The organism is Paenarthrobacter sp. NPDC092416, from assembly GCF_044755025.1.
Lineage (GTDB): Bacteria > Actinomycetota > Actinomycetes > Actinomycetales > Micrococcaceae > Arthrobacter.
In genome coordinates, this window is sequence record NZ_JBIVQG010000009.1 from 56,709 (window position 1) to 113,873 (window position 57,165).

Here is a 57,165-nt window from a genome sequence, read left to right on the forward strand (position 1 = left end):
GGCGTCGGCCGTCAAGGAGACGCCGGCGAAGCCTTCAAGGACACATGACGTGGTTCCGGAGTTGGTCAGGATCAGTTTCTCGTAGATGCTTCCCGCCGCTCCACCACCGGTTGAGTCAGTTGCCGCCGTCAACGAAGCAGCCTTGCACTGGCCTTCAGTTGCAGGTCCCGAGGACGTTGCGCTTCCCGAAGGAGAAGGCGAGGTGGTAGCGGTGGGGGACGCCGACGTTGGAGATGCGGAAGAAGAGGTAGGCGGTGCGCTGCTTGTTCCAGCCGGGCTTGGGCTTGGCCCGCAGGCTGAAAGCAGCAGCAGCGAGGCGGCCGCCGTCGTCGTAATAACAAGTCCGGTTTTGATGCGCTGAGTCCACATGGGCATCAGCCTTACGCCGGGTGTGACGCGAGTCAATTCAGCCACGGCCAACAGGACGGATTGGCGCCCGGATCGTAATCTTCCAGGCGCCAATCCTGAGTCAATTACTTGGCGGCGTTTCCAGCTTTGGCGGACCGGCTACGGAAGAACGCAGCGCCACCCAGGCCAAGGCCGGCGATGCCCGCGATGAGGCCGGCCCAGCTGCGTGCCTGAGAGCCGTCGTCGGTCACCGAGGCGGCCTGCTCCGTGGACACGGTGCTTGCGGCGTGGTGGTCGCCGGCCGCATCAGCGGGCGTGATGGTGACCGACGGCGCCGGTGCCTTCAGCTCGTGGGCGTCCTGGCCTTCTTTCGGGATCTCCGACCAATCGGTCTGGCCCTGCTCGCAGGTCTGGAGCGTGGGGAAGTACAGCGTCTTGCCGGCGGCGTCCGGCAGCTTGAGCGAGAGAACCAAAGCATCACGCAGGTGCGGGTCCAGCGGGGCCTTGGCGGTGTACACGATCTGGCTGGTCCGCTGGGTGATGGAGGTTCCGTCGTCCAGCTTCTTGGGCTCGGCGAGCTTCTCCGTGACCTTCTCCACTGTCCAGTTCGGGTTGACGGTGGGCTGGGCGTCGTTCAATTCCCCCGGGAGCGTGATGGCGACTTTGGTGGTGCCGAAGGTGTCGCAGCCGTGGGGGATGCCGAACGTCAACAGCGCGTAGGAATTGGCAGCAGTCTTGTTCGGATCAGCCGAAACGTGCGCGGAGGCACCGGCGAGGCCGGCCATCATCAGGGCGGCGGTTCCGCCGGCGACAGCGGTGGCGGACAGGGTACGGCGGAGGGCGGACTTGTTCATGGGATTGCCTTTCGGGGGCGCCGATTCTGGGCGGCGCGGGTACGGGTTTGGGACCCGTCACCAAAGGCGGCTGTGTTGCCTTGAGTTGGTGCCGGGCGGAATCAGGGAAGAACGACGGCGGCGGGCGGGCCGCGGCGGCTGTCTTGCCTCAGGTTCCGCCAAGGGCGGGGGATGAAAACATCAGGTGAGCCGACGGTGATCGGCGAGGCGCCGGCGTCGGGCCTGAACAAGAGTGTGGGCAGGTCAACGAGCGGCCGAAGCCAAGCCGCGAGCTGCCACAGGGCGGCCTCTCCCTTGGCCAGGAGCACGGCAGAGCCAATCGTGGCAATGATGTGGGCGGCGAGCATCAGTGCGCCGAACGTTGTGCCGAGCGCATGCGTGTGCTCGGCGGCGGTGTAGAGCGTCGGGCTCAGGGGCTCGCCAGCGAGGTGGTGCGCTGTACCTTGGGCGGTAGTCGCTACCGGGCCCAAAGCCGTGAAAGCTTCGTGCAGGGCGAGTTGGCCTGCGCCCAAGAGGGCCGCCATCGCCACGAAGTTCAGCTTCAAGCGGGTGGCCAACGTGGCGGCCAAAGCAGTCAGGGCGACCAAGGCGGCGAGGACGGGGGCCGTGGGAAGGGCTCCACCACCCACGACGTGTGCACCGGCGGCAAGGACCACCGTGACGATCGAGATCGCGCCGGACCGCAACGCGTGGAAGGGCGCCCGGGGCTGCGATGTGCGCACGGAGTCCTCCCTTGTCTCTGGCTGCCTGTTCTCGGCGACTGTCATTCTATCGGGAGTTCGGTGCTGGGCTGGCCGCGGATGGGTGCTGGCTGTCTGAGTGGTGCCCCGGGTTGCTGCGTTCCTTCCCAGTTGCTCTTGGCCTCTGTTGACTTGCGGCGTCCGGAGCCGCTGGATTACGCGGCAGCTTGGGGGTGCGGGGCGAGGCAACTGGGGAGGAACGCGCTGGTTACCTGTTGCCGAGTGCCGCTTAGTGCCGCTTAGCGCCGCGCCAACCATGCGAACGTCGGACCTGGCGGATCCGGCACGCGCCCGGGCGCCGTTCCGGAACGACGACGGCGGAGCTCAAGTGCCAGACTTTCCTCACCGCGCGCCATGGCCCAGTGATGGTTCGCCGAGAACGCCGGTTTCAGGAGCCAGCTCAGTCGCCGAAGCAAGGGCTTGGCCGTGCTGACACGCCAGTCATAGCTGATCACCACCTCAGGTCCATCAGTCTCGAAAGTCCACCGACCGGTGCCGTTCAGATCGCCCTTGGCCGTCAAAGCGAAGCCATGCGTAGTAATCGGTTCGGTGACCGTCAACCGCCAACGCAACGTGTAGGGGAGCCAGCCCTTGGTGTGGAGGTCGAACGACTTGCCGGTGCCGTCCGCGCTGCCTGGGTCGAGAGGAGTCACTCGCAGGTAGACCGAGGGCCACCACTTTGCCAGCGTGCCTGCGTTTCCCAGGACGTCAGTGACCTCCTCAAGGGTGCCTGCAACGCGCCAGACCGTGAAGAATTGGTAGTCCGTGCTCTTGGCTGTCTTGCTTGTTGACCCGGCCATTGTTGCCTCCGCGGTCCGCGTTGGTTCCGTGGGTGTCTTGTGGCATCCAGGATCAATGTACCGCTGGGCATGCCGGAGGGTTAGGTCTTGCCCTGGCGCGGGAAGCGCACATCAGTCAGAACCGCGTTTCTCAGATTGAGCGGGGCAACATTGAACACACTCAGATTGATACGCTCCGCAAATACATCGAAGCATTGGGTGGAACGGTGGAGATCTCGGCGCGCTTCGGGTCCGAGCGCTTCGACCTGGTTTCCTGAACTGGGCACCGAAGTGGTGGCCCTCGGGCCTTGCCCCGAGAGCGCCGGGAATTAGCCCGCCGGGACCACATAAGAAAAAGGCCCCGCCTCCCTTGTAAACAAAGGGAAGCAGGGCCTTCTCAACTGGCGGTGACGGTGGGATTTGAACCCACGTTGGCTTTTACACCAAACAACATTTCGAGTGTTGCACCTTCGGCCGCTCGGACACGTCACCAACTGAAATAGGGTACCGGAGTTGGGGCCCGTTCCCCAAAACGAGCACCAAAGAAGCCTTCCGCCCCACCTGACGGAAAGCTAGATTCATAAGCACCATGACGATCTCGCAGCCACATGAAGCCCAGGCCTACTGGGTCACCGACAAGGGGCGCGGCGAGTTGCGCCGCGAGTCGATACAAACCCCGGGCCCCGGAGAGGCACTGGTCAGGACCCTGTATTCCGGAATCAGCCGCGGCACCGAGCGCGTGGTCCATGAAGGCCGTGTTCCAGTGCGCGTGGCCGAGCGGATGCACGCCCCGCACCAAGAGGGCGACTTCCCCGGGCCAGTGAAGTATGGGTACCTGTCAGTTGGCGTGGTGGAGGAGGGGCCGGAGGAGTGGCTCGGCCAGAACGTTTTCAGCCTGCACCCGCACCAGGACCTGTACGTTGTGCCGGTTAAGGAGCTCACACGGATACCGGAAACGGTCCCTGCCCGCCGCGCCGTCCTGACAGGGATTGTGGAGGTGGCGATCAATGCCATCTGGGAAGGTGGGCCGCGGCTGGGAGATAGGGTCGCCGTCGTCGGTGCCGGTTTGGTGGGCGGTGCAGTGGCGACGCTCCTGCGGAACTTTCCGCTGGGGCGGTTGGAACTCGTCGACCCGGATCCGAAGAAGGCCAAGCTCGCAGAGGCTATTAAGGTCGACTTCGCCCAGCCAAAGGACGCAAACAATGACTGCGACGTTGTCTTCCACTGCTCCGGCACGGACGATGGCCTCAAACTGAGCCTCCAACTTGCCGGCGACGATTCCGACGTCGTCGAAGTTTCCTGGTTCGCCGACAAGGACGTCACGCTGCCGCTGGGGGAGGACTTCCACGCCCGGCGACTGACCATCCGCTCGAGCCAGGTCAGTGTGGTGGCGAAGGCCCGGCGCCACAGGCGGACGAACGCTCAGCGGTTGGCGCTCGCTGTCGAGCAATTGAAGGATCCGGTGTTCGATATTTTCCTGACGGGGGAGTGCCGGTTTCACGATCTTCCCGCTGCCATGATCGACCTGTTCGGGCGGCGGGGCAGTGGTTTCTGCCAGGTGGTCGCCTATCCCAAGCCGGAGGAGTAAACCATGTTCAGCCTGACCGTCCGACGCCATTTCATGATCGCCCACAGCCTTCCACGCGAGGCGTTCGGCCCCGCGCAAGGCCTTCACGGGGCTACGTTCGTCGCGGAGGTGACGTTCCGCCGTGCCGAGCTCAACGACGACGCAATCGTGGTGGATATCGGTGCGGCCAACGGCATTCTCGAAGAAGTGCTTGCGGACCTGAACTACAAGAATCTCGACGAACACCCCGCGTTCCACGGCAAACTCAGCACCACGGAGGCCCTCGCCAAGCACATCGCCGACGCCGTCGCCGATCAAGTGACAGACACACCGGACGGGCAGGCCTTGGCTGGTATCGACGTCGTCCTTCGCGAAAACCCCGACGCCTGGGCCGGCTACACCCTCGACCTCCATCGCAGCTAAGCATGGTGGCCATCCGCCTGCTCGTCCCCGGCAACGTGAGGCACGGCTCCGGCGGTAACCACTACAACGCCAAGCTCGCCGAACACCTGGATGCCGAAGTAGAGACCATAGCGGTCGACGGCGGTTGGCCGGTTGGGAGCAGTGCGGACCGGAGGCGGTTTTCAGACATGCTCGACGGCGGCACAACCGTGATTGCCGACGGCTTGGTAGCGAGCGGGGCGCCGGAGGAGGTGGCAGCTGCGGTGAGCGCCGGAACGGAGGTGTGGATCGTCTCGCACATGGCTCTGGCGGAGCATCGTGATCTTGAGGCCAGAGCGTTGGCCGCCGCGTCGGGCGTCATCTGCCCGAGTAAGCACGCGGCCGCGGAGCTCGAGGCACGGCATGGCCCGCTTAACATCGTGGTTGCCCGGCCTGGCGTAGACCCAGCGCCAGCGGCAGGAGGCTCCGAACCACCCCACATCGTGGCCGTCGCGGCACTACTCCCCAACAAGGAACAGACCCTCCTCGTAGAGGCGCTGAGCACGCTCAAAGACCTGCCGTGGACCGCTGCCCTCATTGGCTCCGACCGCGCTGCCCCGGCGTACGCAGCCCAGGTGCGGGCCGCCGTCGAACATCAAGGCTTGAGAAACCGCATCAGCATCACCGGTGAGCTGACCGGCGAAGCCCTTGAAAGGAGCTGGCAGGCAGCCAACCTCAGTGTCCTCATTTCCGGGTCGGAGGCGTTCGGGCTGGTGGTGACGGAATCGCTTGCCCGTGGCGTACCGGTGCTGGTCAGGCAGGGGACCGGAGCCGTGGAAGCCCTCGGCGATACCAAGGCGGGGGCCGCGTTGGACCTCACGGATACCAGTAAGCTCGCACAAACCATTCGCACTTGGCTCACAGATCCAGCCCTCCAAAGGACGTGGCGCGAGGCAGCCCTCAACGCGAGGAACACCCTCCCCGGCTGGGACACCACCGCGAGGACGGTCATGAAAGCCCTCCACGGCCCGCCGAGATGAGACTCGCCGCAGACGAGGGTGCAGAATGGGGCCATGACGCATCCAGTGCACACGTTGCCTGCAGCCCAAACCCTCACGCCCCAACGCCTCCGGGCCTGGGCTTGGCACAAGCAAGGGCTGGATGGATCGCTCGCAGGCAAGACCTCAGAGCAAGTCCTGGACCACGCGGGCTGGGCGCGATCCGTGGGCGGCGCCAACCCGTACCTCACGTTGTTCGCCCGGGCCGGAATCAGCCGCGAGCAGGTGGACCGGGACGTCAAGGCACTGCGGATCCATGAACTTCCCACAGCACGCGGCTGCACCTACGTCCTGGGCCAGGCTGACTTCGCCTGGGGCCTCCAAATCGGCCGGGACGCTGCGGTTGCACCGTTCAAAGTTCTGGCCAGACTCGGTGTGGAACGTGGCGAGATCACGCTCTTGGAGGACGAGGTTGAGCACGCGCTCAAAGAGTCCAGCGACCCGATGTACCCCAAACAACTCAGGGACGAACTCGGCGACTCGGTCCGTAGCCTCGGCGAGGAAGGCAAGAAGAAGGGCGCCTCAACCACGCTGCCCACGGCGCTCGGGCTCCTGCAGGCCGACGGCCGCATCCGCCGGGTCCCCGTCAACGGACGACTCGACCAGCAGCGCTATGCCTACACCACGTGGGGACTGCCGCCCAGCACAATTGACGACGACGGCGCCCGCCGCCTCCTGCTGGAACGGTACCTGCGCTGGACTGGTGGAGCGACGTTCAAACAGAGCCAGTGGTTCACAGCATTCACCGTGGCCCAAAGCAAGGCGGCGCTCGCCGCAGTCGGGGCTTTGGAGGTGCCCACCGCGGCCGGCGACGTGCTCTGGATGCTGCCCTCCGACGTCGACCGTTTGGCCGATTTCGAGGAGACCGGTGACGAGCAGATCCAGTTGCTGGCAGGCACGGACTCACTGGTCCTCCACAGGCGGAATTCGGCGGACATGTTCGCAGACGAGGACAAGGGCAAGAAGGTCCTGGACAGCACGCTCGCGCTTCAGGCCGACCTCCCGGACCATCCCATTCTGGATCGCGGACGGATTATCGGACTGTGGCAATACGATCCCGGCAAGGAGCGCATCGCGGCCTGGACGTTCGCCGGGCCCACCGCCGCCGTCACGCGGCGCATCGCCGAGGTGGAGGGATGGATTCGGGATGAACTGGGCGACTTCCGGTCGTTTAGTCTGGACTCGCCGGCGTCACGGCAACTGCGAATCGATGCCCTCGACGAAGCCGCTGGCCGTCGAACCTAGCCCGATCCGTACGGTCGAGTGATCGCTTCCAGGAAATGCCCGTCGGGGTCACAGAAGTAGATCCCGCGGCCGCCGTCGTTGTGGTTGATCTGTTGCGCGCGGGAGCGGGCGGGGTCAGCCCAATAAGGAATGTGCTCTGCCGTGATCCTGAGGAAGATCTGGTCGAACTCCTTCTCGCTGACCAGGAAGGCGTAGTGCTGCGGCGCAATGTCTCCCGCGGCCTCCAGGAAGTCCAGCGCGACGCCGTTCTCCAAGGAAACCGTGACGAATGACCACATGGGCTGCGGCTTCGGCAGGCCAAAGATGCGGGCCAGGAATTCCGCGGAACGATGCTTATCCTTGGCATGGACAATGGTGTGGTTGAAGGTAACTGTCATGGCTCTTCTCCCCGCTGAACAATGGATCAGACCGGGCGGTGCTCCGCGCCCGGCGCCCGGTGCGCCGCGAAGAAGTCCTTCAACAGCGCTGCGCATTCCTCCTCACGCACCCCCGCGTAAACCTCTACCCAGTGGTTGAGGCGGCGCTCGCGGAGGATATCGAACACGGAACCCACCGCACCGGCTTTCTCGTCCCACGCGCCAAACACGACGCGGGGAATGCGGGCCAGTACGATCGCCCCGGCGCACATGGCGCACGGTTCCAGGGTGACAACCAGCGTGCAGTCCTCAAGCCGCCAGCCGTCGCCACCTTCGCCCAGTTCCAAGGCATGGCGTTGCAGAGCAGCGGCAGCTTCGCGGATCGCGACGATCTCGGCGTGGGCCGTCGGGTCGCCGTGCGCCTCCCGTTCGTTGCGCCCGGAACCCAGCACACCGCCGTCGGGCCCCAAGACGACGGCGCCGATTGGCACGTCGTCCGTCTCCAGGGCGAGCCGTGCCTCGTCCAGTGCAAGGCCCATCCAGGCCATGTGTTCTGCGTGATACGGCTCGTTGGTGCTCATGTCTCAATGATAGTTTTGGACGCATGCGCACACTCGTCGTGGACCACCCGCTGGTCGCTCACAAGCTCACCGTTCTGCGGGATAAGAACACCCCTTCACCGGTCTTCCGGCAACTCACTGAAGAACTCGTCACCCTCCTGGCCTATGAAGCCACGCGTGAGGTCAAGACGCAGCCAGTCGAGATCGAGACCCCCGTCACCAAGACTGTCGGCACGGCGTTCACCAAGCCCACGCCGCTGGTGGTCCCCATCCTGCGCGCCGGACTCGGCATGCTGGAGGGCATGACCAAGCTGGTTCCCACGGCCGAAGTCGGCTTCCTGGGCATGGCCCGTGATGAAGAAACCCTGGACATCATCACTTACGCGGAGCGTCTCCCGGAGGATCTCACAGGCCGCCAGATCTTTGTGCTGGACCCGATGCTGGCCACTGGTGGCACGCTGCGCGAGGCCATCAAGTTCCTGTTCAAGCGCGGCGCCTCGGACGTCACGTGCATCTGCCTGCTGGCCGCTCCGGAGGGTCTGTCCAAGCTGGAAGAAGAGCTCGCGGACGCCAACGTGAAGATCGTCCTGGCCTCCATCGACGAGAAGCTCAACGAGAAGTCGTACATCGTGCCGGGCCTGGGCGATGCTGGAGACCGTTTGTACGGCGTGGCAGGCTAGTTTCCCCGCGCTCCTGCCCAGTTGCTGTCGCTTTGCCCCCGGGCGTCCGGAGTGGATCCTTGGATTTCCGGGGCGGCCCGGGGCGGATAACCCGGTAGCACTGGCAGTAACTGGGGAGGAACGCAAAGGGGCCAGGAACGATTGCCCCCTACCGGTTTCCGCCCCGCCCGGTTAGCCTGTGGCGCATGGACTGGAAACTTGAACTGGTGTTTGTCCCTGTGTCCGACGTCGATCGCGCGAAGGATTTCTACGTCAACAAAGTTGGTTTCAACCCCGATTTCGATGAACGTCCCATGGATGGCATCCGCTTTGTGCAGTTGACGCCGCCGGGTTCCGCTTGCTCCATTGCCATCGGCGAGGGGCTCAGCGACGCCCCTCCGGGAACAGCGCCGAGCCTGCAAATAGTGGTCAGCGACATCAACAAGGCACACGAGCAACTCAAGGCCAACGGCGTTGAGGTGAGCGACATCGACATTCAGGACTGGGGTCACTTTGTCCACTTCGCCGATCCTGACGGCAACAAGTGGGCGGTGCAGTACATCCCTCAGCGGCCCAACGGCTAGCGCCGCCCGTTCCCCTGGTAAGTCACATTTCGCCCGCACCCCCACACAGTGCGGCAGGATGGAGGCATGAGCCATCCTGCCGAGCCAACAGTGCTGACCGTCCGTGCCGTTCTTTTTGACATGGACGGCACACTGGTGGATTCCACCGCGGTTGTTGAGCAAGTGTGGACCGAATTCGCCGAGCGTTATGGTCTGGACATTGAGGAGATCCTTCGGACCTCCCACGGCGTCCAGGCCGGTGACACGGTGCGCCGGTTCGCCCCCGCCGACGCTGATCTTGAGGCCCTGACAGCTGAGTTGGGCGAGATGGAGCGTGCGCGAACAGATGGCGTGATCGCACTGCCCGGCGCGGAGGCGCTGCTCGGGGCGCTGCCGGATGACGCCATCGCCCTGGTGACGTCCGCCGACCGGATCCTTGCCGATATCCGTATGCGGGCGGCCGGGCTGTCCATGCCGACCACGGCCGTCACCGCCGAGGCTGTCACGCGCGGCAAGCCGCACCCGGAGGGGTACCTGAAGGCCGCCGCTTTGCTGGGCGCGGAACCGGCCGACGTCGTCGTCTTCGAAGACGCCCCGGCGGGTATTGCGGCAGCCCGCGCCGCGGGGATGCGGACCGTAGTGGTGGGCGACGCCGGCGGCGACCTGGAGGCGGGTATGTGGCGTATCCCGGACTACTCGGCGGTGACGGTCACGGCTGTCAAGGACGACGACGGCGGTCACCTCATCAGCCTTGGCATCTGACCCTGTCCTTGGCATCTGACCCTGTTCGGTCCGGTTCCGCCGGAGTAGGCTGTGCGCATGTCTGCGTTGCCGGAGGCGTACGGTGCTGCATTGGAGCGGGCCATGGTGCACGCAACGGAGTGGCTGGCGTCCGTCCCCGACCGGCCTGTCCGTCCAAAGGTCGACGCCGATCAAGTCGCCGCCAGTCTCGCATCGATCCTTCCTGACGGGCCCACTGAAGCGGCCGACGTGGTGGACGAGCTCGCTGTGCTGGCCGAACCCGGGCTGATGGCCATCCAGTCCGGGCGCTTCTTCGGCTGGGTCATGGGCGGGACGTTGCCGGCGGCAATGGCCGCCGATTGGCTCGTCACGGCGTGGGACCAAAACGCCGGTCTTCGATTCGCCACTCCAGCGGCCGCTGCGATTGAGGAATCGGCTGCGGCCTGGCTCTTGGATTTGCTTCATTTGCCGGCAACGGCCGACGTCGGATTCACCACGGGGGCCACCACGGCCAATTTTGCCGGGCTGGCAGCGGGGCGCCAATACCTGATGGATGAAGCCGGGTGGGATCTGCAGGCTTTAGGCCTCTCGGGCGCTCCCCGCATCACCACCTTCGCTGGACGGGAACGGCACGCAGCCGTTGACTTGGCGCTCCGATATCTCGGGCTGGGTGCCTGCGTGCCCGTTGACGCTGATGACCAAGGCCGTATCCTGCCAGAGGCCCTCGCCGAAGCCATGGACCAGCAGCCCGGTCCATCCTTGGTGTGCCTGCAAGCAGGGAACCTGCACTCGGGCGCTTTTGATCCCATGACCGAAGCTGTTGCTGTGGCCCATGAACGCGGAGCCTGGGTACACGTGGACGGAGCGTTCGGATTGTGGGCGGCGGTGAGCCCGCGCTTGCGTCAACGCCTGGCCGGCGTTGAACTTGCCGATTCCTGGGCCACTGACGCCCACAAAACACTCAATGTTCCTTACGACTGCGGCTTGGCGATCGTGTCAAGCCCGGAGGCCCTCAGGCGGGCTTTCAGCATCCACACGAGCTACTTCATTTCAACAGACGCGGGGCCGGGGGACCCGTTTGAGAAGGTTCCCGAACTGTCCCGCCGCGCTCGCGGCATTCCAGTCTGGGCGGCTCTCCGGCAACTGGGCCGCGCGGGAACCATCGCCATGGTGGAAGGCCTCGCAGCCAACGCCCGCGCCTTGGCCGACGGACTCGCTGCGATCCCCGGCGTCGAAATCCTCAACGACGTCGTGTTCACACAGGTTTCCGTCAGCTTCGGCAGCGACGAGCGCACCCGCCGAATCACCCAGCGGCTCATGGCCGAAGGGGCCGTGTGGATGTCGGGTTCGGCGTGGCGTGGCCGTGACATCCTGCGGATTTCGGTGAGTAACTGGTCCACCAATGCCGATGATGTTGCAGCTTCGGTGGAAGCGGTCCGGCGTGCTGTGGAGGCCGAGCCCGAACCGTAGGGCTACTTCCTGACGAGCTGCACCACAGTGAAACCGCCCGGGGCGATGGTGACCCGTCCGGATTTGTCGAGTCCCAGGGCGTTTCGGTTCGGGGCGAGGGATTTTCCGGAGGAATCATAGGCCTGCTGCTGTATGACGAAGCCCAGCGGCACGTCCACTTTTTGGACCAGGGTTTCGTTGGCAGCGCTGACATACAGTGTGGAGTCTCCGGCCGATCCGGTCACGGAGACGGAGGAGATCAGCGGCTGGATGAGGAGCGCGTCAATCAATGCCGCCCCGTTGGTCTTGCCCACAACCTCGTCGGCTCGTGCCGGCAGGCTCTGGTGGAGGGCGAGCGGGGACAGTTTGCCCGCAGCCTCGGTGATGCCCTGGGCCCCTACGCCACCGTTGGCCGTCGCGCCAAGTTGTACCTTGCCGGCCGCCCAGATCGTGGTCCCGGACGGGGCCATGCCTTGGTTGATGATCGGGTAGACGTTACGTTCTTGATCAGCGCCAGGCACTTGGATGCTCAATGACGCTCCAGGCTCCAGTGCCACGTATGCACCTCCGGAATAGTTTGCTTCCCCGGTCCAGGCTGAAGCAGGTTTAACCACTGAGCCGGAGCCCGCGATGCTGCCCGACTCGGCCTCCACCACGCTGATGCCGTTGGTGCTGACGGTCTTGTTGATGCCCAAAGCTTTCGTCTTCAGCGTTGGATTGGCGTCCAGGGCCAGCATGGTGAGCAGCGCGTGGATGGTTGATTCGGCGCCGGAATTCGGGTTGACGCGTCCGTCGCGTTCAATGCCGTCGACGGCGGTTCCCGTCGCTGGATTGTAGGCAGGGGAGTTGCTGCGGTTGGCTCCAAAGAACCAGCCGGCGGTCACGGCTGCAACGTCCAGGAGACCGGGAGCGTCGCCCGCCTTGGCTGTTGCCACCAGGCTCTGGACGCGGGAGTCCACGCCGTAGGCAATCTGTGCCTCGCCCGGCGTCGGGCTCCAAGCATTGTCAGGTCCGCCCGCTGCCAACAGCTGCGGAGTGAACTGGGCCGTGTCCTTGACGGCGGCAGCCAAAAGGTCCTCGCGATGGAGCACCGTCGAGGCGGTCGCGACGGCGGCCGGCGCCATGCCTCCCCATGCGTGCCAGAGCGTCTGCGACTTGTTCCACGGCATGATGGCACCGAAGGGCCAACGATCCACGGAACCGGAGGACATTTCAGCGATGCCTTCGCTGAGACGGGTCAGGGCCGCAGTGGCCATTCCGTCACTGGGTTCCGCCTGGGAGTACGCGGAAAGGCCAAGCACGGCTTCCGCCGAGGCATCCGCCCCGCCGGCGATCAGCCAAGCGGGAACCTTGGTGCCGTCCGCAACGTCGTAACTGCCGTATCTTCCCAAGGACTGCTTGTTCAAGGACTCAAGTGCCAGGTGCAGACGACCCTGCAGGAATCCCGCGAAGTCGGGATCGGCCGATTCGAAGGCCGCATATCCTTCGCCGAGGGCCCACACGGTTCGGGCGAGCCAGTAGGATTCAGCCGAATCGGACGGGTCGGGCAATTCAACGGGCGTGGCACTGGGCGTCAGTGTGCCGTCTGTCTGCTGCCACAGCACCACGTTGCCCGCATTGGGGCCGGTGGTGGTCTGCAGGTACGTCAAAGAGCGCAGAGTTTGGAAGGCGTGTTCGCGGCTGGCGGTGTCTCCGGTCTGCTGCCAGTGCCGCAAGTAGACGACGGCGGTGCGGGCAATGTCGTCCGCGTTGTAAGCGCCTTGGGTCCAGTACCCCGTGGCGGGGTCGATCGAACCGCCGCCGACGCGCCGATAGCTGCCATCCGCGTTCCTGTCTGCATACGTCCACGGGGCCTGTGCCGTCGGTTGGGTGTCCAGGCCGTACGTGGTGTGCCCTTCCACAGGATTCAGCGGGACCGTATCCAGCAGGAAATCGAGATGCGCCAGATTCGTGAGTGGCGTGGATATCGGGGCCGCGGGCGTTGCCACGGCCGGCGGGTCTGCCGCAGCGGGTCCGGTGCCCACTCCCACCATGAGCAGTGACAGAGCTGCAGCGACAGCCGAGGGCTTGGAGAACGGCTTCGAACGAACAGTTGTGCAGGTCATGCTTCTCCTGGTGGTGTGGGATGGAACGCAGGTGGCCGAGGCTGGACGCTTCGGCCACCTGCCTGTTGTCATACGCGGTCGAGCTTGGCCACGCCGATCTTCGAATCAGCCATGCCGTAGAAGACGAACAGTTGATCGCCGATTTTTTCGATTGCGGTAGGGAAGACGACGTTGGGTACGATGCCCGAGATCTCATCTTCGGTTTCGGGGGCAAGGAGCGGTTTGTCGCTGCGGGCGATGACGCGTGAGGGATCATCGGCGTCCAGGATCATGGCAGCAGCCGTGTAGTTGACGTTCTGCTGTTGTTCGAAGGCGGAGGCAGCGATCTTCCCTGCTACTCCGTGGTGGATGACAAGCCATCCTTCCTCCACACGGATCGGCGCGGGTCCGCCGCCAATCTTGAGCTCCTCGAACGGATACTCGCTCAATGCCACAAGTTTGTGTTTGCCCATGTGGACCAGGTTCCGCAGGTCCTTCCGGACATCTTCCACGGCCACATAGGAGATCCAGATGCCGGGTCGGTTGTCCGTGATCCCGGCCGGAAGGTGCTCGCCCTCGCCTTCGCGGATCCAGCCAAGATCCCACATGGGCCGGTGAAGCATGGCAAAGGAGGGCACGCCGTCGGGGTCGTTGACTGGCTCCGGGAAGAACACAGCGTCCTTGTTGGGAAACAGGTTCAGGTCCATGGACAGCTCGGCTTTGTACTCAAAGAAACACGGGCCCAAGCGTTCCCAGCTGCGCAGATCCTCGGAGTGGGCGAAAGCCAGGCGCGGCCCCAACGGCCCGTACGCGACATACGTCATCAGGTGCTTGCCCAAAGTGGGCACCCAAGTGGTGCGCGGGTCCTCGGTGCCTGCATTGTTCAGGCCGCGTTCCCACCCTTCGTCGGGAGCCAGGACAACGCCTTGGCGTTCGACGCCGGTTGGGACGCCGTCAGCGTCGATGATCACTTTCGCAAGGCCCACCCGGGAGACATTGCCTTTGGCAACGAGGCGGGGCAGGAGGTAAAGCTCGCCATCAGGACCGCGGCCACTGGCTGGGTTGAGCACACCTTCGGCTTCAAAGTCATTGCCGTCTTCAGGGGTCATGATGACCCCCGCGCGCGTGAGGGTGAACGGGACGGTAGGTAGTGCTGTTGGAGAGGAAGTCATGAGAGGTTAGCCCTTTACGCTTGAACCGATGTTGCTGGAAATGAATTGGCGCTGGAAGAAAATGAACAGTGCGATCGCGGGTGCAGCGAGGACACAGGCGCCTGCAAGGATGGCGCCGAACGGGTTTGAAGCCGTCGCTGCCACGTTGGAGATGTAGTTGGCGAGGGACACGGCCAACGGCTGGATGGACTGGTCCTTGGTCACCAGGAACGGCCAGAGGAATTCGTTCCATGGACCGATGAACGTCAGCAGGATGGCCGTGACGATCGCAGGGCGGACCAACGGAATGGCAATCTGCCACAGGATCCGGAGTTCGGATGCGCCGTCGATCCTTGCAGCTTCGAACAGGGTTGATGGCAGCTGCATGAAGTATTGGCGGAACACGAAGACTGCCGTGGAATTGATGGCGAAGGGCAGGATCATCCCGAGGTAGCTGTCCGCGAGGCCGTAGTCGCGCACAATCATGACGTACAGCGGGATGAGCAACAGCTGGAACGGGATCATTTGGACCAGGAGCATCATGCCGAACACCACGCCACGGCCACGGAACTGCAGCTGCGCCAGCGCGTAGCCCACCAACAGCCCGAACACCACGGTGAAGAAGATGACGCCGCCGGTGAAAATCCCTGAGTTGACCAGGCCCCGGAGGAGGTCGATGGAGCCGTTGATGCTGTTGTAGTTCTCTCCGGTGAGGTTGGCCGGATTCGGGAATGCTCCCGCCACGGAGGTGTCCGGCGAACTTTGCAGGGAGCCGATGAGCATGTAGTAGAAGGGAAAGAGGAAGACGAACGCTCCGATGGCCAGCAGGATAAAGTTGCCGGCCCCGAGGCCCTTGCGCTTTTCCAGAGCGGAGCGCCCCGGTACTGAAGGTGAAGGTCCAAGCCGCTGGCCGTCGTCGTCGTTTGTTCGGTTGCTGGAGCTGACCACAGACACGTCAGGCCTCCTTCCCGCCCACAAGGCGTTTCTGAATCAAGGCAATCAGCAGCACGCCGATCACCAGCACTACGCCCAAAGCCGCAGCTACATCGGGATTCCCCTGGAGGATGCCCTTTTGGTACATCAGGAAGACCGGCGATGTGGAAGCACCGTCAGGACCGCCGCCGCCGGTGAGCAGATACGGCTCGGTGAACAGATTGGCACCGGTAATGGTGGCCAGGAGCGTGACCAGCACGCTGGCGGAACGTACGCCAGGGACCGTCACATTCCAGAACTGGCTCCACTTGTTCGCACCGTCAACGGACGCGGATTCGTAGAGCTCGTCGGGGATGTTCTGCAGCGCAGCCAGATAGAGCAGAATGAAGAATCCCAGTTGCTTCCACGTCACGTACAGGGCAACCGTGGGCATGGCGAGCCAGGAGTTGACCAGCCAGGACGGCTGCGGAGCGAGCGGCCCAAGCAAGGAGTTCACCAGGCCGTTTTGCTGGAACAGGAACAGCCAGACGCCAACCACGGCTACGCTCGCCGTGACATAAGGGACGTAGTAGCTGACGCGGAAAAAAGTCTTGAGCCGGGTGACCCGGTTCAAAGCGTTGGCCAGGACCAGCGACAACCCCACGGTCAGGGGAACGTTGATGACCATGAACACGCCGATGTTGGCAAATGATCGCTGGACGGCTGGATCTGACAACACCGTGACGTAGTTTTCCAAGCCCACAAACGGACGGTCCACAGGTACACCGGGGGCGGTGAAGAAGAAGTCGTGGAAGGAAATATAGACCGCGTACCCCAAGGGGTAGGCCAGTACAGCAAGGATGAAAATCACGTAGGGTGCGCTGAACAGCAACCCCAGCGGCTGTCGACCCAGGATACTCCTGCGCCGCAGCCGCCGGGCCCCCATGCGCCCATCGGCCTTCCCTTTCACGGATGTGCTTTCTGAAGAGCGAAGTGGCATGGGAACCACCAGCTACTTCTGGGCTGCCAGTTGGTTGATCTTCTCTGCCGCGCCTTTGAATGAGGCATCAATGCTCTCATTGCCGAAGATGACGGACTTGGCATAGGCGGTGCGGAAGGTGGACCAGATCTCTACAGAGTTGGCCACATTCGGAACCTCAACGGTCCGGGCCGCCTGCTCGGCAAACTGCTTGTAGGCAGGGTTCTTGGCGAAGTAGTCCGGGTAGGCCGTGGTCAGGTCCTTGCGCATCGGCATCTGCCCGGTATCGGTCAGCAGCTTGCCGTCCTGATCCTGGCTTGTGGCGAACTTCAAAACTTCCCAAGCTGTGCCCTGGTTCTTGCAGGCAGAGTACATTCCCACGTTCTTGGCGTCGGAGAAGGTGTAACCGTCATCCTGGGCCTTGGACCCGGGAACAGGGGCGGTGCCCCAATTGACCTTGCCCTGGTAGTAGTTGATGGCCCACGGTCCGGCCAGGGAGATGGCCGCCTTGCCTTCGCCGAAGGAGTCGCCCTGGTAAACCTCGCTGGAAGCCAGCTTTTCCTTGTACAGAGTCTCGAACATCCCGGCTACTTGTTTCCCGGTCTCATCGTCGAACGTGGCTTTGCCGTCCTTCACCAAGGGTGCTCCCCCGGAGGCTGCAGCATAGAAAGGGTAGAAATCGAACCAGGACTGGAAAAAGTCGCTCGCGGGGGATGGCCACACAGCGTTGGCCACTGCGCCGGATTTCACCAGCGTGCGCGCCGTGTCCAGGAATTCGTCCTGTGTTGCCAGCTTGGGGTTTTCCGGATCGAGTCCGGCTTTCTGGAAGAGGTCCTTGTTGTAGAAGAGGACTACGGGGTTGGACTTCCACGGCATCTGATACGTCTTGCCATCGGCGGACTTGTACTGGTCCGCGAGATCGCCAGTTCGGTCCTTGATGTACTGGGCGCCATCAGGGAACTTGTCCAAGGCGACAAGGCCGCCCTGCTTCTGGAACTGCGGTACGGCCACGGGGGCGGTGTTAAAGACCAGGCACGGGGCGTTGCCTGCTGTGATGGCTGCTCCGATGACTTCCTCGGAAGATTTGCCGGCAGGGATCTCTTGGGCGTCGATCTTTTCGTCCGGGTGGCTCGCGTTCCACGACTCCACCATGGCCTTGCCCCATTTCACCTCGAACTCGTTGTTGGAGTACCAGATCTTGATGGGTCCCTTGGCTGAGGCTGCAGCATCGGCGCTGTTGCTTGTTGCACCGCCTCCGCAGCCGGCCATGGTGGCTCCCAGCACCGCCAAGGCTGCCAAAGACACTATTCGCATCGAGGTTTTTCCGTGCTTCATTGCAACTCCTAGATTGAAAATGGTTGGTGCGTTTGTTGCCTGGTCCCCGCAAGGCGGGAAGCACGCCACATCAGGTGCCGGCGTTGATGAGCCCAGCTGCCCGGGCCGTTTAGGCTGCGGACCTGACGGGACCCGTGGATCCGCGGACCAGTAACCGTGGGGCCGGCAGCAGGATGTCCTCGGCCGGGGTTCCATTGAGATACTTGAGCAGCAACTCCGCCGCGGCTTGTCCCCACAACAGCGGATCGGCCGCAATCGTGGTCAGTGGCGGATTTAGATATTGGGTGATTTCGGTGTTGTCGTAGCCAGTGATGGACAAGTCCGCCGGAACGGTGAATCCCCGCGTTTGGGCCAATGATTGTCCGGCGATGGCCATGAGGTCGTTGGCATAGACAATGGCGGTCGGCCGGTCTTGGCGGCTGAGGAGGGAATCGGTGGCTGCTGCGCCGCTGGCAGCGGTGAAGTCCGCTTCAATGAAAAGGTCATCCTTGAGTCCTGCTGCTTCGAGGGTCTTTGACCAGGCCCCACGTCGGCTGCGGCTGTGAATGTAGTTCTGGGGGCCGCCGACGTGCGCAATGCGGGAGTGCCCCAGCGAGATCAGATGTTCCACGGCGGAGGTAATGCCGTCAGTATCGTCCATGCAGACTGCGGGAAAAGGCGAGTGCGCTTCGGGACGGTTAAGTGTGACGGCGGGCAGGCCCAGTTCGCCGAGCAAGGCAATACGGGAATCGTCGTTCCGCATGTCGGTGAGGATGACCCCGTCAACGCGGCCGTCCTCAGCGAGCTTTCGGTAGCTTTGCTCCTCTGTTTCGGGTCCGGAAGCGATGGACAGGACCAGGGTGTACTGATGCTCTACCAACGTGGTTTCAATCCCTGCGATAAAGGCCGGGAAGAACGGGTCTGTGCTGAGTAGTTTCGCGTCGCGGGCAACCACAAGGCCCAACGCATAAGCCTTGGACGAGGACAACCCCTTGGCCCGGATGCTCGGCTTCCATCCCAACTCCTTGGCAACTTGGAGAATCCGTGCCCGGGTGCCTTCACTGACGCCCGGTTGGCCGTTCAACGCGTACGAGACAGCGCCCTTGCTGACGCCGGCTGCACTCGCGACATCGTTGATGGTTACGGCCATTGCGCCTCGATTCTTCATTGGGTGACCGGCATCACTTTACCGGTTCAGTTGTTTGTAAGTAAACCGGTTCAGTTGGACTAAGTCAAGGCGTCCACTATTGCTGATAGATCCGGCAAGGGGGTCGCCTAGGATGTTCCGATGGTCTCTGAATGCACCCCTGACGCAGGAACACCGACAGCAGCCCCTCATGGTCACGATGCCTCGGGCAACGCTTCCGCTCCGGATCCGGGTTGGTTCAAGAGTGCAGTGGTGTACCAGGTCTATCCCCGTAGTTTTTGCGATTCGAATGGCGACGGCGTGGGCGACTTGCAAGGCATCATCGGCAAACTCGACTATCTCCACGCTCTGGGTGTGGACGTCCTTTGGCTCTGCCCCGTCTACGTTTCGCCCCAGGATGACAATGGCTATGACATCAGCGATTACCGTGACATCGATCCTGTCTTTGGATCTCTTCAGGACATGGACACCTTGATCGACGGCCTGCACCTGCGGGGTATCAAACTCATCATGGACCTCGTGGTCAACCACACCTCGGATGAGCACCCATGGTTCGTGGAATCGCGCTCCAGCCTGGAGAACCCAAAACGCGATTGGTACTGGTGGCGGTCAGGGTCCGGTGACGCATCAACAGGAAACGTTGGAGCCGAGCCCAACAACTGGGGTTCGGCATTCTCCGGGCCGGCATGGGAATTCGACCAAAAGACCGGTCAGTATTATCTGCACCTTTTCTCAAAAAAGCAGCCGGACCTGAATTGGGAGAATCCTGACGTTCGTGACGCCATCCACGAAATGATGAATTGGTGGTTGGACCGGGGTGTGGACGGTTTCCGGATGGATGTCATCAATTTCATTTCCAAGGATCCGGACCTGCCCGACGGTTTGAAGGACCCAACGAGCCGCTACGCGGATGGAAGCCCGCACTACGTCGGCGGGCCGCGCGTACACGAGTTCCTGCAGGAAATTCATCGAAAAGTCTTCGAACACCGCTCGGGCCAAATGCTCACGGTCGGCGAGATGCCGGGGGTGAGCATAGAGGACGCGGTCTTGTTTACAGATTCCGCTCGCAAGGAACTGGACATGATTTTCCAGTTCGACCACATGACACTGGACATGGAGGGCGGCAACAAATGGCTGCCCAAGGTGCTGCGGCTCACGGATCTCAAGGCGTCCCTTGGGCGTTGGCAGGAGGGCTTGGCCGACGGCGGCTGGAACAGCCTTTTTTGGGGAAATCACGATTCCGCCCGCGCAGTGTCCCGCTTTGGCGACGACGGCAACTACCGAGAGCAGTCAGCGAAAATGTTGGCCGGTGTACTGCACCTGCACCGGGGCACGCCATACGTGTACCAGGGCGAGGAACTGGGCATGACCAACATGGACTTCGACCTGATCAGCGAGCACCGCGACATCGAAGCCCTCAACTATCACCGGGAAGCCACCACACACGGCGCCCAAAACGATGCCGAAGTCCTCGCTGCCCTGAAACCCTTGAACCGCGACAATGCCCGCACTCCGTTCCACTGGAACGCCACGGCCGATGCCGGCTTCTCCACCGGCTTACCGTGGATGGGCGTCAATCCCAATGCCGTGCAGATCAATGCCGAGACCCAAATCAGCGACCCCGGATCGGTCTTCCACTTCTACCGGCGATTGATCGAACTTCGCCACAAGGACCCTGTGGTGTCACAGGGGGACTTCACCATGCTCCTGCCCGAGGACGAGTGCATCTATGCGTTCATTCGCTCGCTCGCCGGGATGGAGATGCTGGTCCTCGGCAACTTCTCAGGTTCGGACGTAGCCGCAGCAATCGGCGATGACTCGTGGGCACACGCCGAGCAGGTGCTGGGAAACTATCCGGCGGTGCCTTCGCTCGGGTTGCGTCCTTGGGAGCTGAAAGTCTTCCGACGCTGCATCGCTTCGCGCCGAGCGCACCCGTAGTTACAGGGTTACAGGGGCGCGCGGCGGAAAATGGTGCGACAGAGAATCACCCCGGTAACTCGTAGACCGTGGTCCCGCCGATGATCTGGGGGTCGTAATTGGCAGCCACCCAGGCAGCGATTTCGGCGGCGGCGTCGGACCCGCCGTTGCCCTGCATGACCCGGCTGGCGATGAAGTAGTGGATCTTCCCGTCCGCCACGAGTTGCTGGAATTGAGCCAGCGTCGGTGAGGGGTCCGTGCCGTTGAATCCACCGACCGCCATGACCGGCAGGCCCGTGGCCAGCTGGTAGCCGGCGGCATTGTTGGAACCCACGACGGCGGCCGCCCAGGTGTAGTGGTAGGCGTCGGCTTTGAGCGCGGTCACCAGTTCGGACGACGGCGTGGCTGCGTTGAGCAACCCACCCATGCCGCCCGCACCCTGGCCTCCAGCCGGGCCGCCCGTGGTGCCCTGTTGAGTTCCGCCAGGGGTAGTGCCCGGCCGTCGGATGCCTGGTGGTGTCCCGTTCCCACCAAGCGCGACGCCAAACCCGGCAGCAGCGGCAGGTCCTGCGCTGACTATGGCCCCGGTGTGCGGAACGGAAGCCGTGGCCACCGAGTACGCCAGCGGACCGGCGAGCGACGCCACCACGGCGATTCCCGCCGTCGTCCGCGTCAGCACGCCTGACCGCCAACGGCCGGCCAGCGAAACCGCGAGTCCAGCCACGACGGCACCCAGCAGAACAGTCCACCGCAGCCATGGGAGGAAGCTCGGGGTTCGGCCGAGGATGGTGAACGCTGTCAGGCCCGCCGCCACAACGGCGGAGCCGAGCAAAACGGCAACCGGCACTTGCGCTCTCCGCTGCCACAGCACCACGCCGCCCAGCCCCGCCACGCCCGCGATTCCCGGGGCCAAAGCCACCGCGTAATACGGGTGGATGATGCCCTGCATGAAACTGAACACCAGACCCGTCACCACCAACCAGGAACCCCACACAATGACCGAGGCGCGAATGGCGTCGGTACGCGGCGAACGGCGGCCCAGCCACAGGAGTGCACCGCCCAGGATCAACGCTGACGGAATGAGCCACGCGATCTGTCCGCCGAACTCCGTGCCGAACATGCGGAACAGTCCGGGGTCGCCCCAGCCGTTGCCACCGCCGCCCACGCTGCCGGTTTCTTCGCCGTTGAGCCGGCCCAGTCCGTTGTAGCCGAAGGTCAGCTCCAGGACCGAGTTGTCCTGCGAGCCGCCGATGTACGGGCGTAGCTGAGCAGGGACGAGTTCGACGACGGCAATCCACCACCCAGCCGACGCCACCATCACCCCGCCCGCAGCGAGCAGGTGAAGGATCCGACGGCCAAGCTTGGGCGACGCCGTCATCAGGTATGCGAGCGCAAAGCCCGGGACCACCAGGAGGACTTGCAGCTGTTTGGTCAGGAAACCGAAGCCCAGGAAGACGCCGGCGAGCACCAACCACCGGAGCCGGTTGTCCTGAATCGCCCGGAGCACCGCATAACCTGCAGCGGTCATGAGGAGCACCAGCAGGGCGTCGGGGTTGTTGAACCGGAACATCAGCGTGGCCACCGGCGTGAGCGCCAGGATCGTGGCTGCCAACAATCCCGCACGATGCGCCAAGCGTGCGCTGCCTGTGGCAGGAAGGGCTGAACGTCGGACGGCAAGGTAGAGGATCCAGGCCGTGGCCACACCCATGAGGGCCTGCGGCACCAGGATGCTCCACGAACTCAGCCCGAACAAGCGCACAGACAGGCCCGTGATCCACAGTGCTGCCGGCGGCTTGTCCACGGTAATGGAGTTGGCGGCGTCGGAGGAACCGAAGAACCAGGCCGTCCAGTCCTGTGAACCTGCTTGAGCCGCAGCGGAGTAGAAGGCATTGGCCCAACCTGAGGTCCCCAAGCCCCACAGATAGAGGGCCGCCGTGCCCAGCAGGGCAAGGGCCAGTTCCAGTCGATGCCTGAGGTGTCCGGCCATTTGGTGACGGGCAACGGCGCTCGCCGATGGATCTGCCGGGACGCCGGTCAGAGGGTCGGTGCGCGGCCTGAAATAGGTCGTCATGCTTAGCCCGCCAACTTGTAGATCGTCGAGCCGCCCACAATCTGGGCTTGGTAGTTGGCGGCTACCCATGCCGCGACGTCGGAGTTGCCTCCACCGCCGCCCATGCCACCGCCGCCCATGCCGCCACTTGCTATGAAATAGCTGATCTGGCCGTTGTCTACCATTTTCTGGAACTGGGCAAGAGTGGGGTAGGGGTCACCGCCGTTCCAACCGCCCAAAGCAATCACATTCGTGTCGGTGGCAAGCTCCAAGCTCGCTGCCTGGGTTGCGCCGGAGACTATTGCGGACCACTTGGTGGTGGTGGATTTCAGCAGCGCAGCCAACTCGGCGTTCGTCGTGCCTTCGCCTTCCGGGCCACCTTGGATGGCTGGTGAACCTGGGATTCCCGAGGAGCCCGCCTGTGAATCCGGGGCGCCCGCTGTGCCACCGGGCCCCGTCGGGGCCTCGCCGAGCCCGGCTGTGCCACCGAGCCCCGCCCTGGCACGCAAACCGCCGGTCGCCGCTCCGGTGGGTCCCGACGTCGGGATGGAACCTGAATGGGGAGTGGCGGCCGTGGCGAGAGTCCAGGCGGTGGTGCCGAGTCCGCTGGCCAGTAGCGAGACGATGATGACTGCAGCGGAAGGCAGGTGCCGCAACCGGCCGCCCTGGCCCATTCGACGCAAGTCCAAACGCAGCAGCAGGGCAACGGCCGCGAGCGCACCAAGCACCACCACGGCAGTCCGCAGCCAAGGCATCCACGAAGCATCGCGCCCCAGCAGCACGGCAGACCAGATCGATGTCCCCAAAACCACGGAGGCGAGGACGATGCGCGCAGGCCAGTGAGCCCTGCCGCGCCAAAGTTCAACGCTGCCGATCCCCACCAGTGCCGCGATGGCAGGGGCCAACGCCACGGCGTAGTAGGGGTGCACGATGCCACTCATGAAGCTGAAGATGCCTGCGGTCACCAGCAGCCAGCCGCCCCACATCACCAGAGCCGCACGGTTGCCCGATGTCCGGACTTCCCGCCGGGTGAACCAGAGCCCGGCAACGAGCAGGATCAACGCCGCCGGGAGGAGCCAGGAGATTTCGCCGCCAAAGCTGGTGCCGAACATGCGGCCGAGGCCGGCGGCACCGCCGAATCCAGTGTTGCCGCCTCCTCCCATTCCGCCACCGGGCATGCCTCCGCCTGCGCCGCCTTCGCCGGAGCCGGTAATCCTGCCCAAGCCGTTGTAGCCAAACGTCAGCTCGAGGAAACTGTTGCTTTCGGAGCCCGCCATGTATGGCCGGTCCGACGCCGGGGTCAGTTGGAAGAGCGCAATGTAGGCACCGGCAACCGCCACAATCCCGGCGGCCGCAGCGAGCAAATGCAGGATCCGGTTGCGCAGGCTTGTGGGAGCGGCCCAGAGGTACGCCAGGCCGATTGCGGGGACGATCAGGAACCCTTGCAGCATTTTGGTCAGGAAAGCCAACCCGATCACTGCACCGGCGGCGGCCAGCCACTTCCAACCGGCCTTTTCGATCGCGCGGGTGGTCAGGTAAGCGGCCAGGACGAGGCACAGTGTGAGCATCGCGTCCGGGTTGTTGAAGCGGAACATCAGCGCCGCCACTGGAGTCAGGGCGAGGGCACCGCCGGCGATCAGACCCGCTGCCGGGCCGGAGACTCGCTTGACCGTGAGATACAGGAGCCCGACGGCGGCCACGCCCATAAGTGCCTGCGGCACCAACATGCTGGTGGGGGAGAAGCCGAAGATCCGGCCTGCCAAGGCCGGGATCCACAGGGATGCGGGCGGCTTGTCCACCGTGATGGCGTTGCCGGCGTCGAGCGAGCCGAAGAGCAGGGCGGTCCAGTCCTTGGTGCCTGCTTGGACGGCTGCCGCATAGAAGGAATTGGCGTACCCGGTTGCCGCCAGGTTCCAGAGGTAGAGGAACGCCGTGGCCACCAAAAGCACAAAAGCGGAGGGCCGAACCCAACGGGGCTGCGCGCCGAAGGCCAGGCGCTGGAAGCGTGCCCGTCCGTCGGTGGGGCTTGCGGCTCGTGCCGTGGAGGTTGCAGCGGAGTCAGCGGGCAAGAGTGTGGTGTTCACTTGGCAACCGCCTCCGACTCCGGCCGACGGAAAACCCACAGCCGGAACAGCAGGAACCGGGCAACTGTGGCGGCGAGGTTCGCGCCAACTACAGTCGCCACCTCAAGCCATCGGTCCGGCGTCGTACTTCCATGCACCAGGGCGAGCGCGCCCGAGGTGAGTGCGAGCCCGATCCCGAACACGATCAGCCCCTCGAAGTGGTGCCGCACGGCGTTGCCGCCCTGGATGCCAAAGGTGAAGCGGCGGTTGGCGGCCGTGTTGGCGATCGCGGTGATCATGAGTGCCAGGAAGTTGGCCAGCTGCGGGTCCAGGAATCCCCGGCAGAAAAGGAAAATCAGGAGGTACGCTACCGTGGACACCGCGCCGATGGCGCCGAATCGGACCAGTTGCCCGAACAAGCTGCTGCGCGGGGTCAACTCTGAAGTGCGTGACGACGCCGGCAACGGGCCGCGGGCTAAAGCGGCTCGAAGCTCGGGAACAGGGATGTGGCCGCTGACCAGGTCCCGGGTGAGGCGCGCCATGCCGCGCAGGTCTGCCAGGGCGGTTCGTACGACGTCGACGCTTGAGTTGGGATCGTCGGTCCAGTCCACCGGGACTTCGTGAACGCGCAAACCGCAGCGCTCAGCGACCACCAAGAGTTCGGTATCGAAGAACCAGGACTTGTCCGTGGTGTGCGGCAGGATCCTGTGCGCGACGTCGGCGCGGATCGCCTTGAAGCCGCATTGCGCGTCTGAGAACCGGGCGCCCAAGAGGGTGTGCAGCAGGATGTTGTAGCCGCGGGACACGAATTCGCGCTTGGGCCCACGGACCACCCGGGCTGTCCGAGCCAGGCGTGTGCCGATTGCCAGGTCTGAATGCCCGGAGATCAGCGGCGCCAGCAGCGGAGCGAGTGCTGCCAAATCGGTGGAGAGGTCCACGTCCATGTAAGCCAACACGGGTGATGACGACGCCAGCCAGACTTGGCGCAAGGCGTTGCCGCGGCCCTTCTCGTCGAAGTGCATGACCGCCAGTTCGGGCAGTTCGCGTGCCAGCCGTTCAGCGATCTTCAGCGTGTTGTCTGTGCTCGCGTTGTCCGCCACCGTGATCCGGAAGGAATGTGGGAATGAGTCCACCAAATGCCCGTGCAGACGCCGCAGGCACTCCTCGAGGTCGGTTTCCTCGTTGTAGACCGGAATCGTGACATCCAGGACCGGCACCGTGGTCCGGGTATCCACGGGAGAGCGCCGCGGCTGCCGCAGTGGCACAGCCGGGGCAGCGAAGCGCCCCGCATGGGCGGGGTTCGGCAGTGCGCTGGTGGCGGGATCTGTGAGCGTCATGAATCCAGCGTGCGGCCGCCAAATTTGAGGGCTTTAGGCGGAAGCTGTGATGCGACTGTGTAACTGGGGGCGTGTGCCTGGCCGTGTTGGACAACGCGAAAGCCGCCCCGTTTCCCGCCGTCCGCACCAGTTGGTACTGGTGCGGACGGCGGGAACCGGAGCGGCTGTCAGGCTGTGCGGCGAGTTGAGCCCGCTGGGGTGGGCTCAAACCTCCAAGCTGGTGCCGGCTTAGTACCAGTTGTTTGCCAAGTGGAAGGCCAGGGCGGCCGAAGGGGAGCCGTAGCGTTCCTTGATGTAGTTCAAGCCCCACTTGATCTGCGTCTGGTAGTTGGTCTCCCAGTCAGCGCCGGCGGTGGCCATCTTGGAGGCCGGCAGCGACTGAACGATGCCGTAAGCGCCGCTGGAGGTGTTCAGCGCAGTGGTCTTCCAGTTGGATTCCTTCTCCCAGAGGGTGTTCAGGGCTGTCATTTCGCCCGAGCCCCAACCATAGTTGGCCAGAATGCTCGCGGCGTATGCCTTCGCGGCTGCGGGATCGTCCACTGCCTTGGGAGCGGCAGCTGCCGCTGCGGCGGCAGCTTCGGCAGCCTTGGCCGCGGCGGCCTGCTCTGCGGCAGCCTTCTCCGCTGCGGCCTGGTCAGCGGCCGCCTTTTCTGCGGCGGCCTTAGCGGCTGCGGCCTGGTCAGCGGCGGCCTTTTCTGCGGCGGCCTTAGCGGCAGTGGCCTTCTCAGCAGCGGCCTGCTGTGCTGCTTCGGCCTGAGCTGCGGCTTCAGCAGCGGCATTTTCCTGGGCCCGGCTATCGATTTGGGCGTTGGCCTGGGTGGAGGACACCTGGCTGATCTCCGGCGCATTGAACGCGCTGGCAGCTTGCCCAAGCGAAGCGACACCCAAAGCGGCAGCTACGACGCCGGCGACAACCGACATGCGGTGTCCGGACTTGCCTTGGCGTGCGGCGTTCTTCAGAACGGTCTGTGACTTGGTCAGGGGAGCATGGTGTTCGTCGCGGTGACGCGCGGAATGGCGCGTCTGATCCTTGAATTCAGACATGTGTGATTACCTCTCAGCGCCTGCGGAGTTAGCTGTCGGGTTCGGATGAGGTCATCCGGCCGCGCGTGTAGCTGCGGCTTCACCCCAAGGGCGGCAAAAATGCCTGGCCCGGAGACTCTGGGTCCCCCGTCTCTGCCTCGAATGAGAACGGAACTCCGGGAAGTGGCAGAGCTCGGCGCATCCCGGGTGTGGGTCAGTTAGGGGCGACCCACCCTTTCGACGGTACAGGAGGTTTTGGCTTAAGTCACATTTAGGTAACAGAGATCACGAGGCCGGTGCGTCGCCTTGCCTGATTCGTTATATGTGCTGGTTGGCTACTGTGGGGAGGCGAAGGGCGAATTCTGTACGTCCTGGCTTGGACGTAACCTCGACGCTTCCGCCGTGTGCCTCGACGATGGACTCCACAATGGAAAGGCCTAGCCCAGAGGTCCCTTCCGACCCCGATCTTGCCACGTCAGCACGGGCAAAACGCGAGAAGATCCGGCCCTGGAAATCGGCAGGAATGCCAGGTCCGTTGTCGGTCACCGTGACTACTGCGCTGCCGTCTGCAGAGAGCATGACACCCGTGACCACGGTGGTGCCGGCCTCGGTATGTTTGCGGGCGTTGGACAGAAGGTTTGCCAGCACTTGATGCAACTGCGCCGAATCGCCGCGCACCGTGACAGGCTCGTCAGGCAACTGCAATTGCCAGATGTGGTCCGGAGCCATGACCTTTTCGTCGCTCACGGTCTCGATCACCAGTTGCGTCAGGTCCACGTCTCCCACCTTCAAGGGCTGGCCCTCGTCAAGCCTTGCCAGCAGCAGAAGGTCTTCAACCAGGGTGGTCATGCGCTCGGACTGGCTTTGTACCCGGGCCAGCGACTTCCGTCCATCGTCGGTGAAGTTCTCGGTCATGCGGAGCAACTCGGTGTAACCGCGAATGGCGGTCAGCGGGGTCCGGAGCTCGTGCGAAGCGTCCGCGACGAACTGACGGACTTTGGTCTCGCTTTCCTGCCGGGCTTCCAGGGCGCTGGAGACGTTGTTGAGCATCTGGTTCAGGGCATGGCCAACGCTGCCCACCTCGGTGCCGGGATGCGACGCCGACGCCGGTACCCGCACCGCGAGTGCCACCTCACCGGCGTCGAGGGGCAGTCGTGAAACCTTCGTGGCGACCTCGGAGAGCTGTTCCAGCGGCCGCATGGTCCGGCGGATCACAACGGTTCCGGCGAGGCCGATCAGCACCAGTCCGCCCAACGAAACGAACACCATGGTCCACACCAGCGAGGCCTCGGTGCTTTGTTTATCCGAAAGCGGCAGGCCAGTAACAATCACGTCGCCGTAGGCAGTCTCGACAGCAACCAGCCGGTAATCGCCGTTTGAGAGTGAACGGTCCACGGGCCTGTTGTCCCGCGGGAGGGACAACAGGACCTGTTTGTCTTCCGTGGAGAGCGCGGCGCGGTTGCCGGCGGCATCGATAAGGCCCGAGCTGCTAACTGTCGAACCGTCGATCCGCGCGTTGAGCGTCCCCGCACCCTGACCGCGCGCCTCCAGGGGATCGGGCCGTCCGGTCGAGGGAAAGTTCGACGGCGGCCTGCCGAAGTCATTCGCTCGGCGGGACGCCTGCTCCAGCTGGGAGTCGAGTTGCTTGTTGAGGAACAGATCCATGGAGGCGTAGCTGACCAGGCCAACCGCGCCGCAGATGGCAACGAGCAAAGCCATGGCTACGAGCACCAAACGGGTGCGCAGGTGCCACGTGGAAGGGTTGAGCCAGCTCCGTTGGGTCTTCCGGGCTACTCCTGAAAGTGTGGTCAAGGCTCAGTCCGCAGGCTTGATGACGTACCCGGCACCACGAACAGTGTGAATCATAGGCGGGTGGTTGGCTTCAATCTTCTTGCGCAGGTAGGAGATGTAGAGTTCCACGATGTTCGCCTGGCCGCCGAAGTCGTAATCCCACACACGGTCCAGGATCTGGGCTTTGCTGACGACTCGTTTCGGGTTCTCCATGAGGTAGCGCAACAGCTCAAACTGTGTTGCAGTGAGCGGGATGTCTTCACCTGCGCGCGTCACTTCCCGGGTGTCCACGTTCAGGGTGAGGTCGCCCACAACAAGTTCCGCGGTGTCCATGGCGGCAACTCCGGAGCGTTGTACCAAGCGGTGGAGACGCAGCAGGACTTCCTCCATGCTGAATGGTTTGGTGACGTAGTCATCGCCCCCGGCTGCAAGTCCAACAATGCGGTCCTGGACGGCGTCCTTTGCCGTCAGGAACAGGGCCGGAACTTCCGGGGCGAAAGCACGGATCCGGTTGAGGACTTCCACGCCATCAAAACCGGGCAGCATCACGTCCAACACCAGGACATCGGGACGGAAATCCTTGGCCAGCTTCACGGCCTCCGGCCCGTCGCCGGCAACGGCCACGGACCATCCCGCCATTCGCAGGCCCATGCTCATGAGCTCGGCAAGGCTGGGTTCGTCGTCCACCACCAAGGCGCGGATGGGTGTGCCGTCCGGGTGGGAGAGCTGGGGAAGGTTGTTTGTCATGGAGTGCGAGGAGGCCATGGGACAACTCTCCATTCTGCTGGTTTGCCGGCGCTTTGCCGATCCTGTGAGCACGCTGTGAGTTCAACACTAGCTGGCTATGGGTCTTGTCAACCTCGCGTTTGGGCACAATGATGCACGCCCTGTGTCGGAGGGTGTTTGGGGGGTGTATGGGAGCGGTTTGGGTGGCTGGGCCGGCGTTGTTTCCGGTCCGCGTCCACGCTGACTTATGCGACCTCGAGGCGTTGGGGCCCCGGGTCATCTGGCGTCGTTCGGGCTGTGGAGTCGGGGCGAAGGACCGGGCACCATGCTAGTCCCGGCGTAACGTGTAGGTGTCCGCCATAGCGAGGTCGGTGTCTGGTCCGGTCCTTCGTCGGTTCCAGCGTCTCACCGCTGTTCTATGTTGTGAAGGACGGGTGGTAAACCCCTTTCGATTCGTTGACCTTGGGTCTTGCAGGGGCCGCGCAGAAATGATCTGTGACCGGCTCTTCACTGTCAACGTCGTTCGTCCTCGCTGCGCTCCGGGCGCTCCACGTTGACCGCTTGCCGAGCCGACCGACAGGATTCGCCGGTACCCCCCTCTGGAAAGGCCGCGGTGCAGGGTGGTCACGCCCAGCGGGAGGGGTCGTAGGCTGCGTGGTCCCGGACCATGGCGTAGGCGATCTTGTTGGCCCGGTGGGCCATCGCGCAGGCAATGATTCCGCCCTGTTTGCCCCGTTCCTTCAGGCTGGCGGCGTACGCCCGGCTGGGGTTGTCGGCCAGCCATAACCCGATACCAAGGTCGATCAGGGCCCGACGCAGGGCCACGCTGCCTTCCCTGCTGATCGTGCCGTCGCGCCGTTTGCCGGCCGATTCGTACTGGGCCGGAGATAATCCAGAGGCCCGGTAAATCTGGGACGGGCCAGGCCAACGGGCAGGGTCTCCCAAAGCTCCTCCGTAGTTCCCGGCCCGGACCAAACCCCACCCAGGTGTTGTCGTCAGGGTCGCGAACGGACTCAGCGGCAATAACCTGGCGAACTGGGCCTCGGCCGCGGTGATTTGTGAGCTGAGTTCTTCCAACAGCAGCAGATCAGCAGCAAGAACCTCCCGTGCCACCGCAGCGTCGGTCGTCTTTAGTGCGTCGTTGGCGGCTTGGACCAGCCGCTCAGCCAGAGGGCGGCGCACTTGCAGGCCCCGGTTGGCGGCGAACCGCACGAAGCGGCCAGCACCCAGCGCCGCGAGCCGCTTCGGGTCAGCAAATTCGGCCGCGATGAGCCTTCCCACCTTGGTTCCGAGCACATCCGGCAGAGCCAGCGTCAGCCCTGGGAAGGCCCGGTCCAACTGGCCCAGCAACTGATTCTTTGTCGCCGTCCGGGTCAGCACCCGGCGGGTCCTGTGGGCCGCCCATGCACCAAGTTCACCGATCACGGTCGCATAAGGGATGACAGGTATGCCACGGCCTGCCAGCACCAATTCGGTGATCGCTTCCAGGTCCAGGGCATCAGTTTTGATTCTTCGGCGTCCCTGTACCCGTCTCTGCTCGGCCACGTGCGCGGGATTGAGCTCGAGCACCTGCCATCCTGCAGGCCATACGGACCCAGACAGCAGCGGTCGATGGTAATGCCCCGCGGCTTCGATCCCGACTCTCACCGGCACATTGGACCCGGCCAGCCGAGAGCGGATAAGCGCCAGCACTGCTTCCACACCGGGACCGGTCATCTGGAAATCCACCGGGCCCAACAAACGGTGCCGACCCGCATCGGTGACCGACAAAGCCACCGCGGTCTTACCGACATCAACAGCGACCACAACAGGCACGCCACCAGGCAGAACAGACTGAACACTCACACCAACCACCTCCGAAACCAGAAGGAAGCAACGGAAGAACCGCGGCCCCCTGAAAGGAACCTGATACACCCGTCCTGACATCTCCGGAGGCGTTTGGGAAGGCTAACTCAACTCATATCAGCGAGGTGGGCGCAGGGAAACACGCGTATCCACAGGTCACAGGAGCAACTTCTCCTCAACACAGCCCCAGCACAGCAAGGGCCCGGACGCTGGGTCGTACAAGGACAAGCAATCCCTACGGAGAAGATCATGAACGAGCAAAACCGTCCCTCCATGCCGCAAGGTTCCCCGACGCCGACGCCGACGCCGACGCCGGCGACGCTTCCGGTGCCGCAGCCTGTTGCGCCGGAACCTCAAGGCCAAGCCCTTGGAGCAGGGCAGTCAACAACTGCCGGGCAACCACCAGCGCCCGGCCCCGGTTCATCGTGGGCGTGGAGCCAATCGGACGGACCCCAGCCCCTCGGAGTCCAACCGTCGGCTGGGTGGGGAGCGCCGCCGTCGGGCGGTCAACAGCCCGGAGTTCCGCAGCCCGGACAGCCCCAGCGCTGGACCATGAAGCGGACGCTGATCGTGGCGGGCGTTGCAGTGGTGGTTGCCGCCGGAACGGCTGCGGGATTCTATTCACTGGGCAGTGCCGGATCAGCGGATGCCGCCAACGTTCCGCTGGACCAAACCGGAGCCGGTGGGCTCGGCGGCCAGCAGGGACAAGTGGCACCGGGCCAAGGCAACGGTCTGGGGCAGGCGCCACCGGGCCAAATGGGCGGCATGGCTCCTGACGGGTTAGGCATGGCAGGCGGCCTTAGCGCGGCCATCCATTCGGAGTACGTCATCCTCCGTGAACAGCAATACGTGACAATGGTCGACCAACTGGGCGTCGTTGCGGAGATCTCATCGGACTCTGTGACCCTCAAGAGCGAGGACGGATTCACTCGCACCTACGCGCTGACTGACGATACAACGGTTGCCCAAGGTAGCCGACAGCGTAGCGGCACGCCCGCCACCACGCTCAGCCTGGCCGATGTGAAGGCGGGTTCCACCATCCGTGTGACAGCCGCCAAGAATGGCGACACCTACACCGCGGAGTCCATCCGGCTCACGAGCACTACGACATCCGGGCAGGGCTCAACGTCCGGGCTGGGGGCCGCATCGTAACGAATAGGTTGGCCGCCGCACGCGACGCCTCATTCAGGACTTGCTGGACTGGACGCGGGATGGGATTGCAGGTGCGCCTGCGACGTCCACATGTTCGTGGAGCGTAGTTTCTACGTCTTGTAGCAGATTTTGGGGCAAAAAATCGAGATCGTACACGGTTGCGACTGGACAGCAAGTGTTTCAGATCGTGAGATTCCGCTGTTCGCTGCCCGGCGGGAATCAAAGTGGACATCATGCCCTATGAGCCGAAGAAAGTTCACAGAACAACGAATATTTCTGGCCAAATCCGAATGAAATGACGTTCATTTTTACCGGACCCTGAATTGTGATCTGCAGCACAATAGTGCCTTGTGTCTCAAAATGTGGACGGTTTGGCGCTTTGTTACTTGCGTGTTGGCATTGTTACGTTGCACACTTCCAATGTGAACAAGAACTCAACAGCACCTGCAGCCGCAGCAATCTGGCCCAGCGCACCCGCTGGCGATGAGACCCGCTGTTGTCGAATGCAAGCCTAACTTTCCACCCCAAGAAGTTTCAGGCATTCGCCCCCTAGCCCAACGTTGGGCGCCCCTCCCCAAACTCATTGCGGGGACAACCAGCATTCGAAGCCGCGATGACGGCTATTCACTTTTGAGGTAAGCAATCCATGTCAGTTGCATCCGGATACGTCCACATCTCCGTCCGTAACGCCAACAAGGCCGCTTCAAACGCAGGGCTCCGCCCCGGCTTCGGCAACCGTCCCGGCTATGCGCCGGCCGCTCCGGGCAATGGCCAGCAAGCCCCCGGCTATGTGCCGCAGGGCTACAACCCCAACTCGTATGGCCAGTTGCGCGCCGTTCCCGCCAACGAACCGGCACCCATGACGGCGCCGACTCCCGTCATTGCCCAGTCCGAACGCCTGCGTCCCGTTGCCAATGACAACGTGGCCCGCGGCTTCGTGCTCTACATGGGCATCGACGAAGAAACCGCGGCCGCTGCCGGCACGTCCATTGCCAAGCTCGCCCAGGAAATCCGGGCCTACGCACAGTCCCTCGTGACCGGTGCCGAGAGCTACGCCGCCGTCGCCGTTGCGCCGGCCGGGGCACCCGGGTCCGCGCTCGACGTCGTACGTTCCACTTTCGGTGACCCCACCGTGGCCGCCCGCCAGCGCGCCGAAGCAACCCGCCCGGCACCTCAGCAGGAAGCCCGCCCGTCCGGCGTGCTCATCGACCTTGCCCGCCGCGAAGTCCACCTCGATGGCGAATCCCTGAACCTCACGTTCAAGGAATTCGAACTGCTCAACTACCTCGTCGAGAACGGCACGCGCACTGTGGGCCGCGACGAACTGCTCGAAGGCCTGTGGCGCAACGCCGAGGAAGTGCCCAACGAGCGCACCATTGACGTCCACATCCGCCGCCTCCGCTCGAAGCTGGGTCGCCTCGCCAACACCGTCCGTACGGTTCGCGGCCAGGGCTACCGCTTCTACGAGCACCCCGAGGTCATCGTCTGGGCCGCTCCGGAATACTCGATTTAGTCTTTGCGCTCCGCGGCCGGGAGGCGGCACGATCCCTCGGCGCCTGCCTTCGGCTTCGGTGTGTGGTCGCGTGTATTGGCCTCCGCGGCGTTGGGGGCGGATAGGCTTGGGGTATGAGTGACCATCACATCAAGCGCCTGGTGATCATGCGCCATGCCAAGGCAGATTGGCCCTTGGGTGTGCCCGATCATGAGCGTCCGCTTGAGGAACGTGGTCATCGTGAAGCCCCGTTGGCTGGTAAGTGGTTACTCAAGCACGGGGTTGTCCCGGACTTCATCCTTTGCTCATCGGCGCTGCGCACCCGGCAAACGTGCACGTGGGTGTGCGACGAACTGGGGGACAAGGCGCCGACGCCGAAGCTTGAGGACGGACTCTACGCCGCCTCGGCGAACCGCATGCTGACGGTCATCAATCACGTTCCTGATACCGTCACCACGCTCATGGTCATCTCGCACATGCCCGGCGTCCAGGACCTGGCAATGCACCTTGCTTCCCGCGACTCCGATCACGACGCCTACATGGACGCTGCCACCCGCTACCCAACGAGTGCGTTGACGGTAATGGAGACCGAGAAGTCGTGGGCGGAACTGGACGGGCAGGATGCCCGGATTACTCATTTCAAGGTGCCGCGCCACTAGCCGAAATGGCTGTCGCTTGAGTCTCCCGGTGCCAGTTGCGGCATGCACATGCAGCGGATTTCAAAGACGGGCAGGCCTGCAGTTTCCTCGCCGTGCCCCGTCGCGATCAGATACTCGCCGTCGAACATGTAGACGGGCAACTGCGGCGACAGGTGCTCGTTGTACCGGCTGGGGTAGACCCATTGGCCGCGGATATCGAAGGCCGGGAGGGCGTATGGATCACGGCGATTGTGCGCGCTCGGATAGAGTCCGTCGTCGATCATGATGTAGCTGGCCAGGCCATAGGTGTGGTGGTTGTTCATGTCCGTGGGAAAGAGGATCGCTTCCATAGTTCAGACCCCTTCAACGATTCGACGGCTGCGCTCTTGGCAGCGCAGGTGATTTGTAAGGTTAGCCTAAGCTAACCTCGCGAAGGGTGTCGAATGTTCCAGAGTGTGACTTTCGTCAACCCTGCGGCAGGGCCAGCTCGTGCTCGGCTGCCACCTCGCGCAGCAGACGAATCGCGTGCCGGATGTTGGGGCTGGCCGTCATTGTTTTACGGTAAACGATGCCGACGGCTCGTTGCTGAACAGGGTTGATGACGGGAACGGCCACGACGGCGGGCGGCAGCGGAGGGCGGCCAAGTCGCGGCACCAGCGCCACGGCGACGTTCTGTTCCACCATGGCAATGTGGGTGGAGAAATCGGGATCGTAGACGCGGATATCGGGGACCCGTGCCAATCCTGCGAAGATCTGCAGCAAAGCTTCATTGCAAATTGCTCCCGCGGGCGTACTCACCCAGGTTTCGTCCAGTAGATCTTCGCGTTCGACGGCGGCGCGCCCGGCAAGCGCATGGGTGCTGTTGACGAGGACGTCAGCTTGGTCGAGGCAGAGGGCCTCGTGCGTCAGGTTCTCCGGGATCACCAGCGGGACTGAGTTCCAGTTATGGACCACGGCCAGCTCTGCCTCGCCCGAGGCAACCCGTTGGACTGCTTCGCGGGGATCTTCCGCCACAACAGTGATTTCAAGAGCCGAGTCGGCCGAGGCAATGCGCCCCAGCATCGGGCCCACCAGACCGCGGCAGGCCGTTGAAAATGCCACCAGCCGCAGCAGCCCCGACGGCTTCTTCGGATCAGCAAGGAGTGTCGCCTGCAATTCCTCGAGTTCACCCATGATCCGTCGGCCATAGCCGGCCAATGCCAGGCCACGTTCGGTGAGCAGGACGCCCCGGCCATTGCGCTCGAGCACGGCCACGCCGGTCTGTTTTTCCAACTTCTTGATCTGCTGCGAAACCGCCGATGGGCTGTATCCCATCACCTCGGACGCGGCCACCACCGATCCATGCTGTTCCACGGCGACCAAAGCCCGCAATGCTGAGATATCGATCATGAAGCAAATCTACTTGGTTTCATGCTGAATTCAACGCTGGTGCTTCAATGACAAGGGTGTCAGAGTGATTCTTGTGAACCTCCGCCATTCTGCCCTCGCCGTCCTCGTAGCCATTCTCTGGGGCGTAAATTTCGTCGCGATCGACCTCGGACTCCATGCCAACGGTCGCGACGTCCCACCACTGCTTTTCGTCGCCTTCCGCTTCCTCCTGGTGGTTTTTCCCTTCATCCTGTTCATCCGCAAACCGGACGTGGGCTGGAAGGCGATTGTCGGCGTCGGGCTCTTCATGAGCGCCGGCCAGTTCGGCCTGTTGTACCTTGGCATGGCGCTGGGGATGCCCGCGGGCCTGGCCTCGCTGGTGCTGCAGGCCCAGGTGCTGTTCACTGTGTTGCTCGCGGCCCGGTTCCTCGGTGAGCGGCCGAGCTGGCGGCAGATGCTCGGCGTAGTGCTGGGCGTGGCAGGCCTGGCTGTCGTGGCCTTGGGGCGCAGTGCTGTGGCGCCTGTCCTGCCGCTCATGATTGTGCTGGCAGCGGCGTTGTCCTGGGCTATCGGCAACATCGTTGCGCGGCACTCGAAAGCGGCATCGGGTCTTGGCCTGGTGGTCTGGTCGGGTGCGGTGGTGCCGATTCCCTTGGCGGGGTTGTCTCTGCTGGTCGACGGCCCGGACATTGTTTGGGCAACGCTCAATGACCTTCAGCCGGCCACGATCCTGAGCGCCATCTACACGGCAGTTTTCGCCTCGCTGGTGGGGTATGGCATTTGGAACCGGCTGTTGACGCTTTACCCGAGTTCCGACGTCGTGCCCTTTACGTTGTTGGTCCCGGTGGTGGGCATGACGGCAGCATGGCTGGTCCTGAACGAGATTCCCACGCCGGCAGAAATCCTGGGTGGGCTGATCCTGCTGCTCGGAGTGGCCATCGCAGTCCTTGGGGGCGGACGCAAATCACGCCCAGGCAAGCTTGTTGTGGGGTCCGCTCTGCGCCTCCAAACGCCCGGCAAGCGCGCAGAGCGGGCCCCACAACGGGTCAGGCGAGCGTGAAGATGGTCCGGTGCCAGTCCTTCTCGGTGACGTCATCCAGCTCGAACATCACGTGCTTGACCTGCGTGTATTCCTCAAAGGAGTAGGCGGACATGTCCTTGCCGAAGCCGGACTGCTTGAACCCGCCGTGGGGCATCTCGGAGATGATCGGGATGTGGTCGTTGACCCACACGCAGCCGGCCTTGATCTCCCGTGTGGCGCGCAGGGCACGCTGCAGGTTGTTGGTCCAGGCTGACGCCGCCAGCCCGTAGACAGTGTCGTTGGCCAGCTGGATGGCTTCGTCGTCCGTGTCGAAGGGGAGGACCACCAGGACCGGGCCGAAGACCTCGTCCTTGACGATCTCGGAGTCCGCCGCGGCGTCCACCACCAGAGTGGGCCGGTAGTAGGCGCCATTCTCCAAGCCGCCATCGGTCGGAGCGTAGCCGCCGGTCACGATCTTGCTGTAGCCGCGGGCACGGTCCACCATTCCCGCAACGTGGTCCCGCTGTTTGAACGAAACCAGGGGGCCGAGGTCGGCGTCGGCATCCTCGGGCGTGCCAAGGACGATCGCCTCGAAGCGCGCCGAGACTTTCGCGACGAACTCGTCATGGATGCTCCTGTGCACAATGGCCCGCGTGGCTGCGGTGCAGTCCTGGCCGGTGTTGATGAGCGAACCTGCAACGGCGCCGTGCACAGCAGCGTCCAGGTTGGCGTCGTCGAACACCACGAAGGGGGCCTTGCCGCCCAGCTCAAGATGCACCCGTTTTGCGTTCACGGCAGCAGCTTCCAGGACCGTTCGCCCAACGGCAGTGGAGCCCGTGAAGGAAACCATGTCCACGTCGGGATGCCGCATGAGCGCCGCACCAACTGTGGCTCCATCGCCCACCACCACGTTCACCACGCCGTCGGGCAGTCCGGCGTCGGTGAGCGCCTGCGCGAACATGAGCGAGGTCAGCGGGGTGATCTCGGCGGGCTTGAGCACCATGGTGTTGCCTGCGGCGATCGCCGGCAGGATTTTCCACGCGGCCATCTGCAGGGGGTAATTCCACGGTGCGATGGACCCGACCACTCCGATCGGCTCGCGCCGGATGGAAGAGGTGTGTTGGGGCGAATATTCGGCGGTGGCCTTGCCTTCCAGGTGGCGGGAGGCCCCGGCGAAGAAATCGATGTTGTCGATGGTTCCCGGGACGTCGAATTCCCGGGTCAAACGTAGCGGCTTGCCCGTCTGTGAGCTTTCAACGCTGGCGAATTGCTCGGCTCGTTCTTCCATGATGCGGGCGAATTTCCGGAGGATGCCCGCGCGTTCGCCAGGCGCGGTGCGGGACCATGCGGGGAATGCGGCACGGGCCGCTGCCACGGCGGACTCAAGGTCGGCCACTGAAGCGAGCCCCACTCTTTCCACGACCTCCGAGGTGGCTGGGTTGATGACGTCGAGGGTATTTCCTGACGTGCCGGACAACAGTATTCCGTTGATGAACTGGTGCATGGTGCCGTGCTTTCCCTGCAGGACGTCGGTGTCCGGGCAGTGCTGAATTGACGACGCCGGAGGGTGTCGTCGTGCGGTCGGGTAAGGTTGCGCCGTGCCAAAGGCGGCGGTGGCAAGGGCGGCCGCCACGTGCGCTCGGTCAGGCGCGCGGCGCTTGTGTGCTTTCGCGTTCGGCGCTGTCCAGGATGGCCGCGAGGCCAGCCTGGAATGCCTTGAGTGAATCGAGGTTTTGCAGCGCCGCGTGGTGTTTTTCGAGGAGCGGGTAACCGGAAAGGCGTGTAAAGATCCGGGGATTGAGCCAGGGGTCGTGCCCTTCGGAGTCCGGAAGCCGCTGGATTTCCACGGCGATCCCGGTACCGAGGGCAAGGGTGTAGCTTTCCAAGGCCGCGTAGTAATGCACCACACGGTCCTCTGCCAGGCCGGCATCCGTGAGGCATTGCAGGACAAATTCAATGGCCTTCAATTCGCCGGGGCCGTAAGTGTCCGTCGCGAACGACTCGCTGCCCAACGAGGGATGCTGCATGAAGACCCTGAGAAGTTCGTTGAGGTAGGCCTCCAGCCGGGTACGCCAGTCCTTGTCGCGTGCCGATGCCAAAGTGCGCTCGACGGACATCATGAACAACTTGTCCAATGCTGCCCTGACGATTGCGTCGCGGTTCCGGAAGTGCCGGTACACGGCGGTGGCGTCGACGTCGAGTTCCTGTCCCAGCCGGCGGACCGTCAGCCGCTCGCCGAGTTCCTGGCTGGAGATTCGGAGGACAGCGTCAATGATGGTGGCTGGGTCCAGGCGCGTGCGGCGGTCAGTGGATTGTGTTGGCTGCGCCATCTGTTGTCCACCTTCCATGCGATCCCGGGTTGGTTATCACCGTACATGATTCATGGTTTCCTCCTTCCGAGGACAAGTCAAAGACTTTGTCAGCGCCGATGTCAACACTGTTGACTTAAATGTGATTCGGCTCATAGTGTGTGTCGCAGAGTTGAATTTCCCCACGAAAGGACTCGAACCGTGCACGCAGAGATTTTGTTTGAGAACGGATGGGTGTACACCGGCAAAGACGCCGGACCCGTCCGAGTGAACCTGGCAGTAGCCGACGGCCGGATCATCGCCGTCGGCAGCCCGGAGGCTGTAGAAGAAACGGCCGCAGAGGCCACACGCCGGGTTGACCTCGGAGGCCAGTTGGTGGTTCCCGGCTTCCAGGACGCCCACATCCACCCGATCTTCGCCGGCGTCGAACTGCTGCAATGCGACCTGACGGAGGCAGCCTCCGCAGAAGATGCCGTGGCAACTGTTGCCCGCTACGCCGAAGCAAACCCGGACGAGCCCTGGATCCTGGGCGCCGGTTGGTCCATGGATCTCTTCCCCGGAGGCACACCCGGACGGGGGCTGCTGGACGCAGTGGTTCCGGATCGTCCCGTCTACCTTCACAACAGGGATCATCACGGAGCCTGGGCAAACACCGCTGCGTTCGAGGCCGCGGGGATCAGTGCGGAAACGCCCGATCCGGCGGGCGGACGCTTTGAACGTGAGGCGGACGGCACCCCGGCGGGCACCATCCACGAAGGCGCGATGGACCTCTTCAACGACGTCAAACCTGCCGTGGATTACCAAACGGCCTATCAGGGCCTGCTCACATCTCAGGAACTGCTGCTTTCGCAGGGCATCACGGGCTGGCAAGACGCTTGGGTACCCATTCCGGAAAAAGGCCATGCAGACAACCTCACCGTCTACATGGACGCCGTGAAGGCCGGGGACCTCAAAGCCAGGGTCACGGCGTGCCAGTGGTGGGACCGAACCGCAGGCATGTCCCAACTGGACGCCATCTTGGAACGGCGTCAACGCGTTGCCGATTCCTTCCACCCACGCCAGCTCAATGCCAACACGGTCAAGGTGATGGTGGACGGCGTGGCGGAGAACTACACAGCCGCCATGCACCACGTCTACTTGGACCACCACGGCCATCAGACGGAAAACCGAGGCATCGAATTCTTCGAGCCCGACGAACTGAAGGAATTCGTCACCGCGATAGACGCCGCCGGGATGCAGCTCCACTTCCATGCCCTTGGGGACCGTGCGGTGACAGACGCCTTGGACGCGTTGGAGACTGCCCGCCAAGCAAACGGGACCAACAACAACAGGCACCACTTGGCCCACCTCCAGATGGTTCGCCGAGAGGACGTCCCCCGTTTCGCGGAGTTGCACGCGGCAGCCAACGCGCAGGCACTGTGGGCGTGCCACGAAGAGCAGATGGACACCCTTACCCTTCCCTTCCTGGAGCCAGGCGCCGAGGACCGGCACTACCCCTTTGGCGAGCTCGCTTCAGCGGACGCCCGCCTGGTTGCCGGCAGCGACTGGCCGGTCTCCACGGCCGATCCAATCGCCGCCATCCATGTTGCCGTCAACCGCATAGCGCCGGGACAGGACCTGCCGCCGCTCGGCCCGGAATCACAAAAACTCAGCCTCAAACAGATCCTGGACGCCTACACAAACGGAACCGCGTGGATCAACCACCTGGACGCCGAGACGGGAACCCTTGAACCAGGAAAGCTTGCCGACCTGGCCATTCTGGACACCAATCTCTTTGAGCTGCCGGACGAGGAACTGCACCGTGCTGTGGTGACGCAGACGTGGATTGGGGGCGAGTGCGTCTACGACCGCGCCGCAGCCCACCCGGGGACAATCGCGCACCGGGCCCGGGTGATGCAATGAAGACCCGTGGAAAGCAAGGTAACGTGCGCCGCAAACAGCGGACGACGCCGTCGCGCATCGCAGCGGTAAGCGTCGCCGCCGTCGTGGTCGGCCTCGTTGTGGGCGGCTGTGGCGTCCGGCCCGCCAGCGTGACCGACGCCGCCGGCGGAGCCAAATACACCCTGTCCGACTCAACGCCGGCCCCCACCAAGGACATCGGGAACTTCAACTGGGCCATGTACGCGGAGCCGTTCTCCCTGGACTACGCCTACGCCTTCGACTACCCGGACAACACGGTCCTGTCCAACGTGTGCGAGTCGCTCTTCCGCTGGAACGCCGACTTGTCCACGTCGCCTGGCCTGGCCACCGGTGTGGAGAACCCGGATCCGCTGACCTGGGTTTACACCATCCGCAAAGGCGTGAAGTTCCACGACGGCACCGAAATGACGGCAGACGACGTCGTGGCATCACTGATGCGCCACGTGGACCCGGAAGTGGGGTCCTTCTGGGCGTCTTCATACCAAAACGTGGAGTCCATCGAGAAGACCGGCGACGATGAAGTCACGGTCACCACTACCCGGCCTGACTACGTGTTCAACGCCGCCCTGGTGGGCGCCCCTGGCGTGGTGGAGTCCGCCAAGACCCTGGAAGCGGCCGGCAAGGACTACGGAAACTCCAAGGCGGGCGTGAATTGCACCGGACCGTTCCAGTTTGAGCAGTGGGATGCCGGTGAAAGCATCACGCTCAAGCGCTTCGACGACTACTGGGATCCTGAGCTGAAAGCCAAGTCGCAACGGGTGACGTTCACCATGTTGCCTGATGCCAGCTCGCGTATTAACGCGTTCCAAACTGGCGAAATTGACGGTGGCTTCGGTATCCCTTCCAACGCAATCGACATCCTGAAAGCCAACAAGGACGCCGGATCGCTGTACTTCGGCAAGGGCACCTCCGTGCAGAGCATGGTGTTCACCAACCTCGCCGGGACGTTCCAGGACGTGAGGGTCCGCAAGGCGCTCATGATGGCCATCAACCGTGAAGCCTTGATCAAAGCCGCCGAACAGGGGTACGCAAGCAAGACCGACGCGCTCACGACACGGAGCGTATGGAAAGACGTCCCGTCCGGGACCGCGGACGAAGCTTTTGATGGCCTCCTCTCCACGCCCTATGACGTGGAAGAAGCGAAGAAGCTCGTCAAGGAAGCCGGGGCCGAGGGGAGCAAGTTCGTCTTCGCCACCGCCTCGCTGAACGCAGCGTTCGACATCACAGCCCGGGCCATCGCATCCGCGGCCAAGGAGATTGGCTTGGACCCGGAGATCCAGACCATGTCCAACGACAAATACACCACGCTGTTCTCCGACCCCGAGACCCGCAAGGGCGTGGACCTCATGGTCACGTCCTGGTACCTCTCCAGTGCCGAGCCCTTGGAAATGTACAGCGTGCTCCGGACCGGCGACTTCAGTAACTATGGTGGCTGGAGCAACCCCGGATTCGACGAACTGGTCAATTCAGCCTACGGCGTCCAAGACCCGGATGCCCGCGGCAAGCTGACCGGCCAAGCCGCCAAGCTCGCCAGCGAAGACGTGGTGTGGGGGCCGCTCTACGAAACCGTCACCACCATGTGGCTCGGCAAACGCATCACCGGAGCGGACCCGTCCATCAACTACATGTACTTCCCGTGGGCAGCCCAGATTGGAGGTCGCTGACATGACCGCTACAGGACAAGTGCAGGCGCCCGCATCCCCTTCTGATACGGACCGCAAGCGCGTAAAGAGCCGAGCAGCCCGTCCTGCAATCTTCATCGCCAAGAAGGTAGTGGCCCTGCTGGCGACACTGTTGATCGCATCACTTGCCGTGTTCTTCTCGCGCTTCCTGGTCCCAGGGGACCCGGCACGCTTCCTGCTCAGGGGACGCAGTCCCAAACCCGAGGCCTTGGAAGAGATCACCCGTCAGTTCGGCTTGGACAAGCCGGCTTGGGAGCAGTACGTGAACTGGCTCGGCGGCATCCTGCAAGGGGACTGGGGACGCTCGCTGACCTATCGCCAGGACGTCTCGGATGTACTGCTCGGACGGCTGCCCACTACCCTGCAGCTCGTGGCCTTGGCCGCAGTGTTCATTACCATCCTGGGGCTGTTCGCAGGGATTGTGGCCAGCCTGAACAAGGGCTTCGGTGACCGCTTCATCCTCATCACACTGACCGCGGCCGGAGCTGTGCCACCGTTCGTGGCAGCCATCGCCTTGGTGGCACTGTTCTCGGTGGGCTTGGGCTGGTTCCCCTCCTTTGGAAGCGGCGACGGCGGATGGGACCGGATCTGGCACCTCACCCTCCCGGCGCTCGCCTTGGGGATCACGTATATCGCCATGGTGGCCAGGGTGACGCGATCCTCCATGAACGAGCAACTCCTCCGCGAACACGTGGAAGTGGCTACCAGCCGTGGTCTTACCCGGGGGTCCGTAGTGGCCCGCCATGTGCTGCGCAACGCCCTGGGACCCATTCTGACCGTGAGCGGCGTCCTGGTAGCCGGTCTCCTGGTCTCAAGTGCCATCATCGAGCGGACCTTTGGCCTGTCCGGCATCGGGCAACTCCTGGTCCAATCCATCGACAGGCTGGACTTCGCTGTGGTCCAGGCAATCGTCATGGTGGTGGTCACGGCCTTCGTGCTGGTGAACACCGTGGCCGACCTCATCCAGCCCCTGATTGATCCGCGTATCGCGGCCGGAACGGAGTCCCGATGACCTTGGCCATCCAGCTGCCGCAGGCAGGCCTTCGCCGTTACGGCAGCCTCCTGTCACCCATGGCGTGGGGCGCGCTCGCCGTTGCCGCCGCCGTCGTACTTCTCTCACTGTTCGCCCCGGTCCTGGCGCCGTACGACCCGGACTATGTGGACCTCAACAACGTTCTGGCTGGTCCCGGTGCCCACCACCTGTTGGGCACCGACGCCCTGGGCCGTGATCTCCTGAGTCGCCTCATGCACGGAGGACGGACTTCGCTGTTGGGGCCGACCATTGTGGTTATCGGTTCAACGGTAGTTGGCTTGCTCCTCGGACTGGTTGCCGGTTGGTCCGAAGGCTGGCTGGGCAGGGTGCTCGGGAGGCTTTTTGATCTGCTGTTCGCGTTCCCCGCGCTGCTGTTGGCCATGCTCGCAATCGCACTTTTCGGAAAGGGCCTCCTCGCACCCATCCTGGCCATGACCATCGCTTACGTACCTTACGTGGCCCGGCTGGCACAATCCTTGGTGGTCGCCGAGCGCAGCAGGCCGTATGTCCAGGCCTACCGGGTGCTCGGTTTCCGGACTCCGTGGGTGGTGCTGGCACGGATCCTGCCCAACTTGGTTCCCACAGTTGGCGCCCAATCCACGCTGAACTTCGGCTACGTGCTGGCCGATCTCGCGGCACTTTCCTTCATAGGCCTGGGGGTCCAACCGCCTACCAGCGACTGGGGCGCCATGATCGAGGAGTCCCGGGGAGCGTTGCTGGGCGGCTATCTTCTGCCCGCCTTCTGGCCGGCCTTGGTGGTTCTCCTGGTGGTAGTGGCCGTCAACGTCATCGGCGAGGAACTCTCAGACCGCATCGGAGGAAAACTGTCATGAGCCAGCTTTTGCAGATTAAAGATTTCACCCTGGGCTTTCCCGGCAGGCCGCCACTCTTGGACGGCATCTCCCTGAACGTGAACGACGGCGAGGCGGTCGCCTTGGTGGGGGAGTCCGGCTCAGGTAAGTCCATCACTACCCGTGCCGCACTTGGGTTGTTTCCTGGTGGTTCGCAATCGTCCGGCCTGGTCTCTGTCCAGGGCCTCGATACCCTGACAGCCAGCAAGCAACGCCTCATGGACCTGCGCCGCAGGCACGCCTCAATGATCTTCCAGGACCCCCGAGCCGGCATCAACCCGGTCCGCACGGTGGGGGACTTCCTCACGGAGACGCTCCTGCGGTTTGATGGCCTGTCCCGCGCCGAAGCCACTGAGCGGGCTGTTAAACAGCTTGAACAAGTGGGCTTGCGGCGGGCCAAGGAACTCATGGACCAGTACCCGCACCAGCTCTCAGGCGGCATGCTGCAGCGGGTGATGATCGCTGCTGCGCTCCTGAACTCACCGGACCTGCTCCTGTGCGATGAGCCCACCACGGCCCTTGATGTCACCACCCAGGCCGGAATTGTGCGGCTCCTCCGCGAAGAGCAGCAAGCCCGCGGAATGGGCATGCTCTTCATTACGCACGACCTCAACCTCGCGGCGAGCCTGTGCGAACGCGTCTACGTGCTCCGCCGCGGCGAAGTGGTGGAGCACGGCCCCACGCAGGCTGTGTTCCTCACGCCGCAGCAGGACTACACAAGGCAACTGGTGGAGGCCACACCCATTATTGACGTGGGCTCTGTTCCCTTGCCGGTGCCTGCCGCATCACCTTTGCTGCAGGTCGCAGGGCTCACCAAAACGTACCAACTGCCCCGAGGCGAAGTCCTTACAGCATTGGACGACGCCAACTTCAGCCTCCCCGTTGGCGGTTCGTTGGGTGTGGTGGGTGAATCCGGCTCCGGAAAGTCCACGTTGGCCCGGCTGGTGGTGGCGCTCGAAACCGCTACCGACGGTGAACTTACGCTCGGCGGAGTGGCCAGACCCCGCCGGTCGCTCAAAGCCTCCGAGCGAAAGGTCCTGGCCAAGGACGTTCAGATCGTGTTCCAGGATCCGTACCTCTCCTTGGACCCGCGCATTCCTGTAGGGAACGCCGTGGCTGATGTATTCCGCCTGCACCAGAGGCAGGGGCGCAAGGAAGCCAAAGCCAGCGCCCGGGAACTCTTGGGCCGGGTGGGCATCGGTCACGAAAGGTTCGACGCACGGCCGCGGGCCCTTTCCGGCGGTCAGCGGCAGCGGGTTGCTTTGGCCAAAGCGCTCGCCGCCCGGCCCCGGCTCCTGGTCCTGGACGAGGCCACCAGCGCTTTGGATGTCTCAGTCCAGGCGCAGGTCCTGGAACTCGTGGAGGAGCTGCGGGACCAGTTTGGGCTCACCATCCTGTTCGTCACCCACGACCTTGCAGTGGTCTCGCGCCTGTGCTCCGAGCTGATCGTCATGCACGAGGGGCGGATCGTGGAACAAGGGCCCACCGCCCGCATCCTTGAGGACCCGGGGGACGAGTACACCAGAAACCTCATTGGCTCCCGTCCGCGGCCTTTGTGGGACGCGGAACCGGTCACTGCCTAACGAGGCCGTGCTCTCACCATCACCCCAGGCGCTGCCTCAACGCGCCCTGAAACAGGAGAAACTCCCGTGAATACCACCGTTTTCGAACGGAATGTCCCGCAAGCCGACGTCGTAGCCAATGCCTTGGAAGGTGCCGCCCACCAGCCCTTCTGGATAGACGACCTGAAGGACACTGCTACCCGCTACCCGCAGCTCGACGGCGATGCTGCCGCCGACCTCGTGATCATCGGCGGCGGTTACACCGGCCTATGGACCGCGCTGCGCGCCAAGGAACGCGATCCCGGACGCACCGTGATCCTGCTTGAAGCGGAGCGCGTGGCGTGGGCAGCATCAGGGCGCAACGGCGGCTTCTGCGAGGCGAGCCTCACCCACGGCCACCAGAATGGGAAGAACCGGTGGCCGGAGGAATTGGAGAGATTGGACCGGCTGGGGATGGAGAACCTGGACCGCATGCAGGAAGCCGTGGAGAAATACGGCATGGACTGCGATTGGGAGCGTACCGGCGAACTCAACGTTGCGGTGGAACCTCATCAGGTGGCCTGGCTCCAAGAGGACCACAGCCCCGGTAGCATCTTCCTCGACCAGGCAGCCATCCGGGCTGAGGTGGACTCGTCCACCTACCTGGCTGGCCGCTGGCACAAGGATTCCGTAGCCATGGTCCACCCGTACAAGCTCGGCCTCGAGTTGGCGCGGGTGGCCACTGATCTGGGGGTGCACATTTACGAGGGCACACGGGTCCGGGAACTGAAGGACCACAACGTCGGCGTCACGGTGGTGACCGAACGCGGCAATGTGGAAGGGGGCCACGTTGTGCTGGGCACCAACGTTTTTCCGTCCCTGCTGAAGCGCAACCAGCTGATGACGGTGCCTGTTTACGACTACGCCCTTATGACCGAACCCCTGGGTCCGGAGCAGTTGGATGCCGTTGGTTGGGGCAACCGGCAGGGCATCGGAGACCTCGCCAACCAGTTCCACTACTACCGCATCACCAAGGACCATCGGATCCTGTTTGGTGGCTATGACGCCCTCTATTTCCGGGGCCGGCGGGTGGACCAGCGTCACGAATACCAGCCGGAGACCTGGGAGAAGATCGCGTCCCACTTCTTCACCACGTTCCCGCAACTTGAAGGGCTGAAGTTCACGCATAAGTGGGCCGGGCCCATCGACTCGAGTACCCAGTTCTGCGCCTTCTTCGGCACTGCCCGCAAGGGCCGCGTGGCCTACGCAGCGGGGTTCACCGGGCTTGGAGTGGGCGCTACGGCGTTTGCTGCGGACGTGCTGCTGGACCTTCTGGCTGGCCTGGATACCGAGCGCACGCGGGTAGAAATGGTCCGGAAACGGCCGTTGCCTTTCCCGCCGGAACCGTTGGCCTCCTTGGGCATCAACCTGACCCGCTGGTCGATGGACCGGGCGGACCATAACCAGGGGAAACGGAACCTCATCCTCAAAGCGCTCGACGCCGTGGGGCTGGGTTTCGATTCCTGACCCCGTTGGTGCGTGACGAACCCTCGCGTTGTGGGGCCTGTTCTGCGTGTTTGGGAGCCGGGATGGGGCGCAGAGTGGGCCCCGCAAGCAGGGGGAAGCTGTTGTGGGGCCTGTTCTGCGTGTTTGGGAGCCGGGATGGGGCGCAGAGTGGGCCCCGCAACGCAGGGGATTGGGTGCGTTAGCGCTTGGGTGCCGGCTTGCGTTGGGTTGAAGCGCCCGACGGCGGACGCTTGGCTGGCGTCGTCGGCGTTCGGGGCGCGGGGCGCTTCGGAGTGGTGGCCTTGACAGCGCCAGAGGTTCGTTGAGCTGATGCCGCGGGGCGCTTCGCTGGGGTGGCCGGACGGGATGTGGCGGGGCGCTTGGCTGGAGATGAAGCGCGATTCGAGGACGAGCCGGGTCGTGTGGCCGGTGCCTGCCTCCGTGTCACCGGGCGGGCCTGCCGGGAACCAAATGACGGCCAAACAGCACCCAGGAACAGCACCATGATGGTTCCACATCCAGCCACGGCGGCCAGATAGAAGTAGATGTCGGAGTCCTCGGTGCTCACGGCAGTGCCCATGGCGTTGGCGTCCTGGTTGAACGCCAGCCCCCACATTCGCAGGAAAGCGATGCTGAACCCAATGAACAGGCTGGTGCCCGCCGCGCCCAGAAGGACCACCAGGTATCGGCGACGGTTGAAGACCTGTACCACGGAGGCCAGATAGCAGGTCAGGACCGCCCCGAGGAACAGGTACAGCACCAGTTCTTCGAGCACCACGGCAGCGAGTACCAGCAGCCCGAGCGACACGAAGGCGGCCACTACCGCAAGCTTTCCACTGTTCCCCATGTGACGCATGAGGTTAATCATCGCCGACCAACTGGCCGCGCCACGCCGTCGTACATTGCAGTTCTGTACCGTTGCGGGGCCCGCTCTGCGCCCTGGCATCGAGTGATCACGCGCAAAGCGGGCCTCACAACGGGCGAATCTACTTGATGACGTACCCGTGCATGATGGTCATCACGGCGGCCACGCTTTGTTCGCGGGTGCGCTCGGGGTTGTAGGTTTGCCGGTCCAGGCCCACCACGAAGATCGCCCCGAAGATCGCGGCTTCCAGGCTGCCCCGGGCGATCGACTGGTCAACCTTGTAGCCGGCCGCCACGCCTTCCACCGCTGAGCCAATGACTGCCAGCAATTCGCCACGCAGTTCGGTGAACACTGCGCCCCATTCGCTCGGAGTGCGCCAGTTCTCGCTGACCCACAGCCGGGCGAAGGAGGGGTAGTCGTCCATGAACTCCATGGCCTGGGCGATCATGGTGTGCATCGCTTCCAGGGGGTCGCTGGTTTGACCCTCGATCGCGTGGAGTCGGCCCAACATGATGTCGACACCGTGGCGCAGCAAGTGTGCGATCAGGTCCGATTTGCTGCCGAAGTTGTAGTACACCGTCCCCTTGGAGACGCCCGCCGCGGCAGCGATCTCATCCACGGTCACTCCCGCAGCGCCGCGCTCGCCGATCAGCTCCATGGATGCTTCGAAGAGGCGCTGCTTAGTGGCGTTGGTGCGTTCGGGACGGAGCTTCTTCTCTGCCGCCCCAGGTGTTGCGGGTCCTGCAGGGCCGGGACCGGCCGGCTCGGTGGTGCTCATACGGCGATCTCCGGCTTCAGGGTCTTGAGGGTCCACATTTTGTGTTTGCGGACGGCGAGCGTAGACAACGCCGCTCCCAGCACAGTGTATCCAAGCAAGCCCAGCACAGTCGGCCAGATCATGGTGAGCTCGCCGCCATAGATCAGGTGCCGCATTCCGGTGACGACGTAGCCCATGGGCAGGACCTCGTGCACTACGTGCAGCGGCATGGGAGTTGTCTGCCAAGGGAAGGTTCCACCGGAGGAGACGAGCTGCAGGACCAGCAGGATCAGCACCACGAATTTGCCGGGCGTGCCCATCAGCGCCACGATGCCTTGGATGATCGCGCTGAACGCCATCACCGCGGCCAGCATGAACAGCCACATCCCGATCGGGTGGGCGGGGTTCAATCCCAGGCCGAGATTCACCACGAGGGTGAGGATGGTGGCCTGCAGGACCGAGACTACGAAGAACGGCAACCAACCGCCGACGGCGATTTTCCACGCTGGCGCGTTCGAAGCCAAGGCCCGCTGGGTGATGGGACGCATGGCCTGGACCAGCATGAACACGCCGATCCACAGGGCCAGGGTCAGGAAGAACGGGGCCAGGCCTGCGCCGTAAGAACCAGCCTTGGCCTGCGAGACATTGTTCACCGCAACGGGGTCCGCGATCACCTTGGAAACGCTGCTCTTCTGCTGGTCATCGGGGTTGGGGATCTCGCCCGCCCCCTTGGCGAGCTCTGTGGCCAGGGTATGGGAGCCATCGGCTGCGGTCACTGCGCCATTGGCAAGCTGTCCAGCGCCGTCGTTGAGTTGGTGAGCACCGTCGTCGAGCTTGGCAGCGCCATCCAAAGCAGTCTGCTGGCCGGCGGCCAGAGTTGAAGCGCCGGTGTTGAGTTGCCCGGCGCCCACAGCTGCCTGCGAGATGGCATCGGTGAGGGTGGGCGTGGCGGCGGCAAGCTTCGCGGCACCGGCGCTGACGGCAGCCGAACCGTCTGACAGTTGCTGGATCTTGGCGGCATCGCCCGCGATCTTCGCCTTTGCGTCGGTCACAGGACTGGACGCGGCCGCGGCATCGAAGTCCGCCAGGACCTTGTCAGCCTGCTCCTGCGTCAACACCCCGGCGGTTACGAGCCGCGCATTGGATTCGACAACGCGGTTACGGAGGCCCTTGTCCGCGGCATCCAGCTGCCCGACGACGTTCTGGACTTTCGCGTTCAGCTCGGCATTTCCCGCGGCTACTTGGGCGGCACCGTCCGCGAGCTTTTGGGAATCAGCGGGGAGTGTTGCGGTCTTGTTCCTCAGTTCGGTGAGGCCCGAGCTGAGCTGGTTGGCGCCGCCGCTGAGCTGCACCGCTCCGTCGCGAAGCTTCGTTTGGCCCGCCACGAGCTGGTCAGCGCCGGTGACCAACGAGGTGGTGCCGTCGTGGAGTGTCGCGGCGCCGTCGCTGAGCTTGCCCACACCCGTTGCGAGTTCGGACGCGCCGTCCGCTGCCTTCACGATGGAGGCGTGGATGGTCCCAAATCCGGTGAGGAGCTGGTTTGCTGTTTCCTCACCGACTTCCTTGGCCACTGTAGAGTGCACGGCCGTGGTGAGTTTGTCCACGATGGTGCTGAGGAGGTAGTTGTTGGCATCGTTGGTGGTGACGTGCAGCATGGCTTGGTTGGCGGCGTCGAAGCTGCCAGGGGAGACCAGGTTTGCGGAGAAGTCCTTGGGGATGCGCAGCGCAAACGCGTATTCGCCTGTGCGGACGCCTGCATCCGCGTCGTCGGCGCTGGAGACTTGCTTCCAGTTGAAGACGTGGCCTTCCACCAGGCTGTCCGCTACCTTCTTCCCCGCCTGCAACTCTGTGCCGTCTGAGGACGTGGCGCCCGTGTCCTCCACCACCAACGCGGCGTCAATCTGGTTCAGGTTGCCGTACGGATCCCAGTTCGCGTAGAGGTACACGGCGCCGTACAGCAACGGCACCATGGTCAGGGCGAGGATGGTCAGCTTGGGCAGGAGCCCGCCGGTCATGCGCTTGAGTTCGGAGCGGGCAAGCCGCAGAACAGTCACTTTGCAGTCCTTTGGAGGTCTTGGGCGTCTTGGGGTTCTGGTTCGGCAGCCGGTTCGGCAGCCGCCGGTGTTTCGGGCTCTTCCGGTACCGGTCCCGCCGCGTGCTGGGCGTGAGGCTCGACGACGGCGGGCGGCTCGGACTGGGTCCGCGCGGGTTCCGCTTCCGGTTCAGGTGGGTGCGCAACAGAATTACCAATCACCGCAGCGGCGCCGGTCCAGTGGTCCGGGAGGGCGCTGACGACGGCGACGACGGCAAGCGGCCGCCCGGCGTCGGACGCCAATGCCTCAAGCCGGGGAAGCCAGGAGGAAGGATCAGCACTGTGCCGATCCGGGGTGTCCACTACGAGAAGATCGGTTGCAGGATCGGCCAGGGCCAGTGCTGTGAGCAATTCGAGGCGGCGGCCAGCCGGAAGCTGTTCGATCCAGAGGCCGGCGATGTCCTCGAAGCGGTTGATCTTGAGCCACGGTTTGCTGAGCAGGGCACCGCGGTAGCGGCGGGGGATGAGTGAGAGGTCCTCGGTGACCAGGTCCCGGACGCTCAAGTGCTGTTCCGGTTCGTTGACGCCCGGGGAGTCCACCAAGGCGCTTGCGAGCCTGATCTTCTTGGTTTTGGCGTTGTTGTCCCAGCTGAGGACACCATTGCTGGGCTTCATGCGGCCACTGAGCGCCAAGGCCAACGCGGTCCGCTGATCCTGTCCTTCGCCGGAGACGAGCAGGAGTTCGCCGCGGCGGGCTTGGAGTGAGGTTGCCGGAAGGAGATCGTCCCGGCGGCCGTTGATCTGGAGTTGCTGTACGGACAGCACAATGAAGCCTTTCGCAGAACTGGTGTCTGCTGAAAGTCTAACTGAACTGACTGGTCAGTTCAAATAGGAATCAGAGTCCGTACTTCTCCAAGAGCCTCAACCACACTTCACTGATGGTGGGATACGACGGAACCGCATGCCACAACCTGTCCAAGGGAACCTCGCCCACTATGGCGATCGTGGCGGAGTGAAGCAGCTCAGCCACACCCGGACCAACGAAAGTGGCGCCGATGATGACTTGTCGATCCTCATCCACCACGATCTGTGCCCAGCCCTTGTAATCGGGTGAGTGCAACTGGGACCCCGAGACGTTAATGGGCAACTCCACGCCAGTGACGTTCCGGCCTCGCAAGAGTGCCTGCTCAAGGCTCGGGCCGACGGACGCGACCTCCGGATCCGTGAAGACCACGCTGGGAATCGCGTGCTCGTTGGCGGTCTGGGCCAGCGGACTCCACGGCCGGGGCGCTCCATGAAGCTTGCCGGTGGCCCGCGCGACGATCGCATCTCCGGTGGCGCGGGCCTCGTATTTACCTTGGTGCGTGAGCAGGGCTTTGCCGGCGGCATCTCCGGCTGCGTAGAGCCACAGGCCGCTGGTGCCATCGCTGGCCGCACCCTCCACCAGGCCCGTGGAGTCGGTGGTGACACGCAGGGATCTGTCGTTGCGTGCCTCGACGCCCACGTTTTCCAAACCCAGATTGGCCAATGCGGGGTGCCTGCCGGAGGCGACCAAGATCTTGTCCGCGGTGAGTGTCTTGCCGTCGAGCGTGACCGTCACCGAGCCGTCGTCGTTCTTTTCAACCCTGTCCACGTCTGTGTGCAGCCGTACATCGATTCCGTCGGCACGGAGCCCGGCGAGGACCAGGCTCGCGGCTTCCTCGGGATACGTGCTGAGCAGGCGCCCCCTGGCAATCAGTGCGACGTCCGAACCAAGGCGGGCGAACGCCTGGGCCAATTCCACGCCCGCCACGCCACCACCCAGCACGATGAACCGGCGGGGTACTTCCTTGGCGGACGTTGCGCCGCGGGTGGTCCAGAAGGGGACGTCGGCCAGGCCATCAATGTCCGGAATGGTGGGTGTGGAACCAGTGGCAACCACCACGGCGTGGTGGGCCTTGAGTGCGTAGCTGTTCCCATCCAGGCCATCCACCTGGACTTCGCGGGGGCCGGTGACGCGGCCGCGCCCCCGGATCAGTTCGATGCCCGCGCTGTTGAGCCACTCCACCTGGCCGTCGTCCTGCCAGTGGTTGGTGAACCAGTCCCGGTGTTTCAGGGCCGCCTGCGCATCCACCACACCAGTGACGGCTTCGGACGCACCCGGCACACCTTGGGCTGCATGGAGCACAGTGCCCGGACGCAGGAGGGCTTTGGACGGGATGCAGGCCCAGTAGGAGCACTCGCCTCCCACTAATTCGGTCTCGATGATCACCGCCGTCAGGCCGCCACGAACCACCCGGTCGGCCACATTCTCTCCGACGGCGCCCGCGCCGATCACGATTACGTCGAATTCCCGGGAGCTCTCGGCAGTCATGTGAGAAGCCTACGCCGGGTGTGCATGGGTTGTGAGGCCTGTTCTGCGCGCTTGGCGTGGGTTTTGGGGCGCAGAGTGGGCCCCGCAACGCAGCCAGGCTTCCCCGGTACAGCAGGCAAATGGCACGACAGTCTGGACGAACGGCAGTCCTCAGAAGGCCACAAACACTGGCACCCAACCGATATTTATGGTGGGGTCGAACAACAACTATCTGGCAACTGCGAGCTCGATAACGAATGGGTGGCTAAATGTCACCTGGAAAGGCTACAGGTAGGTGAGACCCTTTCGCCCTGCCGGAGTTCTTGCAACGGCCGCGACTCTGGTGGTGAGTCTCTGCGCCATGACGTCATCCGGTCAGCAAGAAATGGTCCGTAGCCCGGAGCTATTCCACGATGCTCAAGCGCAAGTCTGGATGTGCGGGGAAGTCATTAGCGCGGGTCGGGCCGTCCCGGCCATTGGCCGCGCCTAACTTAACCCTGCACACGCTTTGGAATACACGAGCAACGGATTCATATACCTTCTCTTGTCCGATGGCTGTGACCACGGGACCGAATTCGAGACCAGGCCGGCGACAGGTGCGCGCGTGGTGCAACAGGTAAGGGACAAGGACGGGCTGGCCGTACTGATTGTCCTGGAGCCGACGCAGAGTGAGTTCGACGTGGTGTTCAGTAACCTGGCGGGTTTGAAACAAACTGCCCCAGTCCTATGCGTGCATTGCGTCCTTGAACCAGCCCGTGATGCTGGCTGGGTGGGTGATCGCGGTCCCAACAACCACAGCAAACGCGCCGGCGTCGAGGGCCTGGCGTGCTTGGGCAGGGGTATGGATGCGGCCCTCCGCGATGAGTGGTTTGCCTAGGCCGGCGGAAGCGATCTGCTCCAGCAACTCCAGGTCCGGACCGTCCGTCTTGGGGCGGTCGCCGGTGTACCCGGAGAGGGTTGTGCCAATGAGATCTGCACCGGCTTCGACAGCAGAAACGGCGTCGTCAAGGGAACCGCAGTCAGCCATGACCAGTGCGTGGGACTCTGAGTGAATTCCGGCAACGGTCGCCTGCAGGGACAAGCCGTCCGGGCGAGCCCGGCGCGTTCCGTCAAGGGCCACAACGTGCGCCCCGGCGTGAGCCACTGCCAGAGCGTGGCGGAGTGTGGGGGTGATGAAGACGCCGTCGTGCCCGTCCTTCCAGAGCCCGATGACAGGAACTTCGACGGCGGCACGCGTGAACTGCACGTCGGCCAACCCTTGGACGCGGATCGCCGCAGCGCCGCCGATGACGGCCGAGGCAGCCACTTGGCCCGTGGTCCGAGGATCGCGCATGGGCTCGCCGGGGTAGGCCTGGCAGGAGACAATCAGCTGGGAACGGAGGGCTTCGAGGCCTTCGGCGGTCAGGATCATGGTGCCTTCCTTAGTTAATGACTAGTTTCGCGGCGCCAACAATGGCGGCGGTGTTGCCAAGTGTTGCCCGGACGACAGGCACGGAAACCAGGGGCTCCAACAGTTCCTGGCGCAGGGCAGCTTCCATAGGCTTCCACCACAGCTCGCCGGCATCGGCCAGGCCACCGGAAACCACGACAGTTTCGGGGTCCAGGATGTTGATGAGCCCGCCCACCGCTTGACCTGCGGCAGCTGCGCCAATGCCGATGGCCCGCAAAGCGGCGGCGCGGCTTGTGGAACGGCTCGCGGTGCGGCTGTCAGGGGAGGCGGCGCCAGCACCGTCGTCGAGCCCGTCAGCAGCAGAAGACGCCAGCCCAAAGACCTCCCGCGTGTCCACCGCGTCCAAGGCAGAACCGCCAAACCGCAGGAACGCCTCATAAAGGGCCGGCCCGGAAGCAATCGCCTCAACATGCCCGGCCCCGCCGCACACGCAGGGCAGCGGTGACCCATCAAAAGAGGCGTAAGGAGAAGCGAAGTGCCCCACATGCCCGCCAACAAAGCGGTGACCCAAAACCGGGGACCCATCAAGCACGAAACTGCCGCCGACGCCCGTCCCAAACGCCACCATGAGCGAACTCGAGGATCCCGCAGCCGCGCCGAGCCAAGCTTCTCCGAGGGCGTGTGCGTGGACGTCGTTGACGGCCTTTACAACAAGACCAAGCCGTGAGGACAGCCCGTCAACAAGCGGGGTCCCAGCCCAGCCACGGATAGCGTCGGTCGCAGACACCACGGACCCAGCCACAGCGTTAATAACGCCAGCGGAGCCGATACCGACGCCGGACACTGATAGTCCGGCGTCGGCAGCGCGCTTCACCAAGCCCGCGATCAGCGCTGCGGTGGCGTCGAGGATCGCATCGCCACCGGCCCGGTTCAAGGTGGGAATGGTCTCCGACATGAGCACAACACCAGCGGGGGAAACAACCCCGGCGGCGGTTTTGGTGCCGCCGAGGTCAACGCCGATCACGTGGGTCATGGAAGCGGTCATGAAAATTTAGACCAGCCCGTTCCGCTCCAGGATTTCGCGAATCAGCGCCGTCTCTTCGGAGTTCAGGGACAGCATGGGCTCGCTCATGGTGTTGGATTCGATGACGCCCATGACCTGCAGCGCGGTCTTGAAAGCACCGAGACCTGCAGCGCCGCCGGAGACGCGACCGTTGGGGGTGTAGACGATCTCGAAGACGTCGGCCAGGCGGTCCTGCTCCCTGGCCGCGAGAGCCCAGTCGCCGGCCTGCGCGGCGTCGAACAGGCGGCGGTAACCGGCCGGATCAACATTGCCGAGACCCGGAACGACTCCCTGCGCACCGCCCAGGAGGGCGCCGTCCACCACGACTTCGTGACCCGTGAAGATGTCGAAGTTGGGGATCTCCCTGGCTGCGAGGAGCAGCTGACGGAAGGAAACGTCGTCTCCTGAGGAGTCCTTGACGCCAGCAATCACGCCGTCGTGGCCGAGGCGTACCAACAGGTCCGTGGGCAGCTTGAAGTGCGTGCGGACCGGGACGTCGTACGCGAAGATCGGCTTCTCGATGGCGGCGTGGATGCTGCGGAAGTGGGTTTCGGTTTCCGCAGCGTTGCCGATT

The 57,165-nt window shown here is 63.8% G+C and carries 51 protein-coding genes, 1 tRNA gene and 1 riboswitch (2 of these 53 running past the window's edge); of the genes, 20 read left to right on the forward strand and 32 right to left on the reverse strand.

Annotated elements, in window-relative coordinates:
- From ACIQC5_RS16630 to ACIQC5_RS16645, 4 genes are all read right to left on the reverse strand, one after another.
- Positions 1–369 carry the 5' portion of a DUF4232 domain-containing protein gene (locus ACIQC5_RS16630; protein WP_400284667.1) on the reverse strand. The gene continues 264 nt to the left of window position 1, outside the view, so 369 of the gene's 633 nt are visible here — the first part of the coding sequence; the start codon lies at positions 367–369; its stop codon lies off the left edge, out of view.
- A 104-nt stretch (positions 370–473) separates the two neighbouring features.
- Complete coding sequence (locus ACIQC5_RS16635; protein ID WP_400284670.1) at positions 474–1,202, reverse strand: YcnI family protein; 729 nt, start codon at positions 1,200–1,202, stop codon at positions 474–476.
- A 101-nt stretch (positions 1,203–1,303) separates the two neighbouring features.
- On the reverse strand, positions 1,304–1,924 hold the full coding sequence (locus ACIQC5_RS16640; protein ID WP_400284672.1) for a hypothetical protein: 621 nt from the start codon (positions 1,922–1,924) through the stop codon (positions 1,304–1,306).
- Between the two features lie 257 nt (positions 1,925–2,181).
- Entirely contained in the window at positions 2,182–2,742 is a 561-nt protein-coding gene (locus ACIQC5_RS16645; RefSeq protein WP_400284675.1) for an SRPBCC family protein, read from the reverse strand.
- Between the two features lie 32 nt (positions 2,743–2,774).
- On the opposite strand from ACIQC5_RS16645, the gene ACIQC5_RS16650 reads away from it, so the two are divergent.
- Entirely contained in the window at positions 2,775–2,999 is a 225-nt protein-coding gene (locus ACIQC5_RS16650; RefSeq protein ID WP_400284678.1) for an XRE family transcriptional regulator, read from the forward strand.
- Positions 3,000–3,123: 124 nt separating this feature from the next.
- On the opposite strand, the gene ACIQC5_RS16655 is transcribed toward ACIQC5_RS16650, so the two are convergent.
- A tRNA-Ser gene (locus ACIQC5_RS16655) sits at positions 3,124–3,213 on the reverse strand.
- A gap of 97 nt (positions 3,214–3,310) precedes the next feature.
- On the opposite strand from ACIQC5_RS16655, the gene ACIQC5_RS16660 reads away from it, so the two are divergent.
- From ACIQC5_RS16660 to ACIQC5_RS16675, 4 genes are read left to right on the forward strand one after another with little or no spacing between them, the layout of a single operon-like run.
- Positions 3,311–4,309, forward strand: a complete 999-nt coding sequence (locus ACIQC5_RS16660; protein ID WP_400284681.1) for a zinc-binding alcohol dehydrogenase — start codon at positions 3,311–3,313, stop codon at positions 4,307–4,309.
- Positions 4,310–4,312: 3 nt separating this feature from the next.
- Positions 4,313–4,711, forward strand: coding sequence for a 6-pyruvoyl trahydropterin synthase family protein (locus ACIQC5_RS16665; protein ID WP_400284683.1), 399 nt, complete (start codon positions 4,313–4,315; stop codon positions 4,709–4,711).
- A 2-nt stretch (positions 4,712–4,713) separates the two neighbouring features.
- The gene (locus ACIQC5_RS16670) at positions 4,714–5,709 is read left to right on the forward strand and encodes a glycosyltransferase family 4 protein (RefSeq protein ID WP_400284686.1); all 996 of its coding nucleotides are present in this window, start codon (positions 4,714–4,716) and stop codon (positions 5,707–5,709) included.
- 33 nt (positions 5,710–5,742) lie between these two features.
- The gene (locus ACIQC5_RS16675; RefSeq protein ID WP_400284689.1) at positions 5,743–6,972 is read left to right on the forward strand and encodes a DNA glycosylase AlkZ-like family protein; all 1,230 of its coding nucleotides are present in this window, start codon (positions 5,743–5,745) and stop codon (positions 6,970–6,972) included.
- Here the strand turns inward: ACIQC5_RS16675 and ACIQC5_RS16680 are convergent.
- Positions 6,969–7,349, reverse strand: coding sequence for a VOC family protein (locus tag ACIQC5_RS16680; RefSeq protein ID WP_400284692.1), 381 nt, complete (start codon positions 7,347–7,349; stop codon positions 6,969–6,971). The two genes, ACIQC5_RS16675 and ACIQC5_RS16680, sit on opposite strands and share 4 nt — an antisense overlap.
- Before the next feature lie 26 nt (positions 7,350–7,375).
- Positions 7,376–7,909, reverse strand: coding sequence for a nucleoside deaminase (locus ACIQC5_RS16685; protein ID WP_400284695.1), 534 nt, complete (start codon positions 7,907–7,909; stop codon positions 7,376–7,378).
- Between the two features lie 23 nt (positions 7,910–7,932).
- On the opposite strand from ACIQC5_RS16685, the gene upp reads away from it, so the two are divergent.
- From upp to ACIQC5_RS16705, 4 genes are all read left to right on the forward strand, one after another.
- Positions 7,933–8,568 (forward strand): uracil phosphoribosyltransferase, encoded by a 636-nt coding sequence (upp, locus tag ACIQC5_RS16690; RefSeq protein ID WP_400284697.1) that lies wholly within the window; start codon positions 7,933–7,935, stop codon positions 8,566–8,568.
- 185 nt (positions 8,569–8,753) lie between these two features.
- The gene (locus ACIQC5_RS16695) at positions 8,754–9,131 is read left to right on the forward strand and encodes a VOC family protein (RefSeq protein WP_400284700.1); all 378 of its coding nucleotides are present in this window, start codon (positions 8,754–8,756) and stop codon (positions 9,129–9,131) included.
- A gap of 66 nt (positions 9,132–9,197) precedes the next feature.
- Positions 9,198–9,872, forward strand: a complete 675-nt coding sequence (locus ACIQC5_RS16700) for an HAD-IA family hydrolase (protein ID WP_400284702.1) — start codon at positions 9,198–9,200, stop codon at positions 9,870–9,872.
- Positions 9,873–9,929: 57 nt separating this feature from the next.
- Positions 9,930–11,321, forward strand: coding sequence for a pyridoxal phosphate-dependent decarboxylase family protein (locus ACIQC5_RS16705; RefSeq protein WP_400284705.1), 1,392 nt, complete (start codon positions 9,930–9,932; stop codon positions 11,319–11,321).
- 2 nt (positions 11,322–11,323) lie between these two features.
- On the opposite strand, the gene ACIQC5_RS16710 is transcribed toward ACIQC5_RS16705, so the two are convergent.
- The 6 genes from ACIQC5_RS16710 to ACIQC5_RS16735 form a co-directional block, all read right to left on the reverse strand.
- Complete coding sequence (locus tag ACIQC5_RS16710; RefSeq protein WP_400284707.1) at positions 11,324–13,405, reverse strand: hypothetical protein; 2,082 nt, start codon at positions 13,403–13,405, stop codon at positions 11,324–11,326.
- Positions 13,406–13,473: 68 nt separating this feature from the next.
- The gene (locus ACIQC5_RS16715) at positions 13,474–14,556 is read right to left on the reverse strand and encodes a glycosidase (RefSeq protein WP_400284710.1); all 1,083 of its coding nucleotides are present in this window, start codon (positions 14,554–14,556) and stop codon (positions 13,474–13,476) included.
- Between the two features lie 6 nt (positions 14,557–14,562).
- On the reverse strand, positions 14,563–15,318 hold the full coding sequence (locus ACIQC5_RS16720) for a carbohydrate ABC transporter permease (protein WP_400284967.1): 756 nt from the start codon (positions 15,316–15,318) through the stop codon (positions 14,563–14,565).
- Between the two features lie 172 nt (positions 15,319–15,490).
- On the reverse strand, positions 15,491–16,393 hold the full coding sequence (locus tag ACIQC5_RS16725; protein ID WP_400284969.1) for a carbohydrate ABC transporter permease: 903 nt from the start codon (positions 16,391–16,393) through the stop codon (positions 15,491–15,493).
- A gap of 66 nt (positions 16,394–16,459) precedes the next feature.
- Complete coding sequence (locus tag ACIQC5_RS16730; RefSeq protein ID WP_400284713.1) at positions 16,460–17,761, reverse strand: extracellular solute-binding protein; 1,302 nt, start codon at positions 17,759–17,761, stop codon at positions 16,460–16,462.
- Between the two features lie 109 nt (positions 17,762–17,870).
- The gene (locus ACIQC5_RS16735; protein ID WP_400284716.1) at positions 17,871–18,890 is read right to left on the reverse strand and encodes a LacI family DNA-binding transcriptional regulator; all 1,020 of its coding nucleotides are present in this window, start codon (positions 18,888–18,890) and stop codon (positions 17,871–17,873) included.
- Positions 18,891–19,028: 138 nt separating this feature from the next.
- Here ACIQC5_RS16735 and ACIQC5_RS16740 point away from each other — a divergent pair, with 138 nt between their 5' ends.
- Entirely contained in the window at positions 19,029–20,825 is a 1,797-nt protein-coding gene (locus tag ACIQC5_RS16740; protein WP_400284719.1) for an alpha-glucosidase, read from the forward strand.
- A gap of 46 nt (positions 20,826–20,871) precedes the next feature.
- Here ACIQC5_RS16740 and ACIQC5_RS16745 read toward each other — a convergent pair whose 3' ends face one another.
- The 7 genes from ACIQC5_RS16745 to ACIQC5_RS16775 all read right to left on the reverse strand — a co-directional run bounded on the left by ACIQC5_RS16745 (position 20,872) and on the right by ACIQC5_RS16775 (position 31,639).
- Positions 20,872–22,875, reverse strand: a complete 2,004-nt coding sequence (locus tag ACIQC5_RS16745) for a glycosyltransferase family 39 protein (protein ID WP_400284722.1) — start codon at positions 22,873–22,875, stop codon at positions 20,872–20,874.
- Between the two features lie 2 nt (positions 22,876–22,877).
- Complete coding sequence (locus ACIQC5_RS16750; RefSeq protein WP_400284725.1) at positions 22,878–24,938, reverse strand: glycosyltransferase family 39 protein; 2,061 nt, start codon at positions 24,936–24,938, stop codon at positions 22,878–22,880.
- Positions 24,935–26,254 carry a glycosyltransferase gene (locus ACIQC5_RS16755; RefSeq protein ID WP_400284728.1) on the reverse strand — a complete coding sequence of 440 codons (1,320 nt, stop codon included), beginning with the start codon at positions 26,252–26,254 and terminating at the stop codon, positions 24,935–24,937. Before ACIQC5_RS16755 ends, ACIQC5_RS16750 begins: the two co-directional genes overlap by 4 nt.
- A gap of 228 nt (positions 26,255–26,482) precedes the next feature.
- Complete coding sequence (locus ACIQC5_RS16760; RefSeq protein WP_400284731.1) at positions 26,483–27,298, reverse strand: hypothetical protein; 816 nt, start codon at positions 27,296–27,298, stop codon at positions 26,483–26,485.
- Positions 27,299–27,301: 3 nt separating this feature from the next.
- A riboswitch (cyclic di-AMP (ydaO/yuaA leader) is annotated at positions 27,302–27,486 on the reverse strand.
- A 109-nt stretch (positions 27,487–27,595) separates the two neighbouring features.
- Positions 27,596–29,089 carry an ATP-binding protein gene (locus ACIQC5_RS16765; RefSeq protein WP_400284734.1) on the reverse strand — a complete coding sequence of 498 codons (1,494 nt, stop codon included), beginning with the start codon at positions 29,087–29,089 and terminating at the stop codon, positions 27,596–27,598.
- A gap of 3 nt (positions 29,090–29,092) precedes the next feature.
- Positions 29,093–29,833 (reverse strand): response regulator transcription factor, encoded by a 741-nt coding sequence (locus ACIQC5_RS16770; RefSeq protein ID WP_400284737.1) that lies wholly within the window; start codon positions 29,831–29,833, stop codon positions 29,093–29,095.
- A 585-nt stretch (positions 29,834–30,418) separates the two neighbouring features.
- On the reverse strand, positions 30,419–31,639 hold the full coding sequence (locus ACIQC5_RS16775) for an IS110 family transposase (RefSeq protein ID WP_400284740.1): 1,221 nt from the start codon (positions 31,637–31,639) through the stop codon (positions 30,419–30,421).
- A gap of 249 nt (positions 31,640–31,888) precedes the next feature.
- Here ACIQC5_RS16775 and ACIQC5_RS16780 point away from each other — a divergent pair, with 249 nt between their 5' ends.
- From ACIQC5_RS16780 to ACIQC5_RS16790, 3 genes are all read left to right on the forward strand, one after another.
- A complete protein-coding gene (locus ACIQC5_RS16780; protein ID WP_400284743.1) occupies positions 31,889–32,791 on the forward strand; it encodes a hypothetical protein in 903 nt (300 codons plus the stop codon).
- 646 nt (positions 32,792–33,437) lie between these two features.
- Positions 33,438–34,304, forward strand: a complete 867-nt coding sequence (locus ACIQC5_RS16785; RefSeq protein ID WP_400284745.1) for a winged helix-turn-helix domain-containing protein — start codon at positions 33,438–33,440, stop codon at positions 34,302–34,304.
- Between the two features lie 113 nt (positions 34,305–34,417).
- Positions 34,418–34,942 carry a SixA phosphatase family protein gene (locus ACIQC5_RS16790; RefSeq protein WP_400284748.1) on the forward strand — a complete coding sequence of 175 codons (525 nt, stop codon included), beginning with the start codon at positions 34,418–34,420 and terminating at the stop codon, positions 34,940–34,942.
- Here ACIQC5_RS16790 and ACIQC5_RS16795 read toward each other — a convergent pair.
- Both ACIQC5_RS16795 and ACIQC5_RS16800 read right to left on the reverse strand, forming a co-directional pair.
- Positions 34,939–35,271: a hypothetical protein gene (locus tag ACIQC5_RS16795; RefSeq protein WP_400284751.1), complete on the reverse strand. Its 333-nt coding sequence runs from the start codon at positions 35,269–35,271 to the stop codon at positions 34,939–34,941. The genes ACIQC5_RS16790 and ACIQC5_RS16795 overlap by 4 nt on opposite strands.
- A 115-nt stretch (positions 35,272–35,386) precedes the next feature.
- The gene (locus tag ACIQC5_RS16800; protein ID WP_400284754.1) at positions 35,387–36,310 is read right to left on the reverse strand and encodes a LysR family transcriptional regulator; all 924 of its coding nucleotides are present in this window, start codon (positions 36,308–36,310) and stop codon (positions 35,387–35,389) included.
- A 73-nt stretch (positions 36,311–36,383) separates the two neighbouring features.
- Here ACIQC5_RS16800 and ACIQC5_RS16805 point away from each other — a divergent pair, with 73 nt between their 5' ends.
- Complete coding sequence (locus ACIQC5_RS16805) at positions 36,384–37,349, forward strand: EamA family transporter (protein WP_400284972.1); 966 nt, start codon at positions 36,384–36,386, stop codon at positions 37,347–37,349.
- Here the strand turns inward: ACIQC5_RS16805 and ACIQC5_RS16810 are convergent.
- Entirely contained in the window at positions 37,336–38,814 is a 1,479-nt protein-coding gene (locus ACIQC5_RS16810; RefSeq protein ID WP_400284976.1) for a gamma-aminobutyraldehyde dehydrogenase, read from the reverse strand. The genes ACIQC5_RS16805 and ACIQC5_RS16810 overlap by 14 nt on opposite strands.
- 139 nt (positions 38,815–38,953) lie before the next feature.
- Entirely contained in the window at positions 38,954–39,640 is a 687-nt protein-coding gene (locus tag ACIQC5_RS16815) for a TetR/AcrR family transcriptional regulator (RefSeq protein ID WP_400284756.1), read from the reverse strand.
- 180 nt (positions 39,641–39,820) lie between these two features.
- On the opposite strand from ACIQC5_RS16815, the gene ACIQC5_RS16820 reads away from it, so the two are divergent.
- The 6 genes from ACIQC5_RS16820 to ACIQC5_RS16845 all read left to right on the forward strand — a co-directional run bounded on the left by ACIQC5_RS16820 (position 39,821) and on the right by ACIQC5_RS16845 (position 48,173).
- Positions 39,821–41,521 (forward strand): amidohydrolase, encoded by a 1,701-nt coding sequence (locus ACIQC5_RS16820; RefSeq protein ID WP_400284759.1) that lies wholly within the window; start codon positions 39,821–39,823, stop codon positions 41,519–41,521.
- A complete protein-coding gene (locus ACIQC5_RS16825; RefSeq protein WP_400284762.1) occupies positions 41,518–43,203 on the forward strand; it encodes an ABC transporter substrate-binding protein in 1,686 nt (561 codons plus the stop codon). The genes ACIQC5_RS16820 and ACIQC5_RS16825 overlap by 4 nt, the downstream gene beginning before the upstream one ends.
- 1 nt (position 43,204) lies before the next feature.
- Entirely contained in the window at positions 43,205–44,233 is a 1,029-nt protein-coding gene (locus ACIQC5_RS16830) for an ABC transporter permease (RefSeq protein WP_400284764.1), read from the forward strand.
- On the forward strand, positions 44,230–45,087 hold the full coding sequence (locus ACIQC5_RS16835) for an ABC transporter permease (RefSeq protein ID WP_400284767.1): 858 nt from the start codon (positions 44,230–44,232) through the stop codon (positions 45,085–45,087). The genes ACIQC5_RS16830 and ACIQC5_RS16835 overlap by 4 nt, the downstream gene beginning before the upstream one ends.
- Complete coding sequence (locus tag ACIQC5_RS16840; protein ID WP_400284770.1) at positions 45,084–46,688, forward strand: dipeptide ABC transporter ATP-binding protein; 1,605 nt, start codon at positions 45,084–45,086, stop codon at positions 46,686–46,688. The genes ACIQC5_RS16835 and ACIQC5_RS16840 overlap by 4 nt, the downstream gene beginning before the upstream one ends.
- A 66-nt stretch (positions 46,689–46,754) precedes the next feature.
- Entirely contained in the window at positions 46,755–48,173 is a 1,419-nt protein-coding gene (locus ACIQC5_RS16845; protein ID WP_400284773.1) for an NAD(P)/FAD-dependent oxidoreductase, read from the forward strand.
- 178 nt (positions 48,174–48,351) lie between these two features.
- On the opposite strand, the gene ACIQC5_RS16850 is transcribed toward ACIQC5_RS16845, so the two are convergent.
- From ACIQC5_RS16850 to ACIQC5_RS16885, 8 genes are all read right to left on the reverse strand, one after another.
- The gene (locus ACIQC5_RS16850) at positions 48,352–48,999 is read right to left on the reverse strand and encodes a hypothetical protein (RefSeq protein WP_400284776.1); all 648 of its coding nucleotides are present in this window, start codon (positions 48,997–48,999) and stop codon (positions 48,352–48,354) included.
- 139 nt (positions 49,000–49,138) lie between these two features.
- Positions 49,139–49,795 (reverse strand): TetR/AcrR family transcriptional regulator, encoded by a 657-nt coding sequence (locus tag ACIQC5_RS16855; protein ID WP_400284779.1) that lies wholly within the window; start codon positions 49,793–49,795, stop codon positions 49,139–49,141.
- Positions 49,792–51,828, reverse strand: a complete 2,037-nt coding sequence (locus ACIQC5_RS16860) for a YhgE/Pip family protein (protein ID WP_400284781.1) — start codon at positions 51,826–51,828, stop codon at positions 49,792–49,794. The genes ACIQC5_RS16855 and ACIQC5_RS16860 overlap by 4 nt, the downstream gene beginning before the upstream one ends.
- Positions 51,825–52,631 (reverse strand): ABC transporter ATP-binding protein, encoded by an 807-nt coding sequence (locus tag ACIQC5_RS16865; RefSeq protein ID WP_400284784.1) that lies wholly within the window; start codon positions 52,629–52,631, stop codon positions 51,825–51,827. The genes ACIQC5_RS16860 and ACIQC5_RS16865 overlap by 4 nt, the downstream gene beginning before the upstream one ends.
- 70 nt (positions 52,632–52,701) lie before the next feature.
- Positions 52,702–54,159: a dihydrolipoyl dehydrogenase family protein gene (locus ACIQC5_RS16870; RefSeq protein ID WP_400284786.1), complete on the reverse strand. Its 1,458-nt coding sequence runs from the start codon at positions 54,157–54,159 to the stop codon at positions 52,702–52,704.
- 703 nt (positions 54,160–54,862) lie between these two features.
- A complete protein-coding gene (locus tag ACIQC5_RS16875) occupies positions 54,863–55,549 on the reverse strand; it encodes an N-acetylmannosamine-6-phosphate 2-epimerase (RefSeq protein WP_400284789.1) in 687 nt (228 codons plus the stop codon).
- A 10-nt stretch (positions 55,550–55,559) separates the two neighbouring features.
- Complete coding sequence (locus tag ACIQC5_RS16880) at positions 55,560–56,561, reverse strand: ROK family protein (protein WP_400284979.1); 1,002 nt, start codon at positions 56,559–56,561, stop codon at positions 55,560–55,562.
- 18 nt (positions 56,562–56,579) lie between these two features.
- Positions 56,580–57,165, reverse strand: partial view of a dihydrodipicolinate synthase family protein gene (locus tag ACIQC5_RS16885; protein WP_400284792.1) — the 3' portion only. 332 nt of this gene lie beyond the right edge of the window; the window shows 586 of its 918 coding nt (coding positions 333–918); the start codon falls outside the window, past its right edge; it ends in the stop codon at positions 56,580–56,582.

Coding starts and splice junctions, on each gene's coding strand:
- ACIQC5_RS16840 (WP_400284770.1), top strand. CDS start 45,084: ATGAGCCAGCTTTTGCAGATTAAAGATTTCACCCTGGGCTTTCCCGGC.
- ACIQC5_RS16745 (WP_400284722.1), bottom strand. CDS start 22,875: ATGACGACCTATTTCAGGCCGCGCACCGACCCTCTGACCGGCGTCCCG.
- ACIQC5_RS16665 (WP_400284683.1), top strand. CDS start 4,313: ATGTTCAGCCTGACCGTCCGACGCCATTTCATGATCGCCCACAGCCTT.
- ACIQC5_RS16785 (WP_400284745.1), top strand. CDS start 33,438: ATGTCAGTTGCATCCGGATACGTCCACATCTCCGTCCGTAACGCCAAC.
- upp (WP_400284697.1), top strand. CDS start 7,933: ATGCGCACACTCGTCGTGGACCACCCGCTGGTCGCTCACAAGCTCACC.
- ACIQC5_RS16635 (WP_400284670.1), bottom strand. CDS start 1,202: ATGAACAAGTCCGCCCTCCGCCGTACCCTGTCCGCCACCGCTGTCGCC.
- ACIQC5_RS16780 (WP_400284743.1), top strand. CDS start 31,889: ATGAACGAGCAAAACCGTCCCTCCATGCCGCAAGGTTCCCCGACGCCG.
- ACIQC5_RS16685 (WP_400284695.1), bottom strand. CDS start 7,909: ATGAGCACCAACGAGCCGTATCACGCAGAACACATGGCCTGGATGGGC.
- ACIQC5_RS16875 (WP_400284789.1), bottom strand. CDS start 55,549: ATGATCCTGACCGCCGAAGGCCTCGAAGCCCTCCGTTCCCAGCTGATT.
- ACIQC5_RS16660 (WP_400284681.1), top strand. CDS start 3,311: ATGACGATCTCGCAGCCACATGAAGCCCAGGCCTACTGGGTCACCGAC.
- ACIQC5_RS16730 (WP_400284713.1), bottom strand. CDS start 17,761: ATGAAGCACGGAAAAACCTCGATGCGAATAGTGTCTTTGGCAGCCTTG.
- ACIQC5_RS16795 (WP_400284751.1), bottom strand. CDS start 35,271: ATGGAAGCGATCCTCTTTCCCACGGACATGAACAACCACCACACCTAT.
- ACIQC5_RS16760 (WP_400284731.1), bottom strand. CDS start 27,298: ATGTCTGAATTCAAGGATCAGACGCGCCATTCCGCGCGTCACCGCGAC.
- ACIQC5_RS16740 (WP_400284719.1), top strand. CDS start 19,029: ATGGTCTCTGAATGCACCCCTGACGCAGGAACACCGACAGCAGCCCCT.
- ACIQC5_RS16670 (WP_400284686.1), top strand. CDS start 4,714: ATGGTGGCCATCCGCCTGCTCGTCCCCGGCAACGTGAGGCACGGCTCC.
- ACIQC5_RS16870 (WP_400284786.1), bottom strand. CDS start 54,159: ATGACTGCCGAGAGCTCCCGGGAATTCGACGTAATCGTGATCGGCGCG.
- ACIQC5_RS16680 (WP_400284692.1), bottom strand. CDS start 7,349: ATGACAGTTACCTTCAACCACACCATTGTCCATGCCAAGGATAAGCAT.
- ACIQC5_RS16645 (WP_400284675.1), bottom strand. CDS start 2,742: ATGGCCGGGTCAACAAGCAAGACAGCCAAGAGCACGGACTACCAATTC.
- ACIQC5_RS16800 (WP_400284754.1), bottom strand. CDS start 36,310: ATGATCGATATCTCAGCATTGCGGGCTTTGGTCGCCGTGGAACAGCAT.
- ACIQC5_RS16850 (WP_400284776.1), bottom strand. CDS start 48,999: ATGGGGAACAGTGGAAAGCTTGCGGTAGTGGCCGCCTTCGTGTCGCTC.
- ACIQC5_RS16710 (WP_400284707.1), bottom strand. CDS start 13,405: ATGACCTGCACAACTGTTCGTTCGAAGCCGTTCTCCAAGCCCTCGGCT.
- ACIQC5_RS16835 (WP_400284767.1), top strand. CDS start 44,230: ATGACCTTGGCCATCCAGCTGCCGCAGGCAGGCCTTCGCCGTTACGGC.
- ACIQC5_RS16855 (WP_400284779.1), bottom strand. CDS start 49,795: ATGAGCACCACCGAGCCGGCCGGTCCCGGCCCTGCAGGACCCGCAACA.
- ACIQC5_RS16700 (WP_400284702.1), top strand. CDS start 9,198: ATGAGCCATCCTGCCGAGCCAACAGTGCTGACCGTCCGTGCCGTTCTT.
- ACIQC5_RS16705 (WP_400284705.1), top strand. CDS start 9,930: ATGTCTGCGTTGCCGGAGGCGTACGGTGCTGCATTGGAGCGGGCCATG.
- ACIQC5_RS16675 (WP_400284689.1), top strand. CDS start 5,743: ATGACGCATCCAGTGCACACGTTGCCTGCAGCCCAAACCCTCACGCCC.
- ACIQC5_RS16695 (WP_400284700.1), top strand. CDS start 8,754: ATGGACTGGAAACTTGAACTGGTGTTTGTCCCTGTGTCCGACGTCGAT.
- ACIQC5_RS16735 (WP_400284716.1), bottom strand. CDS start 18,890: ATGGCCGTAACCATCAACGATGTCGCGAGTGCAGCCGGCGTCAGCAAG.
- ACIQC5_RS16880 (WP_400284979.1), bottom strand. CDS start 56,561: ATGACCCACGTGATCGGCGTTGACCTCGGCGGCACCAAAACCGCCGCC.
- ACIQC5_RS16790 (WP_400284748.1), top strand. CDS start 34,418: ATGAGTGACCATCACATCAAGCGCCTGGTGATCATGCGCCATGCCAAG.
- ACIQC5_RS16830 (WP_400284764.1), top strand. CDS start 43,205: ATGACCGCTACAGGACAAGTGCAGGCGCCCGCATCCCCTTCTGATACG.
- ACIQC5_RS16810 (WP_400284976.1), bottom strand. CDS start 38,814: ATGCACCAGTTCATCAACGGAATACTGTTGTCCGGCACGTCAGGAAAT.
- ACIQC5_RS16815 (WP_400284756.1), bottom strand. CDS start 39,640: ATGGCGCAGCCAACACAATCCACTGACCGCCGCACGCGCCTGGACCCA.
- ACIQC5_RS16725 (WP_400284969.1), bottom strand. CDS start 16,393: ATGGGGGCCCGGCGGCTGCGGCGCAGGAGTATCCTGGGTCGACAGCCG.
- ACIQC5_RS16825 (WP_400284762.1), top strand. CDS start 41,518: ATGAAGACCCGTGGAAAGCAAGGTAACGTGCGCCGCAAACAGCGGACG.
- ACIQC5_RS16720 (WP_400284967.1), bottom strand. CDS start 15,318: ATGCTCATCGGCTCCCTGCAAAGTTCGCCGGACACCTCCGTGGCGGGA.
- ACIQC5_RS16715 (WP_400284710.1), bottom strand. CDS start 14,556: ATGACTTCCTCTCCAACAGCACTACCTACCGTCCCGTTCACCCTCACG.
- ACIQC5_RS16755 (WP_400284728.1), bottom strand. CDS start 26,254: ATGACGCTCACAGATCCCGCCACCAGCGCACTGCCGAACCCCGCCCAT.
- ACIQC5_RS16770 (WP_400284737.1), bottom strand. CDS start 29,833: ATGGCCTCCTCGCACTCCATGACAAACAACCTTCCCCAGCTCTCCCAC.